The 49,294-nt window shown below is 72.1% G+C and carries 49 protein-coding genes; 25 read left to right on the forward strand and 24 right to left on the reverse strand.

Going from position 1 to position 49,294, the window contains the following annotated elements; translation table 11 throughout:
- The 3 genes from Q0L15_RS05855 to Q0L15_RS05865 form a co-directional block, all read left to right on the forward strand.
- Window positions 1-577 (forward strand): hypothetical protein (locus Q0L15_RS05855; protein ID WP_296602908.1); only part of this gene is annotated, 577 nt, incomplete at its 5' end.
- Window positions 574-1,950, forward strand: coding sequence for an alpha/beta hydrolase (locus Q0L15_RS05860; protein WP_296602910.1), 1,377 nt, complete (start codon window positions 574-576; stop codon window positions 1,948-1,950). The genes Q0L15_RS05855 and Q0L15_RS05860, both read left to right, overlap by 4 nt.
- Window positions 1,947-2,375, forward strand: coding sequence for a hypothetical protein (locus Q0L15_RS05865; RefSeq protein ID WP_296602912.1), 429 nt, complete (start codon window positions 1,947-1,949; stop codon window positions 2,373-2,375). The genes Q0L15_RS05860 and Q0L15_RS05865 overlap by 4 nt, the downstream gene beginning before the upstream one ends.
- A gap of 9 nt (window positions 2,376-2,384) precedes the next feature.
- Here the strand turns inward: Q0L15_RS05865 and Q0L15_RS05870 are convergent, their stop codons facing one another.
- Window positions 2,385-6,968 carry an FtsK/SpoIIIE domain-containing protein gene (locus tag Q0L15_RS05870; RefSeq protein ID WP_296602913.1) on the reverse strand — a complete coding sequence of 1,528 codons (4,584 nt, stop codon included), beginning with the start codon at window positions 6,966-6,968 and terminating at the stop codon, window positions 2,385-2,387.
- 168 nt (window positions 6,969-7,136) lie between these two features.
- Between Q0L15_RS05870 and Q0L15_RS05875 the strand changes: the two genes are divergently transcribed.
- From Q0L15_RS05875 to Q0L15_RS05920, 10 genes are all read left to right on the forward strand, one after another.
- Window positions 7,137-7,877: an SAF domain-containing protein gene (locus tag Q0L15_RS05875; protein WP_296602914.1), complete on the forward strand. Its 741-nt coding sequence runs from the start codon at window positions 7,137-7,139 to the stop codon at window positions 7,875-7,877.
- On the forward strand, window positions 7,874-8,653 hold the full coding sequence (locus tag Q0L15_RS05880) for a hypothetical protein (protein WP_296602916.1): 780 nt from the start codon (window positions 7,874-7,876) through the stop codon (window positions 8,651-8,653). The genes Q0L15_RS05875 and Q0L15_RS05880 overlap by 4 nt, the downstream gene beginning before the upstream one ends.
- A gap of 1 nt (window position 8,654) precedes the next feature.
- On the forward strand, window positions 8,655-9,971 hold the full coding sequence (locus Q0L15_RS05885) for an ATPase, T2SS/T4P/T4SS family (protein ID WP_296602917.1): 1,317 nt from the start codon (window positions 8,655-8,657) through the stop codon (window positions 9,969-9,971).
- On the forward strand, window positions 9,968-10,846 hold the full coding sequence (locus Q0L15_RS05890) for a type II secretion system F family protein (protein ID WP_296602921.1): 879 nt from the start codon (window positions 9,968-9,970) through the stop codon (window positions 10,844-10,846). The genes Q0L15_RS05885 and Q0L15_RS05890 overlap by 4 nt, the downstream gene beginning before the upstream one ends.
- Window positions 10,846-11,763 carry a type II secretion system F family protein gene (locus Q0L15_RS05895; protein WP_296602922.1) on the forward strand — a complete coding sequence of 306 codons (918 nt, stop codon included), beginning with the start codon at window positions 10,846-10,848 and terminating at the stop codon, window positions 11,761-11,763. Before Q0L15_RS05890 ends, Q0L15_RS05895 begins: the two co-directional genes overlap by 1 nt.
- An 85-nt stretch (window positions 11,764-11,848) precedes the next feature.
- Entirely contained in the window at window positions 11,849-12,046 is a 198-nt protein-coding gene (locus Q0L15_RS05900) for a hypothetical protein (protein WP_296602924.1), read from the forward strand.
- 103 nt (window positions 12,047-12,149) lie between these two features.
- Window positions 12,150-12,509, forward strand: coding sequence for a TadE/TadG family type IV pilus assembly protein (locus Q0L15_RS05905; RefSeq protein WP_296602926.1), 360 nt, complete (start codon window positions 12,150-12,152; stop codon window positions 12,507-12,509).
- A gap of 53 nt (window positions 12,510-12,562) precedes the next feature.
- Window positions 12,563-12,937, forward strand: coding sequence for a TadE/TadG family type IV pilus assembly protein (locus Q0L15_RS05910; protein WP_296602927.1), 375 nt, complete (start codon window positions 12,563-12,565; stop codon window positions 12,935-12,937).
- On the forward strand, window positions 12,934-13,347 hold the full coding sequence (locus Q0L15_RS05915) for a pilus assembly protein TadG-related protein (RefSeq protein WP_296602929.1): 414 nt from the start codon (window positions 12,934-12,936) through the stop codon (window positions 13,345-13,347). Before Q0L15_RS05910 ends, Q0L15_RS05915 begins: the two co-directional genes overlap by 4 nt.
- Entirely contained in the window at window positions 13,344-16,070 is a 2,727-nt protein-coding gene (locus Q0L15_RS05920; RefSeq protein WP_296602931.1) for a hypothetical protein, read from the forward strand. The genes Q0L15_RS05915 and Q0L15_RS05920 overlap by 4 nt, the downstream gene beginning before the upstream one ends.
- A 9-nt stretch (window positions 16,071-16,079) precedes the next feature.
- Here Q0L15_RS05920 and Q0L15_RS05925 read toward each other — a convergent pair whose 3' ends face one another.
- The 3 genes from Q0L15_RS05925 to Q0L15_RS05935 are packed head-to-tail and all read right to left on the reverse strand — an operon-like array spanning window position 16,080 to window position 19,266.
- Window positions 16,080-16,760, reverse strand: a complete 681-nt coding sequence (locus Q0L15_RS05925) for a hypothetical protein (protein ID WP_296602932.1) — start codon at window positions 16,758-16,760, stop codon at window positions 16,080-16,082.
- Window positions 16,760-18,922 carry a WXG100 family type VII secretion target gene (locus Q0L15_RS05930; RefSeq protein ID WP_296602934.1) on the reverse strand — a complete coding sequence of 721 codons (2,163 nt, stop codon included), beginning with the start codon at window positions 18,920-18,922 and terminating at the stop codon, window positions 16,760-16,762. Before Q0L15_RS05930 ends, Q0L15_RS05925 begins: the two co-directional genes overlap by 1 nt.
- A gap of 8 nt (window positions 18,923-18,930) precedes the next feature.
- A complete protein-coding gene (locus tag Q0L15_RS05935) occupies window positions 18,931-19,266 on the reverse strand; it encodes a hypothetical protein (protein ID WP_296602935.1) in 336 nt (111 codons plus the stop codon).
- 148 nt (window positions 19,267-19,414) lie between these two features.
- Between Q0L15_RS05935 and Q0L15_RS05940 the strand changes: the two genes are divergently transcribed.
- A complete protein-coding gene (locus Q0L15_RS05940; protein WP_296602937.1) occupies window positions 19,415-20,620 on the forward strand; it encodes an amidohydrolase in 1,206 nt (401 codons plus the stop codon).
- 21 nt (window positions 20,621-20,641) lie between these two features.
- Here the strand turns inward: Q0L15_RS05940 and Q0L15_RS05945 are convergent, their stop codons facing one another.
- From Q0L15_RS05945 to Q0L15_RS05960, 4 genes are all read right to left on the reverse strand, one after another.
- Window positions 20,642-21,925 (reverse strand): ABC transporter permease, encoded by a 1,284-nt coding sequence (locus Q0L15_RS05945; protein WP_296602939.1) that lies wholly within the window; start codon window positions 21,923-21,925, stop codon window positions 20,642-20,644.
- Complete coding sequence (locus tag Q0L15_RS05950) at window positions 21,922-23,160, reverse strand: ABC transporter permease (RefSeq protein ID WP_296602940.1); 1,239 nt, start codon at window positions 23,158-23,160, stop codon at window positions 21,922-21,924. Before Q0L15_RS05950 ends, Q0L15_RS05945 begins: the two co-directional genes overlap by 4 nt.
- Window positions 23,157-24,671, reverse strand: coding sequence for an ABC transporter ATP-binding protein (locus Q0L15_RS05955; protein WP_296602941.1), 1,515 nt, complete (start codon window positions 24,669-24,671; stop codon window positions 23,157-23,159). Before Q0L15_RS05955 ends, Q0L15_RS05950 begins: the two co-directional genes overlap by 4 nt.
- A 98-nt stretch (window positions 24,672-24,769) precedes the next feature.
- Window positions 24,770-25,894 carry a BMP family ABC transporter substrate-binding protein gene (locus Q0L15_RS05960; protein WP_296602943.1) on the reverse strand — a complete coding sequence of 375 codons (1,125 nt, stop codon included), beginning with the start codon at window positions 25,892-25,894 and terminating at the stop codon, window positions 24,770-24,772.
- 158 nt (window positions 25,895-26,052) lie between these two features.
- Here Q0L15_RS05960 and Q0L15_RS05965 point away from each other — a divergent pair, with 158 nt between their 5' ends.
- Complete coding sequence (locus tag Q0L15_RS05965) at window positions 26,053-26,442, forward strand: cytidine deaminase (protein ID WP_296602987.1); 390 nt, start codon at window positions 26,053-26,055, stop codon at window positions 26,440-26,442.
- 87 nt (window positions 26,443-26,529) lie between these two features.
- On the forward strand, window positions 26,530-27,816 hold the full coding sequence (locus Q0L15_RS05970; protein ID WP_296602944.1) for a thymidine phosphorylase: 1,287 nt from the start codon (window positions 26,530-26,532) through the stop codon (window positions 27,814-27,816).
- Window positions 27,817-27,833: 17 nt separating this feature from the next.
- Here Q0L15_RS05970 and Q0L15_RS05975 read toward each other — a convergent pair whose 3' ends face one another.
- Window positions 27,834-28,286 (reverse strand): MaoC family dehydratase, encoded by a 453-nt coding sequence (locus tag Q0L15_RS05975; RefSeq protein WP_296602945.1) that lies wholly within the window; start codon window positions 28,284-28,286, stop codon window positions 27,834-27,836.
- A 66-nt stretch (window positions 28,287-28,352) separates the two neighbouring features.
- On the opposite strand from Q0L15_RS05975, the gene Q0L15_RS05980 reads away from it, so the two are divergent.
- A complete protein-coding gene (locus Q0L15_RS05980; RefSeq protein ID WP_296602946.1) occupies window positions 28,353-29,462 on the forward strand; it encodes an adenosine deaminase in 1,110 nt (369 codons plus the stop codon).
- Window positions 29,459-29,932 (forward strand): DUF3592 domain-containing protein, encoded by a 474-nt coding sequence (locus Q0L15_RS05985; protein WP_296602947.1) that lies wholly within the window; start codon window positions 29,459-29,461, stop codon window positions 29,930-29,932. Before Q0L15_RS05980 ends, Q0L15_RS05985 begins: the two co-directional genes overlap by 4 nt.
- A gap of 15 nt (window positions 29,933-29,947) precedes the next feature.
- Here Q0L15_RS05985 and Q0L15_RS05990 read toward each other — a convergent pair whose 3' ends face one another.
- From Q0L15_RS05990 to deoC, 5 genes are read right to left on the reverse strand one after another with little or no spacing between them, the layout of a single operon-like run.
- The gene (locus Q0L15_RS05990) at window positions 29,948-30,496 is read right to left on the reverse strand and encodes a hypothetical protein (RefSeq protein ID WP_296602948.1); all 549 of its coding nucleotides are present in this window, start codon (window positions 30,494-30,496) and stop codon (window positions 29,948-29,950) included.
- Between the two features lie 24 nt (window positions 30,497-30,520).
- Window positions 30,521-31,141 carry an ATP-binding protein gene (locus Q0L15_RS05995; protein ID WP_296602950.1) on the reverse strand — a complete coding sequence of 207 codons (621 nt, stop codon included), beginning with the start codon at window positions 31,139-31,141 and terminating at the stop codon, window positions 30,521-30,523.
- A gap of 7 nt (window positions 31,142-31,148) precedes the next feature.
- Complete coding sequence (locus Q0L15_RS06000) at window positions 31,149-32,018, reverse strand: aldehyde dehydrogenase family protein (protein WP_296602952.1); 870 nt, start codon at window positions 32,016-32,018, stop codon at window positions 31,149-31,151.
- Window positions 32,015-33,442, reverse strand: coding sequence for an aldehyde dehydrogenase family protein (locus Q0L15_RS06005; RefSeq protein WP_296602954.1), 1,428 nt, complete (start codon window positions 33,440-33,442; stop codon window positions 32,015-32,017). The genes Q0L15_RS06000 and Q0L15_RS06005 overlap by 4 nt, the downstream gene beginning before the upstream one ends.
- A 5-nt stretch (window positions 33,443-33,447) precedes the next feature.
- The gene (gene deoC, locus Q0L15_RS06010; protein ID WP_296602956.1) at window positions 33,448-34,410 is read right to left on the reverse strand and encodes a deoxyribose-phosphate aldolase; all 963 of its coding nucleotides are present in this window, start codon (window positions 34,408-34,410) and stop codon (window positions 33,448-33,450) included.
- Window positions 34,411-34,436: 26 nt separating this feature from the next.
- Between deoC and Q0L15_RS06015 the strand changes: the two genes are divergently transcribed.
- Complete coding sequence (locus Q0L15_RS06015) at window positions 34,437-35,036, forward strand: hypothetical protein (protein ID WP_296602959.1); 600 nt, start codon at window positions 34,437-34,439, stop codon at window positions 35,034-35,036.
- A gap of 4 nt (window positions 35,037-35,040) precedes the next feature.
- Here the strand turns inward: Q0L15_RS06015 and Q0L15_RS06020 are convergent, their stop codons facing one another.
- Entirely contained in the window at window positions 35,041-36,720 is a 1,680-nt protein-coding gene (locus Q0L15_RS06020) for a phospho-sugar mutase (protein WP_296602961.1), read from the reverse strand.
- Window positions 36,721-36,738: 18 nt separating this feature from the next.
- Here Q0L15_RS06020 and Q0L15_RS06025 point away from each other — a divergent pair, with 18 nt between their 5' ends.
- Entirely contained in the window at window positions 36,739-37,218 is a 480-nt protein-coding gene (locus tag Q0L15_RS06025; RefSeq protein WP_296602963.1) for an SRPBCC family protein, read from the forward strand.
- On the opposite strand, the gene Q0L15_RS06030 is transcribed toward Q0L15_RS06025, so the two are convergent.
- From Q0L15_RS06030 to Q0L15_RS06060, 7 genes are read right to left on the reverse strand one after another with little or no spacing between them, the layout of a single operon-like run.
- On the reverse strand, window positions 37,167-37,616 hold the full coding sequence (locus Q0L15_RS06030; RefSeq protein WP_296602965.1) for a VOC family protein: 450 nt from the start codon (window positions 37,614-37,616) through the stop codon (window positions 37,167-37,169). The genes Q0L15_RS06025 and Q0L15_RS06030 overlap by 52 nt on opposite strands.
- Window positions 37,617-37,675: 59 nt before the next feature.
- The gene (locus Q0L15_RS06035) at window positions 37,676-38,680 is read right to left on the reverse strand and encodes an aldo/keto reductase (RefSeq protein ID WP_296602967.1); all 1,005 of its coding nucleotides are present in this window, start codon (window positions 38,678-38,680) and stop codon (window positions 37,676-37,678) included.
- 8 nt (window positions 38,681-38,688) lie between these two features.
- Window positions 38,689-39,105 (reverse strand): MerR family transcriptional regulator, encoded by a 417-nt coding sequence (locus Q0L15_RS06040; RefSeq protein WP_296602968.1) that lies wholly within the window; start codon window positions 39,103-39,105, stop codon window positions 38,689-38,691.
- A 44-nt stretch (window positions 39,106-39,149) separates the two neighbouring features.
- Entirely contained in the window at window positions 39,150-39,950 is an 801-nt protein-coding gene (locus Q0L15_RS06045) for an NAD(P)-dependent oxidoreductase (RefSeq protein WP_296602970.1), read from the reverse strand.
- 10 nt (window positions 39,951-39,960) lie between these two features.
- Window positions 39,961-40,659 (reverse strand): heme oxygenase (biliverdin-producing), encoded by a 699-nt coding sequence (locus tag Q0L15_RS06050; RefSeq protein WP_296602972.1) that lies wholly within the window; start codon window positions 40,657-40,659, stop codon window positions 39,961-39,963.
- Window positions 40,656-41,327, reverse strand: a complete 672-nt coding sequence (locus tag Q0L15_RS06055) for a TetR family transcriptional regulator (protein ID WP_296602973.1) — start codon at window positions 41,325-41,327, stop codon at window positions 40,656-40,658. The genes Q0L15_RS06050 and Q0L15_RS06055 overlap by 4 nt, the downstream gene beginning before the upstream one ends.
- 8 nt (window positions 41,328-41,335) lie before the next feature.
- Complete coding sequence (locus Q0L15_RS06060) at window positions 41,336-42,157, reverse strand: purine-nucleoside phosphorylase (protein WP_296602975.1); 822 nt, start codon at window positions 42,155-42,157, stop codon at window positions 41,336-41,338.
- 45 nt (window positions 42,158-42,202) lie between these two features.
- On the opposite strand from Q0L15_RS06060, the gene Q0L15_RS06065 reads away from it, so the two are divergent.
- On the forward strand, window positions 42,203-42,586 hold the full coding sequence (locus Q0L15_RS06065; RefSeq protein ID WP_296602976.1) for a VOC family protein: 384 nt from the start codon (window positions 42,203-42,205) through the stop codon (window positions 42,584-42,586).
- Between the two features lie 6 nt (window positions 42,587-42,592).
- Here Q0L15_RS06065 and Q0L15_RS06070 read toward each other — a convergent pair whose 3' ends face one another.
- Window positions 42,593-43,045, reverse strand: a complete 453-nt coding sequence (locus Q0L15_RS06070) for a gamma-glutamylcyclotransferase (RefSeq protein ID WP_296602979.1) — start codon at window positions 43,043-43,045, stop codon at window positions 42,593-42,595.
- 52 nt (window positions 43,046-43,097) lie between these two features.
- On the opposite strand from Q0L15_RS06070, the gene lpdA reads away from it, so the two are divergent.
- The 4 genes from lpdA to Q0L15_RS06090 all read left to right on the forward strand — a co-directional run bounded on the left by lpdA (window position 43,098) and on the right by Q0L15_RS06090 (window position 48,392).
- On the forward strand, window positions 43,098-44,501 hold the full coding sequence (gene lpdA, locus Q0L15_RS06075; RefSeq protein ID WP_296602989.1) for a dihydrolipoyl dehydrogenase: 1,404 nt from the start codon (window positions 43,098-43,100) through the stop codon (window positions 44,499-44,501).
- A 12-nt stretch (window positions 44,502-44,513) separates the two neighbouring features.
- Window positions 44,514-45,911: an NAD(P)H-quinone dehydrogenase gene (locus Q0L15_RS06080; protein ID WP_296602981.1), complete on the forward strand. Its 1,398-nt coding sequence runs from the start codon at window positions 44,514-44,516 to the stop codon at window positions 45,909-45,911.
- Between the two features lie 27 nt (window positions 45,912-45,938).
- Window positions 45,939-47,087 (forward strand): SpoIID/LytB domain-containing protein, encoded by a 1,149-nt coding sequence (locus tag Q0L15_RS06085; RefSeq protein ID WP_296602982.1) that lies wholly within the window; start codon window positions 45,939-45,941, stop codon window positions 47,085-47,087.
- A gap of 99 nt (window positions 47,088-47,186) precedes the next feature.
- Window positions 47,187-48,392 carry a SpoIID/LytB domain-containing protein gene (locus Q0L15_RS06090; RefSeq protein WP_296602984.1) on the forward strand — a complete coding sequence of 402 codons (1,206 nt, stop codon included), beginning with the start codon at window positions 47,187-47,189 and terminating at the stop codon, window positions 48,390-48,392.
- A gap of 14 nt (window positions 48,393-48,406) precedes the next feature.
- Here the strand turns inward: Q0L15_RS06090 and Q0L15_RS06095 are convergent, their stop codons facing one another.
- On the reverse strand, window positions 48,407-49,144 hold the full coding sequence (locus Q0L15_RS06095) for an SDR family oxidoreductase (protein ID WP_296602986.1): 738 nt from the start codon (window positions 49,142-49,144) through the stop codon (window positions 48,407-48,409).
- Window positions 49,145-49,294 lie beyond the last annotated feature (150 nt).

The following is a 49,294-nucleotide window of genomic DNA, read 5'->3' on the forward strand; positions in this document are numbered from 1 at the left end:
GCCCGCCCCGGCGGTGGCGGCGAACCTGCATGCTCTCGCGACGTCGCCCCGTCGCCTGCGCCTCTCGCTCGCCGGTGCCGGTCGCGACGTCCTCGGCTACTGGTGGACCGACGGGCGCGTCGCCGGATCGGTCGTGCGCGACGGCGCCCGGTGCGCGGTGAGCGCCTTCGCGGCACCGATGCTCGGTGGCGAGCTCCTCGAAACCCTGCCCGATCCCGACCGGCCCGACAGCGCCGAGGTCGTGGTGCCGGTCGACGCGTTCCCCGTGCTCGCTGCCCTCGAGGACCTGCCGGCGGGCGCCGCGGACGTCGTCGCCGACGCGACCGGGGTCGCGGAGTCGACGGTGCACGAGGTGGCGCGCTGGAGCGCCGACGTCGAGGCCGTCCTCCTCGTCACCACCGTGCCCCCGGACCCGCGCGCGCCGGCTGGGGCGCTCGTCTGGTTCCTGCACCGCTCCGGCTGGTGGTCGGCGCGTCTCGGTCGCCTCGACGGCCGACGCGTGGCCGTCCTGCGGCCTGCGCGGCGTCGCGACCTCGTGGGCTGGGTGGGCGAGCTGACCGCCGGAGCGTGGCGATGACGGGCGACCGCGGAGTCGGGCCCGACCTGGAGGTGGTCGGCGGAGCGCACGGCGTACGTGCCGACCTGGCCGACATGGACGCGACCGGAGCCCAGCTCGCCTCGCTCGGCCTCGACGTCGGAGAGGTCGCCGCATCGTGCCACCCGGTCCTGGTCGACGGCGACGTCGTCGCGAGCGTCGTGCTCGCTCCGGTCACGTTCGGGCGCTTCGAGGCCGAGCTGCTCGGCGCGCTGGACGGGCCTCGCGGCCTGAGCGCCAACGCGGTCCGGCTGAGCGGCGTGGGTCTCCACATGCGGGCGACCGCCGCCGCCTACCGGGCCGTCGACGACGCGCTGGAGTGGCGCGACCACCTGACCGACCAGCTGCAGGGCTATCTCGCCGGCTGGGCGCTGGTCACGCCGGTCGTGGGCGTCCCGCTCGCAGGCGCCGTGACCGTCGAGCTGTGGAGCGAGGGCTTCTTCGACGACCCCGAGGCCTGGCTCACCGCCCACCCCGACGACCTCGAGGAGCTGGTGGCCTCGGCGCCCGGGTTCCTGGACTTCTACCTCCCCGGCGTGGGCTACCCGGCGACCTCCGAGCAGGGTGCCGCGCTGCTCGCGCTGCTCTACGACCAGGAGCTCACCGACGTCGTGCTCGAGGACACGGCGACCGAGCCGGCGCCGGCCGACCTGAGCGACGCGATGCAGCGTCTCACCGACCTGGCGAGCCGGCCGGACGGGTTCCAGATCGAGCGCGTGGGGGAGCCGCCGCACGAGGTGTGGAACGTCTACCTCCCCGGCACCAAGGCGTTCGACGGGCCGCTGCCGCACGGAGGCCCGCTGCCCGACGCCCTGGAGGACAGCGGGCTCGTGCAGAACCTGGGCACCAACTTCGCCCTGGTCGCCGGGCAGGACAACGCCTACGTCGAGGCGGTCGTCCGGGCGCTGCGCGAGGCGGGCGTGCCCCCGGACGCTCCGATCGCGCTGTACGGCCACAGCCAGGGCGGGATCGTCGCCGCGCGCGTGGCGCAGGCGCTGACCGATCCCGGCTCGGCGACGCCGTACCACGTCACGAACGTGGTGACCGCCGGGTCACCCGTGGACCACATCGACCTCCCGCCGTCCGTGCAGGTGCTCTCGCTGGTCAACGAGCACGACATCGTGCCCCGTCTCGACGGAGAGCCCTACGACGACGTGGCCAACCACACGACGATCATCACGAACCACGACACCGGTCAGGTGACCGGCAACCACTCGATGGACTCGACCTACCTGCCGATGGTCGCCGAGATCGAGGCGTCCGACGACCCGGCGGTCCGCGACGTCCTCGCGCCGTTGCAGTCGTTCCAGCCCGGAGGGAGCGCCACCACGTGGACGTTCCAGATGCAGCGGTGAGCCGAGCCCGGAGGGCGGTCGCCGTTCCGGCCGTCCTCGCTGCCCTCGCCCTCGCGGGGTGCGGCCCCTCGAGCACACCGGAGCAGCAGTCGCACAACGAGCAGACGGTCGAGGCGATCGCGGACGGTCTGGCCGGCGACCTGCCCGGGGTCACCGTCGACACCGCGACGTTCCGAGACGACGCGGAGAGCGACGCCAAGGTCTACCTGTTCCTCCGTTGCGACGGCTGTCGCGAGGACCGGGTCGTCGATCGCGCCGTGCGCGCGCTGTGGAGGTCCACGGTCACGCCCCTCCACACCTTCAGCGTCCGGGTCGTCGACAGCGACGACCTCGGCGAGGCGCGCCGCGACGTCGTGGTGTCCGCAGAGGAGGCGGCGCTGGTCGACGAGCTCGGTGAGCGGCCGGTGCCGAGCTCGACGGGCTGAGCCGCGGCGTCAGCCGACGAGCGGGACCTGCACGCCCACCTGGTCGCCGTCGCCGGCGAACAGCACGCCCCGGCCCGGCGTCACCCGCGCGACCAGCGAGGTGCGCGAGACCCGGGACCCGAAGACGTCGGCCTGCAGCGACTCCTGGGGCGAGAGCAGCAGGCCCTTGCGCCCCTTGCGGGCCTCGACCACCCAGCCGGAGAAGCCGGCGGAGAGCTCGGTGACGCCGCCCGCGACGACCATCGCGAACCCGCGCTCGCGGCCCTGCCGGATCACGGCCGTCAGCACGGGCGCGAGCGGTCCGTCGCGGAGCAGGTCGCCGTCGTCGACGAGCACCAGTGCGCCGTCCGGCAGGTCGCGCAGCCGCCCGACGACCGCCTCGGGCGAGGCGTCGGTGCCGACGACCGCCGCGTCGCCGACGAGCTCGCTGAGCGCGTTGGCGACCGGGGTGAAGGCGATCAGCGGGCGGCCGGTGTGCAGGGCATGCGCGGCGAGGAAGCACAGCGTGCTGGTGCGGCCGGTGCGCGGCTGCCCGACCACGAGTGCCGGCGTCGCCGTGGCCTCGACGGCGAGCAGCTCGAGCCGGTCGCCGCCGACGGCGAGCGGGACCATCGTGGGTGGGTACGCCGGGGCGTCGGCGAGCACCTCGGCGGCGGTGATCGTCGCGGGCAGCTGCGCGAGTCCCACCGGCCGCAGATGGGCAGGTGCCGGCGGGAGCCCGTGCTCGGCGGCGGTGAGCTCGCGCCCGAGCTCGCGGAGCAGCTCGCTCTGAGCCGCGCCGGCGGTGTCCGTGCCGAGCACGGCGACCTGGGCCTCGGTGCCCGAGTCGGCCCAGAAGCCGCGCCCGTCGGGGATCTCGTCGGGGAGGTCCTTCGGCTTGAGCCCCGCCGTCGCGTAGTCGCCGCGGTCGGGCAGCCGCAGCACCAGCTTGTGCTCGACGACGGTCGAGATCCGGCCGCTCAGCAGCGAGCGGTCACCGGTGACGACCAGCTGGACGCCCGCGCTCGCGCCCTCGCGCAGCAGCGTGAGCACCTGGTCGGTGAGCCGGCCGGTGTCGACCTCGCCCAGGTCGGAGAGGAACCCTTCCCAGCGGTCGAGGAGCAGCACGATGTAGGGCAGCCGCTCCTCGGGGGCGGCGGCGCGGCGCTGCTCGTCGACGTCGGCGTAGCCGGAGCGGCCGAGCACCTCCTGGCGGGCCTTGACCTCCTCGGCCAGCCGATCCAGCAGCCTGCCGGCGCGCTCGACCTCGGTGCGCTGCACGACGGCTCCGGTGTGCGGGAGCGCCGTGAGGGGCAGGAGGGCGCCGTTGCCGCAGTCGAGGCCGTAGAGGTGCAGGTCGCGTGAGCTGGTCGCCTGGGCGAGGCCGGCCGCGATCGTGCGCAGTGCCGTCGAGCGGCCCGAGCGCGGCCCGCCGACGACGTACAGGTGGCCGCTCGTGCCGAGGGTGAACCGTCGGGTCTCCTGGCTCTGGTCCTCGGGGTGGTCCTCGAGCGCCCAGGCCGTCGACCAGCCAGTGACCCGGTCGGCGAGGTCGTGAAGCCCGTCGCGGCCGTCATGCTCGGCGACGAGGTCGGCGGCCAGCACGGTGCGCGGCAGCTCCGGCAGCCAGGGCGAGTGCTGGCGGGAGAGGCCGCGCAGGTCGTTGGCGCCGAGGATCGCCTCGACGAGCACGGAGAGGTCGGTGTCGCCCTCGTCGGTCGTGGGGCCGGACTCGCCGGCCCGGGCCGGTGCCGGGTGGCCGACCTTGGTCCAGGGCACCGTCCAGGCGACCGGGTCGTCGTGCACCACGACCGCCGACTGCTGCTGCGGTCGCGCCCCGCCGACCCGCCCGGCCTGGAACGGCAGCAGGGAGGAGTGGCCGAGCCGGGCATAGCCGCGTCCGGGCTGGTCAGGTCCGATCGTGGCCGACTCGGGGGCGTCGATGACGTCGCGCGACTCGGCCTCGTCGGTGACGCGCAGCGCGATCCGCAGGTTGGTGTTGGCGCGGATGTCGTTGGAGATGACACCGGAAGGGCGCTGCGTCGCGAGCACGAGGTGGATGCCGAGCGAGCGACCGCGCTGCGCGATGGTGACCAGCCCGGTGACGAAGTCGGGCAGCTCGGCCTTGAGGCTGGCGAACTCGTCGATGACGATCACGAGCCGGGGGATGGCCGGGAGGTCCGGGTCGCGCTTGCGCAGCGCCCAGTAGTCCTCGAGGTCCTTGGCGCCGGGCCCGGCGAGCAGGTGCTCGCGTCGGCGCAGCTCGGCGCCGAGCGAGGTCAGCGCGCGGCCGACGAGGTGGGTGTCGAGGTCGGTGACCATGCCGACGGTGTGCGGCAGTCGCGCGCAGTCCTTGAACGCGGACCCGCCCTTGTAGTCCACCAGCACGAACGTGAGCTGGTCGGGGCTGTTGGCGATCGCCAGCGAGGCCACCAGGGTCTGCAGGAGCTCGGACTTGCCGGAGCCGGTGGTGCCCGCGACCAGGGCGTGCGGGCCGTCGCGGCGCAGGTCGAGGCGGAACGGCCCGTCGAACCCGGCACCCATGACGACGTCGGTGCGGGCCTCGGGTCCCCAGCGGCGGGCGACCTCCGGGGGCGTGGGGTCCTCGAGGTCGAGGAGGTCGAGCAGCCGGGCGGAGGAGGGCAGTGCCGAGGAGGTCGCGTCGGGCGTCGTGTCGCGCAGCGGGGCCAGGGCCCGGCCGACGCGCTCGGCCCAGGCCGGCTCGACCAGGTCGGGACGGATGCGGGCGACCGCGGCGGAGCCGGTGCGGCGCAGCTCGACCCGCCCGCCCGCGGCCTCGAGCACCGCGGCGCACTCCTCGGGCAGCGAGCGCTGGTCCTCGTCGAGGCACACGACGTACACGCCCGCGGCGGCGCCCTCGCGCAGCAGCGTCACGACGCCGGGCAGCGACCGGAGGCGGCGGGCGCCGTCGAGGACGACGAGGGTGTCGGGAGCCGGGGGCAGGCGCGAGCCGCTGACGGCACCGGGAGTGCCGTCGCCACGGCGGGACTCGATGAGGTGCACGAGCTCGGCGAGGCGCCGCCCGACGCTGCCCTGGTCGGTGCCGAGGACCGCGGCCACCGGCTCGCCCTCGACCCGGCAGTGCGGGAGCCAACGGGTCCAGCCCCACTGCTCCTCCCGGTCGGTGCCCGTGAGCACGACGACCCGCAGGTCCTTGGGCGTGTGCAGGACCGCCGACTGGCCCACGAACCACCGGGCGAGCGCGTCGACCTCGACCTCGTCGCCGCAGACGCCGACGACCGGCACGTCACGCAGCGAGATCGCGACCGGCACGTCGCCGAGGACGTCGGGCTCGCGCGGCTCGTCGGTCTCCTTGCGGGCCCGGTCGGTGACGCGGACGGTGGAGGGCACGTCGGCGACCCCGACGCGCAGCGTCAACGCGTCGCCGTCGGTACGGCGTCGCATCCACAGCTGCTGTCCCGGGCCCGCCGCTGCGAGCAGCACCGCGGCCGGATCGGGCCGGTCGCGACGCAGCTCGTCGCGCTCGAGCCGCTCGGCGATCGCGATCCGGCGCAGCACCGAGGCGAGCTCGGAACGGTAGGAGAGGAGCTGCTCGCGGTAGTCGCGCGCGGAACCGCGTCGCTGGGCGACGAAGTTGAACAGCGCCATCAGCGGGGAGAGCGCCGCGAACATCAAGAACCGGTAGCTGCCGAAGACGAGCGCCATCGGGCCGGCCATCACCATCGGCGCGAGGACCATCGGCCACGGCAGCGTCACGCGGCGTGGCGCGCGGGGCTCGCCCGGGATCACGAACGCACCCTCGCGTGCCGGCGGCATCAGCCGCGGTGGGCGGTTGAAGTCGGTGCCGAGCAGGTCCTGGCTGTGGCTGACGTCCGCGTCGGGCTGCCAGACGGGGTGCCACTGCAGCACGGTGTCACCCAGGCGCAAGTCGGCGCCGGCGGGCCACTGCGGCGGCTCGGGGTCGGCGGGCGTCGTGGTGGTCGCTCGCCGTGCCGCGTGCTTGGCCCGGCGTCGCTTGCGGCGGCGCTCCTTGCGCGTCAGGGCGGCGTCGGGCAAGGAGTCGAGCAGCGAGTCGGGGTCGTCGGGGTTGTCGGGGTCGGCCTGCTCGAGGTCCTGCTCGGGGGTCGGCTGGTCGGGGTCGTGGCCGTCGACGCGCACCGCGGCGCGCAGCTCCGGGGCGATGGAGAGGATCTCGATCTCGGCACGCGGGGTGACACGCAGGCGGGCGGCGTCGGCGGGGAGGAGCACGTCGGGGAGCGACATGCCGGCCGCCCCGTTGCCGAGCTCGACGTCGCCGATCCCGAGCCGGTGGACACGGCCGGACCCGGGGCCGGAGACCACGCGCAGCTCGACGACGCCGCGCGGCAGCTCGGGGGAGCGGCCGTCCGGCTCGTGGAGGACCACCACCGAGCCGGGCAGGAGACCGGCGTCGCGCAGGGTGTCGTCGGGGTCGACCCGCCGCCCGTCGATCCAGACCGCGCTCTGCCGGGCGAAGCTGGGGTGCATGTCGCCGCCGACCGCGCGCAGCAGCGCGGGGAGCAGGTCGGCGACCGCGGCCTCGGGACGCGTCTCGACGAGCACGTCGTGCTGCGCCTGCGTCGTCCCGTCCACCACGCTCAGGCTCAGTCTCAACCCTGCTCCTCCATCGATGCTCCAGTGCGGCAGTGCGGACACATCATGCCCCGCGAGGCAGACGGCTAGACCAGTGCTAGACCAGTGGCCAGCCGATTCCGACGCGGCACGCGACGAACCCGCGAGATCTCGGCATGAAATCGCGACAGTGGGGGAAGAACGTCCCTCGTGACTGTCGATACCGAGCAGGCCAGCCGCACGCGGGCGCCCTCCTGGCGTCCCTCCGGTGGCGGCGACCCCGTCCCCTCGTCGCGCCGAGCGAACGTCGATCCGCCGCGCCAGCGCCGGCCGGCGCTGGCCGCCCTGGCCCTGCTGCTGGTCGTCGGCGGCGCGCTGCTGGCCGGCCTCATGGCGGTGCGGATGGACAGCCGGACGTCGTACCTGGCGGCCTCGCGCGACATCGCGCCGGGGACCGCGATCACCGCCGCCGACCTGCGCGAGGTGTCGGTCGCCGCCGACGGGCTCAACCTGATCACCGCCGAGCAGGCCGACCAGATCCTGACCGGCAGCGTCTACGCCCGGGTGCCGATCTCGGCCGACTCCCTGGTTGACCAGTCCATGCTCACCAACGAGGCGCCTGTGGCTGACGGACGCGCGATCGTGTCCGTGCCCCTCAACCCGGTCCTGACGCCGGCCTCCTCGCTCGACGGGGGCGACCTCGTCCAGGTCGTCCGGGTCGGCGGCGAGCAGGGCAACGGGCAGGCGAAGGAGCTCACGCAGGCGCTCGTCATCGACGTGACCCAGGCGAGCACCGGCGACCTGCAGTCGTCGACGACCGGGTCGGTGACCCTCCTGGTCCCCGACTCCGCCGCCGCGGACGTGGTCGACGCCTCCGGCGCCAACGTCGCGGGCCTGGTGCTCCTCCAGCGCGGTCAGCCGCTCGACGTCGACCTCGAGGTGGGCGAGTGAGCGTCGTGGCACTGGCCTCGGCCAAGGGCTCGCCCGGCACCACGATGGCCGCCTTGGCCCTGGGCGCCGCCTGGGACTCGGACGTGGCCGTGGCCGACCTCGACCCGGTCGGTGGCGACATCGTGTGGCGGACCCGCGACCTCGCGGGCGAGCCGCTCGACCCCGACCACGGGGTGCTGAGCCTCGCGGCCGCTGCCCGTCGCGGCGCCACCGAGACCACCCTGGGCGACCACCTGCAGGAGTGCTCCCTGGGCTTCCCGGTCCTGGCCGGCGTGCCCTCGCCGGAGCAGCTGGCCGGACTCGGCTCCGCCTGGACGCAGCTGCCCCAGATCTTCTCGTCGTACGCCGGCGACGTGCTGGTCGACCTCGGGCGCGTGGTGCCGGGCTCGGCGTCGCTCCCGGTGCTCCTCCAGGCGGACGCGGTCGTCTTCGTGGTGCGACCCGACCTCGAGGGCGTGGCCCAGCTGCGCACGCGTCTTCGCGGGCTCGCGGACGCCCTCGGGCTCGACCACCCGCGCACCAGCCGGGTCGGTGTGGCGGTGACGACGTCCTACCGCGACACCGGTGTCGTCTCCGACCTGCAGCGACTGCTCGACGCCGAGGGGCTGCGGGCCCGGGTGCTCGGCATCGTCGCTGACGACGACAAGGGCGCACGGATCCTCTGCTCGACCCGGGTCGGCGACCCGCGCAAGACCCTGCTGGTGCGCTCCGCACGCAGCCTCGCCGACCAGGTGCGCACCCTGATCGGTGACGCGGCCCGTCTGGGGGTGATGTGAGATGGACCAGCAGCTGGTGCGTCGCCTCCGCGAGGAGGTCGCCGAGGTCCTGGCCCGGCAGCGTCGTGAGGACGCCTCGCGCGGGATGCCCGCCATGAGCGCCGAGGACGAGCGCCAGTTCGCCCGTGCGGTCGTGAGCCGGGTGCTGGACAGCTATGCCCGCGAGGAGGTCCGCGCCGGTCGCACGCCACCGAGCAGCGACGACGAGGCCGCGCTGGCCGAGGGCATCCACGCGGCGCTGTTCGGCGTGGGCCGTCTGCAGCCGCTCCTCGACGACCCCGAGGTCGAGAACATCGACATCAACGGGTGTGACCACGTGTTCATCGGCTACTCCGACGGCCGTGAGGAGCGGGGTGCCCCCGTCGCGGAGTCCGACGAGGAGCTCGTGGAGCTGGTCCAGACGCTGGGTGCCTACAGCGGCCTGACGAGCCGGCCGTTCGACACCGCCAACGCGCAGCTGGACATCCGGCTGCCCGACGGCTCCCGGCTCTCGGCGGTCCAGGGCGTGTGCCAGCGGCCGTCGATCTCGATCCGACGTGCCCGTCTGTCGCGGGTGAGTCTCGACATGCTGGTCGGCTACGGCAGCCTGTCGCCCGAGCTGGCGGCGTTCCTGTCCGCGGCGGTCCGGGCTCGCAAGAACATCATGATCGCGGGCGCCACCAACGCCGGCAAGACGACGATGCTGCGCGCGCTCGCCAACGAGATCGAGCCCCACGAGCGGCTGATCACCGTCGAGCGTGCCCTCGAGCTCGGGCTCGGCGAGTTCCCCGACCTGCACCCCAACGTCGTGGCGTTCGAGGAGCGGCTGCCCAACTCCGAGGGTCAGGGCGCGATCGGCATGGCCGACCTCGTGCGCCGCTCGCTGCGCATGAATCCCAGCCGGGTGATCGTCGGTGAGGTGCTGGGCGACGAGATCGTCACGATGCTCAACGCGATGAGCCAGGGCAACGACGGCTCGCTGTCGACCATCCACGCGAACTCCTCGGCCGAGGTCTTCAACCGCATCTGCACCTACGCGATCCAGAGCGCGGAGCGGCTGCCTGCCGAGGCGACGATGATGCTGATCGGCGGCGCCATCGACTTCGTCGTCTTCGTCGAGCGGGTCAACACCTTCGCCGACGGCGGCACGCTGCGACGCATGGTCACCTCGGTGCGCGAGGTCAACGGCGTCGATGGGCGGGTGCTCTCGAGCGAGGTCTTCGCGATGGGGCCGGAGGGCGTGGCGGTGCCGGGTGCGGCGATCGCCTGCCTGGCCGACCTCGAGCGCGTGGGGTACGTGCCGGGTGCCGCGGCGACGTGGCTGGAGCCGGCGCGGTGAGCGGCGACGGACTGACCCCCGAGCTCCTGCTCGTCATCCTGTTGGGCGCGATCAGCGCCGGCGGGGTCGCGCTCCTGGTCCACGCGCTGATCCCGAGGGAGCCTTCCGCGGTGGCCGACGCGCCCTCCTCGCTCCTGGACTCCGTCCAGGCCCTGGGCCGCCGCGTGCCGGTCGCGGTGGCGGTCGGACTGCTGGTGCTGCTGGTGACGCGGTGGGTCATCGCGGCCGTGGCGCTCGGCGTGCTGATCCTGATCTGGGACCGGATGTTCGGCGGCGGTCGCGAGGCGCGGCAGAGCGTCGCGCGGATCGACGCGATGGCCGCGTGGACCGAGTCGCTGCGCGACACGATCGCCGGTGCGGTCGGCCTCGAGCAGGCCATCCCGGCGACGACGCATGCGGCCGCTCCGGCGATCCGCGACGAGCTCCAGGCACTCTCCGACAGGCTCCGGGTCCGCGTCCCGCTCCCGGAGGCGCTGCAGCGCTTCGCCGACGAGCTCGACGACTCCGGCGCCGACCTGATCATCGCGGCCCTGATCCTGAACTCACGTCTGCGTGGTCCGGGCCTGCGCGAGGTGCTCAGCTCGCTCGCCGACTCCGCCCGTGCGGAGCTGGACATGCGCCAGCGGGTGAACGCCGGTCGCCGGAGCACCGAGCGCAGCGTCCAGATCGTGATCGGGGTCTCCGTGCTCTTCGTGGTGCTCCTCGCCTTGTTCAACCCCGAGTACGTCGAGCCCTACGACAGCCCCGTCGGCCAGATGGTGCTCGCCGTCGTCCTGGGCTTCTTCGCCGCCGGGATCGTGTGGCTGCGACGGCTCTCGACCTTCGAGGTGCCGGCCCGCTTCCTGCGCAGCCGGTCGACGGGGGTGCGAGCCTGATGTCGCTCACGATCGCCATGCTCGGTGGCGCGGTCGCCGGACTCGGGCTGCTGCTCGCGGGCTACCTGCTGGTCCAGCCGGGCACCTCGGGTCCGGTGGCGCTCGCCCAGCTCGACGCGCGGTTGGCACGCGGTCGGCGTCAGGCGAACCTGACCTCGGACCGACGTCACCAGGAGGAGTCGGCGCGGATGCGCCGCTTGGGTGCCGAGGTCAGCGACACCCTCGACAAGCGGGGCGTCCGGCTGCCGGGCTCGATCGGGCCGGCGCTCGCCCTGGTCGGGCAGTCGCGGGAGATGTTCCTGGCGCAGAGCATCGTGGGAGCCCTCGTGGGGTTCCTCGCTCCCGTCATCGCGCTGTCGCCGCTGATCGCGGTGGGCGCCGTCAGCCTGGTCGTCCCGCTGTGGGTGATGCTCATCGGCGCTGCTGTCGGGCTCGTGCTGCCGTACCTCCAGGTCAAGAGCAAGGCCGAGGACCGTCGCCGCGACTTCCGCCACGTCGTGTCGTCGTTCCTCGATCTCGTGTCGATGAACCTCGCCGGTGGCCGCGGTGTCCCCGAGGCGCTGCAGGCGGCGGCCTCCATCTCGGACAGCTGGGCGATGGTCCGGATCCGAGACACGCTCGAGGCGGCCCGCCTGCAGGGCGTGACACCGTGGGCGGCGCTGGGTGTCCTCGGCGACGAGGTGGACGTCGATGAGCTGCGCGACCTCTCGGCGGCGCTGGCGTTGGTGGCCGAGGACGGCGCCAAGGTGCGCGACTCGCTGAGCGCACGTGCGGCCTCGATGCGTCGCCGGGAGCTGGCCGACACCGAGGGCCGCGCGGCCGCCCGGTCCCAGTCGATGCTGGTCGCACAGCTGCTGCTCTGCGTCGGCTTCCTGCTGTTCTTGATGTACCCGGCCGTCGCCAAGGTGCTCGCCTGAATTCGCACGCCCGTCCAGGGATTGAAAACCGCTGCCGGGGGAAGGCTCCCGGCGACCGTCACAGAACTTCAAGGAGACGACGACCATGATCCAGCCCCAGCTCCAGTTGCTGTGCCTGCTCCTCTCGGCACACGTGAGCAAGGCGCGCAGGTCAGAGCGGGGCGCGAGCTCGGTGGAGTGGGTCGTGATCACGGCCCTCCTCGTCGCGATCGCTGCCGGGGCCGGCCTGCTCATCAAGGACAAGATCACCAACAAGGCGAGCTCGATCGATCTCGGCAAGTGATCGGCGAGCCCTCGGACACGCCACGTCGATGCGCCTTCGCCACCGTCCCGGACCCGGTCGTCTCCTAGACCGCGCGCCAGCGCGTCGCCGTGACGAGCGGGGCGTGTCGTCGGTGGAGCTGGTGCTCTACACGCCGTTGCTGATGTTCGCGATCTTCCTGGTCGTGCAGTTCGCGATGGTCTACCTCGGCAACAACGCGGCCTCGGCGGTCGCCCGCGAGGCAGCCCGCGTGGCCCGCACGACCGGGGATCCCGGTCAGGCCCACCAGGCCGGTGTCCAGTACGCCGCCAACATCGGCAAGGGCGTGCTGGAGGACTACGACGTGAAGGTGACGATGCTCGACAACGGCGAACGCGTGCGGGTCACGGTGACCGGGCACGCCCAGGAGATCTCGCCGGTCGGCGTGCCGCGGGTCAGCCAGACCGTCGAGGGCCCGGTCGAGCGGTTCGTGGAGTCGCCATGAGCTGGTGCTCTCGAGTGCGAGCGCGGCTCCGGGCGGCGGACGAGCGGGGGTCGATGGCCGTCGAGGTCGTGCTCATGACGCCGGTGCTCGTCGCGTTCCTGCTGCTCGTGGTCGCCTTCGGTCGCTACGTAGCCGTCCAGGGCGACATGGAGGCGGCGGCCCGCGACGCCGCACGAGAGGCCTCGCTGCAGGTCTCCAGCGGTGCAGCGTCCGACGCAGCCCGCAAGGTCGTCAACGACTCGCTCGACGACGGCACCGACTGCACCCAGATCTCGGTCGGCGGCGCGTGGCGGCCCGGAGGTGAGGTGGTGGTGCGGATGCACTGCGACGTCTCGCTGTCCGGTCTCGGCCTCATCGGCCTGCCAGGAAGCGTCGGGATCGACACCGAGAGCGCCGTCCCGCTCGACCCGTACCGGAGGTACGAATGAACCGTCCACGTCCACGCCGCGACGAGCGCGGCACCGCCACCGCCTTCGTGGTCGGGATGGCCGTCGTGCTGCTCGCCTGCGCCGGTCTGGTGGTCGACGGCGGCACCGCACTGAACGCCCGGATGCGACTGGCCGACGACGTCGAGCAGGCCGCACGCGCCGGCGCCCAGGAGATCGACGTCGCCACACTGCGCGACACCGGAGATGTCGTGCTCGACTCGGGCGCGGCTGAGAACCGGGCGCGCAGCTATCTGCTCGGCCGGGGCTACACCGTCGGGTCGGTGCACGCCGGTCAGGACTCGGTCCAGGTCTCGGCGACCTACAAGGCACCGACCAAGCTGTTGAACCTGATCAGCATCGACTCGTTCACGGTGAACGCGTCCGCGACGGCCGAGGCGGTGACCGAGTGACCACCGCACCCCCCACCCGCGGACCGGAGCGGTTCGCCGCTGCTCCTGTCGCCCCGGTCCGGCGCTCGCCGCTGACCGCGGTCGGTGCCGGCCTCGCCCTGCTGCTCCTCGTCGTCGGCGTGCCGGCGACGCTGCTCGTGCTGACCGGCACGCCGCCGTACCCCCACGGGCTGCCGGACCGTGACGACCTGACCCAGCCGCTCTCGGTCGACGCGCTCTTCGTCGTCCTGCTCGCGGTCGTGTGGCTCGCCTGGCTGCAGTTCACCTGGTGCGTCCTCGTCGAGGTCCTCAGCCTGTTGCGCGGTGGCGGCCTGCCCCGGCCGGTGCCGCTCGCCGGCCGCTCCCAGGCTCTGGCCCGCGCCCTGGTGGGCAGCGTGCTCGTCGGGGCGACCCTGATCGGCAGCGCCGGAGGAGCCACGGCGGCCACGCTCGACGACGCCCCGCCCACCGGTGCTGCCGTGAGCAGCGTCGTCGACGCCGGCGTCCGGTCCGCGGACGACGCCGGTCCCGGCGCCGCCGACCAGCACGCCGAGGATCAGCAGCGACCCGCGCAGCGGATGGAGCACGTCCCGGGCGTGCCCTCCGACATGACCGACGTCATCGGCCACAAGGTCGTCATCGTGCAGCCGCCCGACGGGCGCTACCACGACAACCTCTGGGACATCGCCGAACGCCACCTCGGCGACGGCCGGCGCTGGAAGGAGATCTTCAACCTCAACGAGGGTCGCGACCAGCCCGACGGACAGCAGCTGGTCCTCGGCCGGCTGATCCAGCCGGGATGGGTCTTGATCATGCCCGGCGACGCCGTCGACGCGCCCCGGGTGCACGCCGTCCCCGATGACGCACCCGACCCGGCACCGCAGCACCACCAGCACCAGGGTGGCGACCGGGTCGACAGCACGACGGACGCCGTCACCGAAGCCAGCACCGGCGACCTGCGCGGCGGGCTCCTGGCCGGCGGCCTGCTCGCGGCAGCCCTGACCGGCCTGATCGCCGTCGAGCGCCGTCGGCGGCGCAGCAGCGACCCCCACGGCGCCGGACTGGACGCCGAGGTGGCACTGCGTGCCGGCGCGGACCCCGAGCGGGTGACCCGGCTCGACCGGGCGCTGCGCTCCCTGAGCGCCACCTGCCGCACCGAGCGGATCGCGCTCCCGCAGGTCTACGCGGTGGCGGTGAGCGACGACGCCGTCGAGCTCCGGCTCGCGCCGGCCGCTCCGTCCGCTCCCGCACCGTGGTCGGTGCGCGACGACGGCCGGCGCTGGCGTCTCGAGCGGGACGCCGAGCTGCCCGGCGACCTCGGCCACGCGCCGTACCCCGGCCTGGTGTGCCTGGGGCGCGACGACGACGGTGCCGACCTGCTCGTCGACCTCGAGGCGGTCGCCGGACCCCTGTGCGTGGGCGGTGACCCCGACGTGGCCCGCCAGGTCGTCTCCGCCCTGGCCGTCCAGCTGGCCACGGCGCCGTGGTCGGACCAGCAGCGGGTCTGGGGACACCGGCTCACGCCGGCACTCGCGGCGGTCGCGGGGGAGTCGCTGACGCTGCTCGACGACGTCGACCCGCTGCTCGTGGGCTGGTCCGAGCGTGCGGTCCACCGTCCGGCCGAGGACGTGCTCAGCGGCCGGCTGGGTCGCCACCCGGGCACGGTGCCGCAGTACCTCGTGCTCGGCGAGCGGCCCGACGACCACGTGATCTCCCGGCTGCACGGCCTGACCGGCGCCGACGCGCGCGGCGTCGGCGTGCTCTCGACCGGCGCCCTCCCCGGGGCCCGGTGGACGATGCGGGTCGACGACGCCGGCCGGCTCACGCTGCCGCTGCTCGACCTCGAGGTCGAGGCGGTCCGGCTCACCGACGAGATGGTCGACTCCCTGGCCGAGCTGTTCGCCTCGGTGCGCACCGACGAGCCCGCCCCGACCGGCCGGCCCCGCGTGCCGGACGTAGCCCACCCGACCGACGACGGGCACTGGCGTGCGGCGCCGGTGCGCATCGGTGTCCTCGGTCCGCTCGAGCTGACCGCGGCCGGCAGCATCGACTCCTCCCGCCTCGAGCTCGCGATCGAGGTCGTGACGTTCCTGGCCCTGCAGCCTGCTCCCGTGCACGCCAGCGTCGTCGGCGCGTCCGTGTGGCCCCGTGGTGTCACCCCCGAGGTCCGTGACGCCACGATCGCGCGGGCCCGCGACTGGCTCGGCTCGGATCCCGACGGCAATGCCCTCCTCCGCGAGAACGCCGAGGGCCGCCTCTACCTCGCTCGGGACGTCGCGGTGGACTGGCACGCCCTGTGCACGTTGCTGGAGCGCTCGCGCAACGCCACGTTCCGCGAGGAGTGCGAGCTGCTGCGGCGCGCGCTGCAGCTGGTTCGTGGGCCGCTCCTCGAGGACCGCCCGGCCGGGCGCTACTCGTGGCTGCCGCGCACCCGCATCGAACGTCAGGCCGAGGACGCTGTCGTCGATGCCGCGCTCCGGGTCGCCGAGCTGACCACCAACGACGACCCCGAGGGTGCGGCCGCCGCGTGCCGGGCCGCCCTGCGGCTCGCACCGACCGCGCAGCCGGTGTGGCGTGCGCTGCTGCTCGCCGAGCACCGTCGACCCGACGGACCGGGCACGGCCCGCGTGGTCGAGGAGCTCGTGGAGGTACTGCAGCAGGCGGGCGCCCCGTTGGACGCCGAGACCGAGGCGCTGGTCGTGGAGCTGCTGCCGGAGGGGCCGGGCGAGGAAGCCACGGCCTGACGGGGTGCGCTACGCGTCTCGCGTGGCGTCGTAGACGTCGTCGATCTGCTCGACGAGACCGTCGAGGTCGTCCCACTCCTGACGCTGCTTCGCGCTCTTGTTGCTGTCCTCCTGCATGCGATCCACGAAGCGCGTCACCTGGTCACTGGGGTCGGTGACGTTGCCGGTGTGATGGGCGAGGTAGTCCTCGAAGCCCGTCGGCTCGCCGAAGTAGGCGCGGTAGAGCTCGAAGGCGACCACCGTCTTCATGCCGTTGGCGGAGCCGGGCTCGTCGGCGTCGGCCGCCCAGAGGCTGCCGATCAGCAGCCCGGCGCGCTTGACGGCATCGCTCTGGTCCACCGCCTCACCGGTGCGCGTGGCCCAGTCGGAGAGGACGGCCAGCTGTCCGGTCCGCGCCGAATCCTTGTCCTCGGCCGCGTCGGTGAAAGCGCCGGCGAGGGCGTCCTCACGATCGCCTTGATCGAGCTCGTCGAGGGCGCAGTCGAGCGTGCCGGGCTGCTCCCAGAACGCGAGCTGCTCCTCCTCGTCCCAGTCCTTGCTGCCGTCCAGGCTGGCTCCCGCTTCCGTCACGCACGAGCGGAACCCATCGTCGTCCGCGACGGTGCCGATGCCGTCGGAGGAGCACCCACCGAGCAGCACGAGGGCTGCCACCGCTGACAGGGCCAGCGAGGCGGGTGTGGCGGCAGCCACTAGTTCTCGTCCCGCGCGTCGTCGATGGCGTCGATGAGACGCTCGAGGTTCTCCCACTCCTCGCGCTGCTCCGGGCTCTTGTTGGCGTTCTCCTGCATCCGGTCGATGAAGTGGGTGATGACCTCGTCGGCGTTCGTGACGGTGCCGGTGTGGTTGGCCTGGTAGTCGTCGAAGCCGCTCGGCGTGCCGTAGTACTTCACGTACAGCGCGAAGGCCATCACCTGCTGCGGTCCGTTCTTCGCGGTCGCGTCGTCCCAGTCCTTGTCGAGCTTCTCGAGCCGTTCCTGCTCGCCGATCAGCGCCTTCACGAGGTCGACCATGGGACCCGTGAGGGGGTTCTTGGTCGCCGAGACCCCCGCGCTGAGGAGGCTGCTGAGGATGGAGTTGATGGCCACGCTCGGCTTGAAGCCGTCGCCGATGATGTCGGCGTCGCGGAGCAGGTGACCGAGGTTGTCCGCGGCTGCCTCCGGATCGTCGTTGTGGTTGAGGCGGTAGTCGACGACGGCATCCATGATGTCTTGGATCTTGGCGCCGGAGTCCTCGATCATGTCCTTGACGTCGCTGGCCTTCAGGCGGCCGGCGTTGGCGTCGTCGAGGAGCTGGGCCATGAGCTCGCCGTCGGTGACGATGTCCTCCAAGTGGCCACCCTTGAGCATGTCTGCGTAGTCGTAGCCGTTGGTGTCGCGGGCCTTCAGCAGGGCGACCAGCGGCCCGAGCGCGTAGTCGTCGCCGCGGTCGCGCGCGTCGTGGAAGTGCTCCACCATGGTGTCCACGGCGTCGAGCCAGACCTTCGCGATCTTGGCGTAGTCCTCGCGCGACTCGGCCGGGAAGCCGTCGGGCCCGAGGACGTTGGTGAGCCGCCACGCGAGGTCGTCGACGAGCTCGGGGTCGCAGTGCTCGAGCACGTCGGCCAGCGACTCGCCGTCGGCGTTGGCGAGCAGCCGCTCGAGCACCTTGCCGTCGTAGGCCTCTCCGAGCGCCCGCGGGAACAGGCCGGGGTAGGAGGACTGGGCGCCGTCGAGGTCGGTGTAGTTCTCGATCTGGTCGCGGTAGGCGAGGGCCACCGAGCTCATCCGCTTGTCGGCGTTGTCGGAGGCGGTGATCAGTCCCCAGATCTTCTGCCCGGCGACGCCGTCCTTGATGAACGCCTGGGCGATGGCGGCGAACTCCGGGTCGTCGTGGGCGCTGATGCCCTGGGCCACCGCGTCGCTGAACCCGGAGAGCGAGCCGGAGATGTCCTCGTAGCGGTACTCCGAGAGCTCCAGGTCGCGGTCGATCGCCTTGTAGATGTCCTCGATGCCCTCGGCCTTGAGCTGGTCGACCAGCTCCTTGGTCCACAGCGGGTCTCCGGCGTGCGCGGCGATCTCGTCGAGCGCGTCCTGGATCTCCTCGGGGTCGGACTCATAGGTGTCGTTGTCGAGAGCGTCCTGCAGCCGGTCGATGGCGTCCGCGACCTCGGGGGCGATGCGCAGGCGCTCCACCTCGTCGAGGTTCTGCTTGGCGAGGGTCAGCTGGCTGGTGATGCTGCTGACGTCGACCCTCGGCGACTGGCCGGCGTTCCACTTCGCGACCTCGTCGTCGGAGACGTTCACCGGGCCGGCGTCGTGCAGCGTGGACCCCAGCGCGCGGGTCTGCTGGGCCAGCCACTGCTTGAGGTATCCGAAGGTGGTCTCCAGGCCGTGCTGGGTGCTCTGCTTGGTCGAGGCCGCGGCGCTGATCGCGCCCGAGTGGATGTCGTCGATCTCCTGGGTGATCGCCCGGTTGGGCGGACGGTCGGAGTTGGCGAGGTCCTGACGCGCCTGGGTGCGGGCCGTGTCGGCCGCCCCGACCGCGTCCTGGTAGGCCTGTTCGGCCGCGTCCCACTTCTGGTTGAGGCCGGGCAGCTGCTCCAGCGCCTCCTCGTAGTCCTTGGCCAGGGAGCGCAGCGCGGCCGGGACGCCGTCGAGCTTGCCCTTGAACGTGCCGAGCACCGTGGCCAGATGGGTCATCTCGCCCTTGAGCGACGTCGCAGCGCTGCCCGTCCAGGCGTTGCCGATGTCTCCGGGCGCCGCACCGACCTGGGTGCGCTGCGTCCCCATCTGCTCGTGCAGCTCGGCGACCTGCGTCGCGGCCGCCCGCAGCTCCGCCGGATGGATGTCGAGAGTGAAGTGCTTGTCGCTCACGTCGTTCCTCAGATGGGGCCGGGGCGGCCAGGTGGACGGGGGCCGATGTCGGGCACGGGGGAGAGCTCGTTGTCGAGCCGGGTGATCTCGATCGTGAAGGTGTTGATGTTGCCGGCGATCACGCCGGCGGAGGTGCCGGCGACGCGCAGCGACTCGCGCCACGAGATCTGGTAGGCGTCGGCGCCGGGGGAGACCGAGCCGGAGAACTCCCCACAGGCGGACTCGATCTTGCTCGCCTGGCTCAACACGGTCGAGGAGGCGGTCGTCAGCGCGTCCCGCACGCTGTTGAACCGGTCGATGAACGGCAGCGCAGCCGCCGGCTCCATCTTCACCTCGTCGGCCATCGGGTCTCCTTCAGGCAGGGTCGACGCCGTCGTAGCGACGGCTCCCCGGCTGCATACCCCGACGACAGCCGCCCCAAACCGGCGTACGCCGCCGTCGCGGTCACGGCGGCGGAGCACGGTGAACCCGCGGTGAACTAACCTCGACTCGATGTCCGAGCCAGCACCCCACCTCTCCGCCGTCGACCAGCTCATCGAGTCCGCAGTCGACGACGTCGGCGACGAGCTCATCGCCCTGCGGCGCGACCTGCACGCGCACCCGGAGCTGTCCTGGCGCGAGCTGCGCACCACCGCCCTGGTCGCGGCGCGGCTGAGGAAGGACGGCTGGAGGGTGACGGAGCTGGAGCGCAGCGGCCTGGTCGCCGACATCGGCGAGGACGGTCCGATCGTGGCCCTGCGCGCCGACCTCGACGCGCTGCCGGTGCCCGACCTGACGGGTGACCCGTGGGCCAGCACCGTCGAGGGCGTGACCCACGCGTGCGGCCACGACGTGCACACCTCCGCCCTGGTCGGCGCGGCGACCGCGATCAGCCGGTTGCACGAGCAGGGTCGGCTCCCGGGCCGGGTGCGGCTGCTGTTCCAGCCCGCCGAGGAGGTGATGCCCGGGGGAGCGCTCACGTTGATCGAGCTGGGCGCCCTCGACGGCGTCGACCAGCTCTTCGGCCTGCACTGCGACCCCACCCTCGACGTCGGTCAGGTGGGCCTGCGCGAGGGCCCGATCACCGGCGCCGCCGACCACCTCACGGTGACCCTCACCGGATCGGGTGGCCACACCTCCCGTCCGCACCTGACCGAGGACCTGACCTACGCCCTCGGCAAGGTCGTGACCGAGCTGCCGGCCATCCTGTCGCGACGGCTCGACCCGCGCTCGGGCGTGAGCGTCGTGTGGGGCATCGTGCGGGCGGGGTCGGCCCACAACGTCATCCCGTCGACCGGTCGGGTCGGCGGCACGGTCCGGATGCTCGACGCCATCGCGTGGTCCGAGGCCGAGAAGCTGGTGCCCCTCCTGGTCGAGCAGATCGTCGCGCCGTACGGCGTCCACGCGCAGGTCGACTACCAGCGCGGCGTGCCGCCGGTGGTCAACGACCTCGACTCCATCGTGCTGCTCGGTCGGGCGGTCGAGCGGGTGCTCGGCCCCGCCGGGCACGTGCCCACCCAGCAGAGCCTGGGCGGCGAGGACTTCGGCTGGTACCTCGACCGGGTGCGCGGCGCGATGGGCCGGCTCGGCACCCGGACGCCGGGCGGGCCGACCTACGACCTCCACCAGGGCAACCTGCGCGTCGACGACCGCGCGGTCGGCATCGGAGCCAAGGTGCTGGCGAGCGCGGCGACCGCCGCGCTCGCCAGCACCGACTGAGCCTGGATCCCGAGTCGGGCCTCAGCCCTTGATGTAGGGCACGCCGTCCGCCGCGGGTGCCCGCGACCTCCCGACCAGGCCGGCGACGGCGAAGATCGTGACGACGTAGGGCAGCATCAGCATGAACTGGCTCGGCACCGGCGACCCGATCACCGAGAGCACACCCTGCAGGTTGGACGCGAACCCGAACAGCAGGGCGGCCAGGGTCGCGCGGATCGGGTCCCACTTGCCGAAGATGACCGCCGCCAGCGCGATGTAGCCCGCGCCGCCGGTCATCTCCCGGTTGAACTGCGGCACCGACACCAAGGTGTAGAACGCCCCACCCATGCCGGCGATCGCGCCGGCGAGGATGATCGTGCGGTAGCGCGTGCGGTTGACCTTGATGCCGACGGTGTCGGCCGCGGTCGGGTGCTCGCCGACGGCGCGGACCCGCAGGCCCCACCGGGTGCGGTAGAGCGCCCAGGTCACCAGCGCCACGACGACGTACAGGATGTAGACGACGACGGTCTGGCGGAACAGGATCGGGCCGATCAGCGGGATGCCACCGAGCACCGGGATGTCGATCTTGTCGAACCGCGGCGGGTTGTTGAGCGACTCGGCGTTCGGGGCGAGCACCTGGCTGAACATGAAGCTCGTCAGGCCGATGATCAGCACGTTGAGCACCACGCCGACGATGACCTGGTCGACGAAGTAGCTGATCGCGAACAGGCCGAGCAGGAGCGCGACCAGCATGCCGGCGGCCATGGCGGCCAGCAGGCCGAACCAGGTGGTGCCGGTCATGGAACCGACCAGCGCCGCGGCGAACGCGCCGGCGAGCAGCTGCCCGTCGATCGCGATGTTGACGACGCCGGCCCGTTCGCCGAGCACGCCGCCGAGCGCACCGAAGACCAGCGGCACGGCGAGCGCCAGCGACCCGGCGAGGAGGCCGATCATGGGCAGCGTGGCACCGGCTGCGGCCCAGGTCAGGAACCCGAGCATCCACGAGATCGCGAAGATGACCACCAGCCACATCGGGGTGCGGCGCTCCTTGAGCAGCAGGGCTGCCGAGGCGGCGGTGCACAGGGCACACACGACCGTCAGCAGCCACGCGGTCGCGGCCGCCGGGACGGTCACCTCGGGCAGCTCGGCCCAGTCGTCGGCCGTCGCGAGCCGGAACGTGGTGTCACCCGACGTGTCCGTGAACAGCAGGATCAGGGCGAGGCCGAGGGTGGCCAGCCCGAAGATGACGGCCGGCTTGCGGTCGACGATCGTCGTGACTCCGGCGATCGGGGTCTGGTCGGTCGGCATGGTCACGTCGGTGCTCACTTCGCCTCCTTGGCGGGCAGCCGGAAGATCGCCTGGATCAGCGGCGGAGCCGCGATGAACAACACGATCAACGACTGCACGACCAGCACGATGTCGACCGGGATGTTCTGGGAGGCCTGCATGGCGAAGCCACCGGCCTTGAAGGCGCCGAAGAGCAGCCCGGCGCCGAGGATGCCCAGCGGACGGGACCGGCCCAGCAACGCGACCGTGATCGCGTCGAAGCCGATGCCGGCGTCGAGGTCGACACCGATGCCGCTGGTGACCGTGCCGAGCACCTGGTTGGCCCCGGCGAGGCCGACCAGCGCTCCCGCGATCAGCATCACCGTGGTGTAGGTGCGCCCCACGTTGATGCCGGCGGCCCGCGCGGCGTTCGGGTTGAGGCCGACCGCCCGGATCCGGAAGCCGAGGGCCGAGCGGTTCAGGATCCACCAGACGACCGCCACCGCGACGAGCGCGAGGAGGAAGCCCAGGTGGAGGTTGAACCGGTCACCGAGGAGCTTCGGCATGGTCGCCGACTCCTTCATCGGCAGCGACTTCGGGTTCAACGAGCCCGGAGCCTGCAGGAGGCTCTGCTCGGACAGCGCGTAGAACAGCAGGTAGAACGCGACGTAGTTGAGCATGATCGTCAAGATCACCTCGTGCGCGCCGGTGCGGGCCTTGAGGAATCCCGCCAGGCCGCCCCACACCGCGCCGGCCGCCATGCCGACCAGGATCGCCAGCGTGAGGTGGAGGGGCGCAGGCAGGTCGAACTGGTAGCCCACCCAGCCGGCCCCGGCTCCCGCCATCAGCATCTGGCCGCGGCCGCCGATGTTGAACATCGCGGCGCGGAACGCCAGACCGACGCCGAGGCCGGCCGCGATCAGCGGAGCCGCGAACTTGCAGGTCTCGGTGAGGGGCCGGATGTTCGTCTGGAAGTCGGTGCCGTTGGTGTTCCAGATCGAGCCGCGGAACAGCGCGGTGTAGGCGCCCCAGATCGCGTCCCACGCAGCGCTGAAGAAGTCACCGGGTGCGGCGAAGAAGTACTTCGACGCGTCGCGGACGGACTCGTCGGTGGCGGCGATCAGCAAGGAGCCGAAGACGACCGCGAGGAACACCGAGAGCACTGCCGTCGTCGTGCGCCCGGAGGCGATCTCGCGGAGCACGTCGTTCCAGCGGTGGTCGTCCTCGGACCTCTCCGGGGCCGCGACCGGCTCCTCGGTCTGGGTCGTGCCCTTGTCGGTCTCGTCGGTGCTCATGCAACGGCCCCTTCCGGACGCTCGCCGGTCATCATCAGGCCGAGCACCTCACGGGGAGTGTCGCTGGGGACGACGCCCACGACGCGGCCGCGGTAGAGGACCATGATCCGGTCCGCGAGCGCGACGACCTCGTCGAGCTCCGAGGAGACGACGAGCACGGGGACGCCGGCATCCCGGCCGGCCACGATCTGCTTGTGGATGAACTCGATCGACCCGACGTCGACGCCGCGGGTCGGTTGTGCGGCGACCAGCAGGCGCAGGTCGCGGGAGAGCTCGCGGGCGACCACGAGCTTCTGCTGGTTGCCGCCGGACAGCTGGCTGGCGAGCGTGCTGATGCCCGGGGCACGCACGTCGTACTCCTTGAGCTTGTCGTTGGCGAACTCGTGGAGCTGGTCGAGCCGCAACGACCCGTGGCTGACGAAGGGCTCGCTGTGGCTGCGGTTGAGCATCAGGTTCTCGGCGATCGTGAAGCCGCCGACCAGGCCGTCGGTCGTGCGGTCCTCGGGGATGAACCCGACGCCGGCCTCGAGGATCTGCCGCACGTTGCGGCCCACGAGCTCGGCACCGTCGAGCCGGATGGAGCCGCGGACGTGGTCCTGCAGGCCCAGCAGGGCCTCGGTCAGCTCGGTCTGGCCGTTGCCCTGGACACCGGCGACCGCAAGGATCTCGCCGCGCCTGATCGTGAAGCTCACGTCGTCGACGTGGATGCGCCCGAGGTCGTCGTGGACGGTGAGGCCCTCGACCACCAGAGCGTCCTCGCCGAGCTGGGGCTCGCCCTTCTGGACGGTCAGCTCCACCGGGCGGCCGACCATCATGGCGGCGAGCTCGGCGTTGGTGGCGTTGGGATCGGCTTCGCCCACCACCTTGCCCAGCCGGATCACCGTGATCTTGTCGGCGACCTCGCGCACCTCGCGCAGCTTGTGGGTGATGAAGACGATCGCCTTCCCGGCAGCCTTGAGCTGGCGCATGATCTCCATCAGCTCGTCGGTCTCCTGCGGGGTCAGCACCGCGGTCGGCTCATCGAAGATGAGCACCTCGGCGTCGCGGGAGAGCGCCTTGATGATCTCGACGCGCTGCTGGACCCCGACCGGGATGTCCTCGACGACAGCGTCGGGGTTGACGTCGAAGCCGAAGCGCTCGGAGATCTCCCGGACCCGCTCCTTGGCGGCCTGGGTGTCGAGGGAGCCGGCGAAGCCGGTGCTCTCGTTGCCGAGCATGACGTTCTCGGCGACGGTGAAGACCGGGATCAGCATGAAGTGCTGGTGCACCATGCCGATGCCCGCGGCCATCGCGTCGCCGGGGCCGGTGAAGTGCTGGACGACGCCGTCGAGCTCGATCTCGCCCTCGTCGGCCTGGTAGAGGCCGTAGAGCACGTTCATCAGGGTCGACTTGCCGGCGCCGTTCTCGCCGAGGAGGCAGTGGATCTCGCCTGACTCGACGGTGAGGGAGATGCGGTCGTTGGCGACCAGGCTCCCGAAGCGTTTGGTGATGCCACGGAGGACAAGCTGCATGGTGGGGATCCTAGATATCGACGGGGGCCAGGGAGCACGCAGGGGAGGCCGGGACGAGCCCGACCTCCCCCTGTGCTTGGGCTGGCAACGACCAGGGACTACTTCAGGTAGGAGTCGACCTTGATCGAACCGTCGATGATGCCCGCCTTCACCGTGTCGAGCTCGCCGGGCAGGCTCTCGGACACCTTGCTCTCGAAGTTGTGGAACGGCGCGATGCCGACGCCACCGTTCTCGAGCGTGCCGATGTACGGCGAGAAGTCGAACCCGCTGGTGCCCTTGCTGGCCGCCATGATGGCCTCGTAGGTCGAGACCTTCATGTTCTTCAGGATCGAGGTGAGCACCACGTCCTGGGTGTTCGGGTCGGTCTCGAAGAAGTCAGCGTCGACACCCACCAGCGCGACGTCCTTGCCCGTGGAGTCGATCGCCGTGAGCGCGCCCTGGTAGATCGGGCCGCCGACCGGCAGGATCACGTCGACGTCCTGGTCGAGCAGCTGGGTCGCGGTGTTGGTGGCCTTCTCGTTGGCCTCGAAGCCACCGGTGAACACACCCTTGTCGCCGCCCTCGAAGCCGACGACCTTGACGTCCTTGCCCTTCTCCTTGGAGTAGTACTCGGCGCCCTGCTTGAAGCCGTCCATGAAGATCGTGACGGTCGGGTACGGCTGGCCGCCGTAGGTGCCCACGACACCGGTCTTGGTGTAGTCGGCAGCGGCGTAGCCGGCGAGGAACGCGGCCTGCGCGGTGTCGTAGAGCAGCGGCTTGACGTTCTCGGCGTCCTTCTCACCGTTGAAGTCGTTGTCCGCCGCGTCGTCGATGAGGATGTAGATGATGTCGGGGTTCGCCTTGGCGGACTCGACGGTGGCCGCGGAGAGGGCGAAGCCGACGGTCACGATGGCGTTGCAGCCCTCGGCGACCAGGCTCTCCAGGTTCGGCGCGTAGTCGTTCTCGCTGTTGGACTCGACGGCCTTCAGTTCCACCCCGAGCTCGTCGGCGGCCTGCTTGGCGCCTTCGTAGCTGAGCTGGTTGAAGGACTTGTCGTCGAAGCCGCCCGCGTCGGAGACGATGCAGGGCAGGAAGTCGATGGCCTCGGTCGTCTCCGAGGTCTCGGTGCCGGTGCTCGGCTCGTTCCCAGCCTTCTCCTCGGGCTCGGAGCCACAAGCCGTCAGGATCGAAGCCGCGAGGAGCGCGGCGACGCTGCCGCTGACAGCCTTCCTCAAGTTGTTCACTACTGCCTCCAGTCATGGCCTCGACGGTTGCGAGGCGACGCTCCGCACGGTACCGAAGACGACGGTCGATGTCGGCTGATCCACCCAACGGTTACCATGTTGTGCTGTTGGTCCCATCACTTCCGGCCGGAGGTCCTTCTCACTTGAGCACTGACGCTGTGGCCGTCGACTGGGACCAGCTCCGCGAGGCGGCCGGGGACGCGATGGAGCGGGCCTATGCCCCCTATTCCGGGTATCGCGTCGGGGCCGCCGCGCTCGCCGAGGACGGCCGGCTCGTGGCCGGCTGCAACGTCGAGAACGCGGGGTACGGCGTGACGCTGTGCGCCGAGTGCGGGCTAGTCTCCCAGCTCCACCTCACCGGTGGGGGCCACCTGACGCACTTCGTGTGCGTCAACGGGGAGCGCGAGGTGATCATGCCGTGCGGACGTTGCCGCCAGCTGCTCTCCGAGAACGGCACGCGCGACCTGCAGCTGCTCACGCCCGAGGGGCTGCGCAGCATCGACGAGGTCCTGCCGCAGGCCTTCGGCCCGGCCGACCTGCAGCACTGACCTGCGACCCTGACAGCATGGGCCTGCAGCACCGCGCTGCAGCACTGACGCGCCCCCGCGCGTCGCACCGACCCCGAGGGGAGTGGAATGTCCGAGCACGACGCCGTCGAGGTGATCTCGGCCAAGCGCGACAAGCACGCGCTGAGCGACAGCCAGATCGACTGGGTGGTCGACGCCTACACCCGAGGCGTGGTCGCCGACGAGCAGATGTCCGCGCTCGCCATGGCGATCCTGCTCAACGGCATGGAGCGCCGCGAGATCGCGCGCTGGACCGCAGCGATGATCGCCTCCGGCGAGCGCATGGACTTCTCCGGCCTCTCGCGCCCGACGGCCGACAAGCACTCCACCGGCGGTGTCGGTGACAAGATCACGCTGCCGTTGGCGCCGCTGGTCGCTGCGTGCGGCGTCGCGGTCCCGCAGCTCTCCGGGCGCGGTCTGGGCCACACCGGCGGCACGCTGGACAAGCTCGAGTCCATCCCCGGCTGGCGCGCCGCGCTCAGCAACGACGAGATGCTCGAGCAGCTGGAGTCGGTCGGCGCGGTGATCTGCGCCGCCGGCGACGGGCTCGCTCCCGCCGACAAGAAGCTCTACGCCCTGCGCGACGTGACCGGGACCGTCGAGGCGATCCCGCTCATCGCGTCCTCGATCATGTCGAAGAAGATCGCCGAGGGCACGGGCTCGCTCGTGCTCGACGTGAAGGTCGGCACCGGTGCGTTCATGAAGCACGTCGACGCCGCGCGCGAGCTCGCCTCGACGATGGTCGCCCTCGGCAAGGACGCCGGCGTGCACACCGTCGCGCTGCTCACCGACATGTCCACGCCGCTGGGGCTGACCGCGGGCAACGCCATCGAGGTGGCCGAGTCGGTGGAGGTCCTCGCCGGGGGCGGACCGGCCGACGTGGTGGAGCTGACCCTCGCCCTGGCCCGGGAGATGCTGGCCGGCGCCGGACGCAGCGACATCGACCCGGCCGAGAAGCTCGCCGACGGGTCCGCGATGGACGCGTGGAAGGCGATGATCCGGGCTCAGGACGGCGACCCCGACGCCGAGCTGCCGGTGGCCCGCGAGAGCCACGTCGTGACGGCGCCGGCCTCCGGCGTGCTGACCCGGCTCGACGCGATGGCCGTCGGCCTGGCCGCGTGGCGTCTCGGCGCCGGCCGGGCCCGCAAGGAGGACCCGGTGCAGGCCGGCGCCGGCGTCGTCTGGCACGCCCGCCCGGGCGACGAGGTCACCGCGGGCCAGCCGCTGTTCACGCTGCTGACCGACGACGAGCACCGCTTCGAGCGCGCGCTGGCCTCGCTCGAGGGCGGCTACGACATCGCGGCCGACGCCTCGTCGTACACCCCCGCGCCCCTCGTCATCGACCGCATCAGCTGACTCGGCGTCGACGCGGGTCAGGGGAGGAGCAGGACGACGGTCTCGGCGACGCAGGCGGGCTTGGACTCGCCCTCGATCTCGATCGTGTAGCGCAGCGTGAGCTGCTTGCCGGCCGGGAGGTCGGCCACGTCGGCGAGCGTGACGTGGGCGCGGACCCGCTTGCCGACCAGCACCGGGTGGGGGAACCGGACCTTGTTGACGCCGTAGTTCAGCTTGGCGCCGGGGGTCTCGAGCGCGAACACCTCGCTGCCGAGGAACGGCACCAGCGACAGCGTGAGGTAGCCGTGGGCGATCGTGCCGCCGAACGGGCCGGTGGCGGCCCGCTCGGGGTCGACGTGGATCCACTGGTGGTCACCGGTGGCGTCGGCGAACCGGTCGACCCGGTCCTGCTCGATCGTGAGCCACTCGGAGGTCCCGAGCTCCTCGCCGCTCGCGGCGGCGACCTCGTCCAGGGTCGTGAAGACGCGCATGGCGCGAAACCTACCGGTCGGCCGTTCGGTGCGCGCACCGCGCCCGGTTGGTGAAAGGATCGCGCCATGACCGCGTCCCCGAACCCGACCCCGACCCTCGACCAGGTGCGTCGGGCGCCCAAGGCGCTGCTGCACGACCACCTCGACGGGGGCCTGCGCCCGCAGTCGATCATCGAGCTGGCCGCCGAGGTCGGCCACCAGCTGCCCGAGGTCGAGGGCGACATGTCCGCCGAGTCGCTCGGCCGCTGGTTCGCCGAGGCCGCCGACTCCGGCACGCTGGAGCGCTACCTCGAGACCTTCGACCACACCGTCGCGGTGATGCAGACCGCGTCGGCGCTGACCCGCGTGGCCCGCGAGTGCGTCGAGGACCTGGTCGCCGACGGGGTCGTGTACGCCGAGGTCCGCTACGCCCCCGAGCAGCACCTGACCCAGGGCCTCAGCCTGGACGAGGTCGTCGCGGCCGTGCAGGAGGGGTTCGACCAGGGTGTCGAGGCGGCCGGCGGCCGGATCGTCGTGCGCCAGCTGCTCACGGCGATGCGCCACATGGCGCGCTCGATGGAGATCGCCCACCTCGCGATCGCGTGGCGCGACCGGGGCGTCGCGGGCTTCGACATCGCGGGCGCCGAGGCCGGCTACCCTCCCACCCGCCACCTCGACGCGTTCGAGTACCTCCAGCGCGAGAACGCCCACTTCACCATCCACGCGGGGGAGGGCTTCGGACTGCCCTCGATCTGGCAGGCCATCCAGTGGTGCGGTGCCGACCGGCTCGGCCACGGCGTGCGGATCATCGACGACATCACGGTCGGCCCCGACGGCGACGTGACCCTCGGTCGGCTGGCGGCGTACGTGCGCGACAAGCGCATCCCGCTGGAGATGTGTCCCTGGTCGAACGTGCAGACCGGCGCCGCGCCCTCGATCGCCGAGCACCCGATCGGCCTGCTGAAGCGGCTCGGCTTCCGGGTCACGGTCAACACCGACAACCGGCTGATGAGCCGCACGTCGGTCACCCACGAGATGTGGTCGCTGGTCGAGGCGTTCGGCTACGGGCTGCGCGACCTCGAGTGGTTCACGATCAACGCGATGAAGTCGGCGTTCCTGCCCTTCGACGAGCGGCTGGCCCTGATCAACGACCTGATCAAGCCCGAGTACCGCGCGCTGCGAGACGAGCTGGAGTGAGCATCCACCCGCTCCCGTCCGTGCTGCTCCTCGGGTCCGGGGCGGTGCTGCTGGTCGTCGCGGCGGTGCTGTTCGCGCGGGGCGTGCGGCAGCGCCGGATCGCCGAGGGCTTCCGGGAGCGGGCCGTCGAGACGCAGGCCGAGGTCGTCGGCCTCGAGGTCAAGGACGTCGGCCTGGGGTCCTCGCCCGACACCCGCTACTTCCTCCGGGTGCGGTTCGCCCCGGAGGGCGGGGCACCGGTCGAGGCGGAGACGCTCACCGACGCGCCGTACCCGCCGCCGCGGGTCGGGGACCGGGTGACCGTGGCCTACGACCCCGAGCATCCCGCACGCGTCGACCTGGTCGCGACCGAGCGCACCGTCGAGGGTGCGGGACGTACGTCGTTCCTGCTGGCGTGGCTGACCCTCGCGGTGGCGCTGGCGACCCCGGCCGCCTGGCTGGTCCTGGTGCTCGTCGTCTGGACGAGCTGACCCGGACGCGACCCGTCAGTCGGGCAGGATCGCCCACCAGGCGTGGTCCCACCCGGCGAGCCCGACCCGGCCGCTGGCGAACTCCGCGCGGGAGACGTCCATGAGCCGACCGCGCGCCGGCTCGTAGAACCGCAGCGCGCCGTCGTGCTCGCCCAGCGCGAGGACGACGTGGCGGGGCAGCCACCGGCTGCCGATGTAGACCGGCACGGGCTGTCGGCGCCGGGTGGCGGCGACGACCGCGTCGTAGCCGGGTCCCGCGGCGGTGCGGATCCAGCGGACCTCCCGCTCGCCGAGCTGGCGGGCCACCGCCCACGGGGGCGTGCCGAGCGAGCGCGGCCAGGGCAGCTGGAGGTGACCGCGGTCGACGGTCGCCGTCACCCGCCGGTGCATCGCGAGGACCTCCTCGCGGAACCGATCGGGCACCGACGGAGCGGCGCCGATGTACTCGCCGTAGGAGTGGTCGAGGATCATCTGCGAGACGACGAGCACCGTGGCGCCGCACGAGACCCGGTCGGGCTGCGTGAGGCGCTCGCGGAAGACCCGCTCCGGCCAGTCCTCGCTCATCGGCCCTCGCTCATCGGTCCTCGCTCATCGGTCCTCGCCCACCGCGCTCCGGCGGGCCAGCGCGGTGACCGCGGCGTACCCCTGGTCGGGAGTCACCGGGGCACAGCCCCGGGAGACCGCGTGGGCGACCACGCGGCGCTGGGCGTGCATGAGGGCCAGGCCGCGGCGCACGAGCACCCGCGGCGGCTTGCGGTGCTCGCGCAGGTCGCGGGTCAGCCGGCGCCAGAACGTCACCAGCGGGTGCTGGCGCACGCAGTACGCCGCCGCCAGCTGGCCGGTCTCGCCGACGTGCGGCACGACCTCCTGGGCGAAGATCCCCTCGGCGACGAACAGGTCGGACCCGTGCAGGTCGAGGGTGTGCACCCCGCAGCGGCCGTCCCGGGCGATGTCGTAGACGGGCACCTCGGCGCTGCCCTGACGGCACAGCGTGTCGAGCGCGGCGAGCGCGTCCTCGAGCCACCACGACCGCGGATCGTCCCAGTCGACGAGCCCGGCGTTGGCTCCCTCGGTGATGCGGGGGAGCGTCGGGTCGTCGCCGTTCTTGTAGAAGTCGTCCAGTCGCAGGACGGGGAGACCGATGCGCTCGGCGAGACGGGACTTGCCCGCTCCCGAGGGTCCGGCCAGGACGATCACACGTGCAAGCACGGGCAGGTCATACCCCGATCGGGTGCCAGACGGTCTTGGTCTCGAGGAACGCCGTCATCGGCTCGAGACCCGGGTCCAGCAGCCAGTCGGGCTCGGCGGCCGGCGCGCGGCGTACGCGCTTGAGGTTGTCGGCCGCGGCGACCTCGAGGTCGGCGGCGAGCCCGGCGTCACCGGCGATCCCGGTCAGGTCGATGGCATTGACGTCCATGTGCGCGGCCAGCCAGGGGCCCACCGTCGCGGCCGACCCGGTCAGGATGTTGACCACGCCACCGGGCACGTCGGAGGTCGCCAGCACCTCGGCGAACGTCACCGCCGGCAGCGGCCGCTCGTAGGAGGACACGACCACCGTCGTGTTGCCGGTGACGATCACCGGAGCGACCACGCTCACCAGCCCGAGCAACGAGGAGTCCTGCGGCGCGAGCACCGCGACCACGCCGGTCGGCTCAGGCGTCGAGAGGTTGAAGAACGGCCCGGCGACCGGGTTGGCGTTGCCGACGACCTGGGTGATCTTGTCGGCCCACCCGGCGTACCAGACCAGACGGTCGATGGCCTCGTCGACGACCCCACCGGCCTTGGCAGCCGAGAGGCCCTCGGACTGGCTGACCGCCTGCACGAACTGCGGGCGGCGGTCCTCCATGACCTCGGCGATGCGGTAGATGATCTGCGCACGGTTGTACGCCGTGCGGCTCGACCAGCCACCGAACGCCTTGCGGGCCGCGCCCACGGCGTCGCGCGCGTCCTTGCGGGAGGCGAGAGCGGCGTTGGCCACGAACTTCCCCTTGCTGTCGAGGACCTCGTAGGTGTAGCTCGACTCCGACCGGGGGAACGCGCCCCCGATGTAGAGCTTGTAGGTCTTGCGGACGTCGATGCGGCTCACTTGAGGTATGCCTCCAGACCGTGGCGGCCACCCTCGCGGCCGTAGCCCGACTCCTTGTAGCCACCGAACGGGCTGGTCGGGTCGAACTTGTTGAACGTGTTGGCCCAGACCACGCCGGCGCGCAGCGAGCTGGCCATCTTGAGGATCAGCGAGCCCTTGTCGGTCCACACCCCGGCCGAGAGGCCGTACGGCGTGTTGTTGGCCTTCTCGAGCGCCTCGGCGGGCGTGCGGAAGGTGAGCACCGAGAGCACCGGGCCGAAGATCTCCTCGCGCGCGATGCGGTGGGCCTGCGAGACGCCGGTGAACAGGGTCGGGGGGAACCAGAAGCCCTTGGTGGGCAGGTCGCAGGCGACCTCCCAACGCTCGGCGCCCTCGGCGTCGCCGACCTCGGAGAGCTCGCGGATGCGCTTGAGCTGCTCGCCGGAGTTGATCGCGCCGATGTCGGTGTTCTTGTCGAGCGGGTCGCCCATGCGCAGCGTCGACATCCGCGACTTGAGCCGCTCGAGCAGGTCGTCGACGATGCTCTCCTGCACCAGCAGCCGGGAGCCCGCGCAGCAGACGTGGCCCTGGTTGAAGAAGATGCCGTCGACGATGCCCTCGACGGCCTGGTCGATCGGCGCGTCGTCGAACACGATGTTGGCGGCCTTGCCGCCGAGCTCGAGAGTGACGCGCTTGTGCGTGCCGGCCACCGAGCGCGCGATGGCCTTGCCGACCTCGGTCGACCCGGTGAACGCGACCTTGTCGACGCCCGGGTGACCCACGAGGGCCTGACCGGTCGCACCGGCGCCGGTGACGATGTTGACCACGCCCGGCGGGAGGTCGGCCTGCTGGCAGATCTCCGCGAACAGCAGCGCGGTCAGCGGCGTCGTCTCGGCCGGCTTGAGCACGACGGTGTTGCCGCAGGCCAGCGCGGGCGCGACCTTCCACGCCAGCATCAGCAGCGGGAAGTTCCACGGGATCACCTGAGCCGCGACGCCCAGGGGCTGCGGGTCGTCTCCACGACCGGCGTACTCGAGCTTGTCGGCCCAGCCGGCGTAGTAGAAGAAGTGCGCGGCGACCGTCGGGACGTCGACGTCGCGCGACTCCTTGATCGGCTTGCCGTTGTCGAGGGACTCCAGCACCGCGAGCTCGCGGCTGCGCTCCTGGATGATCCGCGCGATCCGATAGAGGTACTTGGCGCGCTCGCGACCGGGCATCCGCGACCAGACGCGGTCGTAGGCGCGGCGAGCGACCTTGACCGCGGCGTCGATGTCGGCCTCGTCGGCCTCGGCGACCTCGGCGAGGACCTCCTCGGTCGCGGGGCTGATCGTCTTGAACGGCGTGCCGTGACCCTCGACGAACTGGCCGTCGACGAACAGGCCGTACGACGGCTTGATGTCGACGATCGCGCGGGACTCGAGGGCCGGGGCGTACTCAAAAGGCATGGGTATCAGTCCAGCGTGAAGTAGTCGGGACCGGAGTAGCGGCCGGTCTTCATCTTGGTGCGTTGCATGAGCAGGTCGTTGAGCAGGGTGGAGGCGCCGAAACGGAACCAGTCCGGGTCGAGCCAGTCGTCGCCGGCGACCTCGTTGACCATCACGAGGTACTTGATCGCGTCCTTGGCGGTGCGGATGCCGCCGGCGGGCTTCACGCCGACCATCTGGCCGGTCATCGCGCGGTAGTCGCGCACGGCCTGCAGCATCACCAATGTCACCGGGAGCGTCGCCGCGGGCTGGACCTTGCCGGTCGAGGTCTTGATGAAGTGCGCGCCGGCCATCATCGCCAGCCAGCTCGCGCGGCGGACGTTGTCGTAGGTCTGCAGCTCGCCGGTCTCGAAGATCACCTTGAGGTGGGCGTCCTCGCCGTCCTGCCGGCGGCAGGCGTCGCGGACGGCGACGATCTCGTCGAAGACGTGCTGGTAGCGGCCGGCGAGGAAGGCGCCACGGTCGATGACCATGTCGATCTCGTCGGCGCCGGCCTCCACGGCGTCGCGTACGTCGGCCAGCTTGATGTCGAGGGCCGCGCGGCCGCTCGGGAAGGCCGTCGCCACGGCCGCGACGTGGACACCGCTGGTGCCGAGGGTCTCCTTGGCGACGGCCACCATGTCGGGGTAGACGCACACCGCGGCGGTCGACGGGCAGGTCGGGTCGGCGGGGTCGGGCCGGATCGCCTTGGCCGAGAGCGCGCGCACCTTGCCGGGGGTGTCCTGGCCCTCCAGGGTGGTCAGGTCGACCATCCGGATCGCCAGGTCGAGCGCGAACTCCTTGGCCGAGGTCTTGATCGACCGCGTCGCGAGCCCGGCGGCCCGGGCCTCCGCGCCGACCTGGTCGACCCCTGGCAGACCGTGGAGGAACCGCCGGAGCGAGGCCTCCGATCCGGTGACGTCCTCGAGGATCGTGGGAGTGCTGCTCACCGGCCCAGCATAGGGTTGACCGCGCCATGGACCACAACCGAGAGAGCATCGCGATGACCGACCCGGCCGCCCAGGACGTCGTCCAGCGGTTCCACGCGACCAACGGCCGGGTCAGCGGCTACGTCGGACTGGCCGCCGCGGCGATCATCCTGGTGCTCGCGGTGCGATCGTGGAGCGGCGAGCACGCCCCGGTGGTCGCGATCGCCGCGGTCCTCGGAGGGGTGCTCGTGTGGGTCGCGCTCCTGCGGCCGGCGCTGTGGGCCACGCGCGACCACCTGGTCATGCGCAACTTGCTCCACACCGACCACCTCCCGCTCGGCGCGATCACGAAGGTCGTCGTCGGGCAGGTGCTCGCGGTCTCGGTCGGCGGCAAGCGCTACGCCTCTCCGGTCGTCGCCTACACCGCACGCCAGACGCTGCGGTCGAGGCGGGCGCGCGACAAGACACCCGAGACGGCGGCCACCAGCTATCCGATGTTCGTGGAGGAGCGGATCACCCACCTCGCCGCCGAGCACCGTGAGCTGCACGGCGCCACCGACGAGCGCGTACGCCGCACGTGGGCCTGGCCCGAGATCGCGGCCGTGCTCGCCCTGTCCGTCGCGCTCGTGGTCGCGATCGTCCTCTAGATGCCTAGATCCCGGCTGCGGCCTTGATGCCGTCGCGCACCGCGTCGAGGCGACCGGCCGCGACGATGCGAGCGGCGTCGACGCCACCCTCGCTGTCGACCGGCACCACGACCTCGAGGTAGCACTTCAGCTTCGGCTCCGTGCCGCTCGGGCGCACGACGACCCGCGCACCGTCGGCGAGGTGGTAGCGCAGCCCCTCGGTCGGCGGCAGGTCCGGCCCGCCGAGGCTGAGGTCGTCGACGCGCTCGACTGCGAGCCCGCCGAGCTCGGTCGGCGGAGTGGCACGCAGCCGGGCCATCGCGGCCGCGATCTCGCCGAGGTCGGAGACCCGGACCGAGAGCTGGTCGGTGGCGTGCAGCCCGTGCTCGACCGCGATGTCGTCGAGCAGGTCGACGAGCGTGCGGCCCTCGGCCTTGGCGGCAGCGGCGAGCTCGCAGAGCAGCAGCAGCGCTGAGACGCCGTCCTTGTCCTTCACGTGCTCGGGGTCGACGCAGTAGCCCAGCGCCTCCTCGTAGCCGAAGGCCAGGCCCTCCACGCGGCCGATCCACTTGAAGCCGGTCAGGGTCTCGGCGTACGGCTGGCCCGCGGCGGCGGCCATCTTGCCGAGCAGGCTCGAGGACACGATGCTCGTCGCGTAGGTGCCCTGCTTGCCGCGGCTCAGCAGCCCGTGCGCCAGGAGCGCGCCCACCTCGTCACCACGCAGCATCCGCCAGCCCTGGGGGCCGGGCACCGCCGCCGCACAGCGGTCGGCGTCGGGGTCGTTGGCCACCACGAGGTCGGCCCGGCGCGCCTCGGCGAGCGCCATCGCGAGGTCCATCGCCCCCGGCTCCTCGGGGTTGGGGAAGGCCACGGTCGGGAAGTCGGGGTCGGGTTGCTCCTGCTGCTCGACGACCGCCGGCTCGGAGAAGCCGGCCGCCTCCAGCACGCGCTGGACGGTGGTGCCGCCGACGCCGTGCAGCGGGGTGTAGACGATCGAGAGGTCGCGGGGCCCGTCCTCGGCCAGCCCGGCGATCGTGTCGAGGTAGCGGTCGACGATCTCCTCGTCGAGCGTGGTGCCGGCACCACCGCGCGGCACGCCGGCGAGCGGGCCGACCGCGGCGATGCGCGCCGCGATCTCGGCGTCGGCCGGAGGAACGATCTGGCTGCCGTCTCCGAGGTAGACCTTGTAGCCGTTGTCCTGCGGCGGGTTGTGGCTCGCGGTCACCATGACGCCCGCGACACAGCCGAGCTCGCGGATCGCGAACGCGAGCAGCGGGGTCGGCAGCGGGCGGGGTAGGAGGTAGGCCGTGAGCCCCGCTCCGGTCATCACCTCGGCCGTGTCGCGCGCGAACACGTCGGAGTTGTGGCGCGCGTCGTAGCCGATCACGACCGCGCCACGCCCGGCGCCCGGGTCGTGCAGGGCCTTCTCGATCAGGTACGCCGCGAGGCCCGCCGCGGCGCGGGTCACGACGATCCGGTTCATCCGGTTGGAGCCCGCGCCCAGCGCGCCGCGCAGCCCGGCGGTGCCGAACTCCAGGGTCCCGTCGAAGCGGTCGCGCAGGTCGGTGGCGTCACCGCCGGCCTCGACGTCCGCGATCACCGCCTCGAGCTCCGCGCGGGTCTGGTCGTCGGGGTCCTGGGCCGCCCAGGCGCGGGCGGTCTCGAGCAGGGCGCTCACTTCGGGGTGCACATCGGCGGACGTCATAGAGGGCACGATACGAGGGTGAGTCGCTCCTTCGTCTTCGGTGGTCGGTGGCACGTCCCGGCACCGCCTGCCGTCGTCCACGACGTGCTCGTCGACCTGGAGCACTATCCGCGGTGGTGGCCCCAGGTCGTGGCCGTCGCGTCCCTCGGCCCGGACGACGCGCGGGTGCTGTGCCGCTCGGTGCTGCCCTACACGCTCGACCTGGTGCTGCACGCGGCCGACCGCTCCGCCTCGCGCCTCGAGGTCGAGGTGTCGGGCGACCTCCACGGCACCGTGGGCTTCGAGCTCACGCCCACCGACGGCGGCACCCGCCTCGACCTCGATCAGCGCGTCGGCGTCGGCGGTCTCCTCGGCCTGGCGGCGTACGTCGCGAGCCCCGTGCTGCGCTGGAACCACCACCGGATGATGGCCGGCTGCGTCGCCGGGCTCACCGCCCGCGCCACCGCTCAGGCGATGCAGAACTCGTTGCCCTCGGGGTCGTGCATGACCACGCCGTAGTAGTCCTCACCTTCGTTGGCGTGGTCGATGCTCGCGCCGGCGGCGACGGCCCGCTCGACCAGTGCGTCGACGAGCCGGCGGCGCTCCTCGATCGGCAGCGAGCGGTCGCGGCCGGTGGGGAAGAGGTCGAGGTGGAGACGGTTCTTGCCGGCCTTGGCCTCGGGCACGATCTGGAACCAGATCGGCGGACCCTCGCCCGCCGGGTCGTGGATGCGGTCGCAGTCGTCGTCGGCCATCTGGTCGAGCTCGTCCTGGGGCACGCCGACGGAGCGGTACCACTCCTTCCACGAGCCGTGGCCGTGCGGCGGTGGCTGCATCTCGTAGCGGAGGAACGGGGCCCAGAACCGCGCGAGGCGGGCGGGGTCGTTGGCGTCGATCGTGAGCTGCCAGGTCACCATGGACGCCACCGTAGGCCCGCCCGCCGACAACGCGGCGCGGCTCGTGATCGGGCCCGGGATCAGGCGTCGATCGAGCTCATGTCGCCGTACCGGTCGCCGACGACGGCGTCGCGCGGGACCGCCTCGTCGAGCGCGGCGAGGTCGGCGTGGGTGAGCTCGACCGCGGCGGCGCCGACGTTCTCCTCGAGGTACTTCACCCGCTTGGTGCCGGGGATCGGTGCGACGCCGAGCTCGTCGTCGCCCTGGGCCAGCACCCAGGCGAGCGCGAGCTGGCCGGGCGTGCACCCCTTCTGCTCGGCGATCGCGCGGACCCGGTCGACGAGCTGCAGGTTGGCGCGCAGGCCCTCGCCGTTGAGGCGGGGGAAGTACGCCGAGCGTCGCGAGTCGTCCTCGTCCAGCGAGGACTCGGAGGTGATCGCGCCGGTCAGGATGCCGCGGCCGAGGGGGGAGTAGGGGACCAGCCCGATGCCGAGCTCGCGCAGCACGGGGAGGATCTCGTCCTCGAGGTCGCGGGTGAACAGGGAGTACTCGGACTGCAGCGCGGTGATCGGGTGCACGGCGTGCGCGCGCCGGATCGTGGTCGCCGAGGCCTCGGAGAGCCCGAGGTGGCGGACCTTGCCGGCCTCGACGAGCTCGGCCATCGCGCCCACGGTCTCCTCGATCGGGACGGTCTTGTCCACGCGGTGCTGGTAGTAGAGGTCGATGTGGTCCACGCCGAGCCGCTGGAGCGAGGCGTCGCAGGCGGCGCGGACGTACTCGGGCTTGCCGTTGATGCCGACGCGGGTGCCGTCGGGGAGACGCTCGTTGCCGAACTTCGTGGCGAGCTGGATCTCGTCGCGGCGGCCGGCGATCGCCTTGCCGACCAGCTGCTCGTTGGTGAAGGGGCCGTACATGTCGGCGGTGTCGAGGAAGGTGACACCGAGGTCGAGGGCACGGTGGATCGTCGCGATCGCCTCGCCCTCGTCGCCGCGGCCGTAGAACTCCGACATGCCCATGCAGCCGAGGCCGAGCTCGGAGACGGTGAGCGAGGAGCCGGTGCCGAGAGTGCGCTTCTGGAGAGTCATGCCCCCACTCAAGCGGTTGGAGTGCGCTCCAGGTCAAGGCCGCGGTCGGTGCCGATCGTGTCGGCCTCGATCTTGTCGGTGTAGATCCCGATCTTGCGGTCGATCGCGCCGAGGTGCTCCTGGACCTCGGCGAGCTGGGCGAGCACGTGGGCGCGGTGGGCGCGCAGCAGGTCGAGGCGGGCCTGCTCGTTGCCCGCGCCGGCGCGTACGAGCTCGGCGTACTGACGCACGTCGCGGATCGGCATGCCGGTGCCGCGCAGGCAGGTGAGGAGCTGGATCCAGGTGAGGTCGCCGTCGGAATAGCGACGGTGTCCGGTCGCCGACCGGCTCACCGGGGCGAGCATCAGCCCGTCGCGCTCGTAGTAGCGCAGCGTGTCGGGCGTCAGGTCGGTGGCGGCGGCAGCCTCCGCGATCGAGTAGCTCACCGGATCAGTCTCGACCCTGGAGTGCACTCCAGGTCAAGGCAGCCTCAGGACGAGCGGTCGAGTGCCGGTCGCTCGAACCCGCCGGTGGCGAACGGGCCGCCGACGTGGGCGCCCTCGGCATCGTCCTCGGGCCGCGGCACGATCGCGTCGGCGAATGCCTCGGCGTCGTCCTGCGGCTCGTAACCCAGGGCCCGCCCTGCCTCGAGGTCCCACCACGCACGCGTGTTGGCGGAGATGCCGTAGAGCACGGCGAAGCCGGGCGCGGTCGCCGTGAGCGCCGCGTCGACCATGCGCACGCAGTCGTCGTGGGAGAGCCAGGTGGACAGGTGCCGCACGGTCTCGGGCCGGTCGAGGAACGAGCCGATCCGGCAGGCGACCGCGTCGACGTCGTGCCGGTCGGCGTACAGGCTCAGCACGGCCTCGGCGGCCACCTTCGCGACTCCGTAGAAGGTGTCGGGTCGGGGGCGCACGTCGACGCCCACCAGGTCCGAGCGCGGCGTGCGGCCGACCGCATGGTTGGAGGAGGCGTAGACGATGCGGCGCACGTCGTGCTCGACCATCGCGTCGAGCAGGGCTGCGGTCGTGACGACGTGTGAGGTGAGCGAGTCCGGGAGGCTGCCCTCGTCGGGGTGGCCCGCGAGGTGCACGACGGCGTCCAGTGTCTCCTCCTCGAAGACCGCGGCGACCGCGTCGGCGTCGGTCGCGTCGACGGTGTACCAGGGGCCGTCGCCGCCGTCGGGCTGGGGGACCAGGTCGAGCCCCACGACGGTGTGGCCGCGGTCGGCGAGCCCGACCGTGACGACCTGGCCGATGCTCCCGGCGGCGCCGGTGACGAGTACCTTCACCCGGCGAAGGCTATCCGGGCGTCCGGTCGCGGCGGACGTACGACGCGAGGTGCTCGCCCAGCTCCGCGAACAGCGCCAGGTTGAGCCGGAACGCCGTCCGCACCTCGACCACCACCTCGTCGCGCTGGTGGGTCGGGAGTCCGAGGGCGTCCAGGCGGGCCCGGTAGGCGTCCTTGTACGGCTTGGGCCTCGGGATCGCGGGGAAGTCGTAGAACGCCAGTCCCTGGCCCCCGAGCCCGAAGGCACGGTCGAGGATGCGGCCGATCGCCTGGCCTCCGGAGAGGTCGCCGAGGTAGCGCGTGTAGTGGTGGGCGACGAGGAGCCGGCCGTGGTGCGCGGCGTGCTCGAGCCGGGCACGGTAGGCCTCGGCGGCGGGGGAGTCGACGACCCGGCGCCCACCGGGGCTCCAGTGGCGGAGGTCCGCCTCGATGGCGTCGAGTCGTTCGAGGGCCGGGTCGTGCACGGCGGCGACCGTGTCGTCGTCCGCGCGTGCCCGCACGGCGGACTCCATCGCGGAGTAGACCGCGTGCAGCCGCAGCAGGTAGTCGGCGTACCCCTGCTCGTCGACCCGGCCGGCCAGCAGCTCGCTCATGAACGAGGAGCCCTCGGCATCGCGGTGCTCGGCCTGCGAGCCGATCCGCATCGCGGCGGAGAGAGGCAGCCTGGCGGTGGGGCCAACGGTCTCCTCGGCGTCGTCGATCGCGGTCACGGGGTCTCGACCGGCTCGACGATCGGGGCGACGGCCATGCCGGCCGCCATCGCGACGATGTTGGCGATGAACCGCTCGGTGGGCAGCTGGGCACGACGGGGGGTCGCGGCCTCCTGGGCCCGCGCGCGGTCGGCGACCGAGCGGAGCATGAAGCCGGTCACCAGGGCGATCCGTTCGGTGCGCAGCGCCTCGTCGTACGCCGGCAGCCGTTGCTCGAGCAGCTCGTAGACCGGCAGTCCGCCGGTGCGTGCCAGGGCTGCCGCCACGTCGGGGTGCACCCGCTCGAACTCCTCGACCAGCTGGCCGACGATCACGAGGTAGCGCCGGCCCGCGGGACCGGTCTCGGCCAGCTCGACAGCGGGCCGCACGATCGCCTCGAGGACCGAGCCGATGTCGTCGTCAGGACGTGCGCGGGCCAGCTCGAGGAGCTCGCCCTCGCGGCGAGCGAGGTGCTCGGCGTGCTGGTCGATCACGGCGACGAGCAGCCCGTCACGGGAGCCGAAGTGGTAGTGCACCGCGCCGCGGTTGCGCTGCCCGGCCCGACGGGTGATGTCGACCAGGGACGCGGTGAACGCGCCGTGCTCGGCGAACGCCTCGGTGGCCGCCTCGACCAGCCGCCGCCGGGTCTCGGCGGCGGATCCCGTGGACGCAGGCGTCGCGGCGGCCACGGCCGGGGTCAGATCCGGGGGACGATGCGGCCGAGGAGCTCACCCATCCGCGAGGCGGCGGCGCGGCCGGCCTCGAGGACCTCCTCGTGGTTGAGGGGCTGATCGCTGATGCCGGCGGCGAGGTTGGTGACCAGGCTGATGCCCAGCACCTCCATGCCGGCCTCGCGCGCCGCGATCGCCTCGAGTGTGGTGCTCATGCCGACCAGATGACCGCCCATGATGCCGGCCATGCGCACCTCGGCCGGGGTCTCGTAGTGGGGGCCCGGGAACTGCACGTACACGCCCTCGTCGAGCGTGGGGTCGACCTCGCGGCACATCGCGCGCAGTCGGGAGCTGTAGAGGTCGGTGAGGTCGACGAAGTGGGCGCCCTCGATGGGGGAGCGGCCGGTGAGGTTGATGTGGTCGCTGATCAGCACCGGGGTGCCGGGCGTCCAGGAGGTCTTGAGGCCGCCGCAGCCGTTGGTCAGCACGATCGCGCGGCAGCCCGCGGCCGCCGCCGTACGGACGCCGTGCACGACCGCCGCCACGCCCTTGCCCTCGTAGTAGTGGGTGCGGCTGAGGAAGACCAGCAGCTGCTTGTCGCCGGCCTTGACCGAGCGGATCTTGCCCGAGTGGCCGGCGACCGCCGCCGCGGAGAAGCCGGGCAGGTCGGTGGTCGCGATCTCCGCGGTGGCCTCGCCGAGGGCGTCGACCGCGGGCAGCCAGCCCGACCCCAGCACGAGCGCGACGTCGTGGCGCTCGACACCGGTGAGCTCAGCGAGCCGCGCGGCGGCGTTCTGGGCGTGGTCGTACGGGGTGGCCGTCTCGGGCTGGGTCTGCGGCTGCGTCACGGATCGGACTCTAGTGCGGGGGTGGGTTGGTGCACGATTCGATGCATGATCGACCACCTCGGCATCAACTGCTCCGACCTCGCCCGGTCGGCCGCCTTCTACGACGCCGTGCTCGGCGTCCTCGGCCACCGCCGTCTGATGGACGTCGACGTCGCGATCGGCTACGGCACCGACGGTCCCGTCTTCTGGATCGGCGCCCAGCCCCCGGAGGGCCCGGCGTCGGGCCCCAACCGCGAGGTCCACATCGCCTTCACCGCCACCTCCGCCGACCAGGTCCGGGCGTTCTTCGACACCGCCGTCGCCCAGGGTGCCGAGGTGCTCCACGAGCCTCGCCTCTGGCCGGAGTACCACGACCACTACTTCGGTGCGTTCGTCCGCGACCCCGACGGCAACAACGTCGAGGCCGTCTGCCACACCGTGACTGAGTAGGCCCTGCTACTGCCCGATCGAGCGGCAGGGGCGGTTGCGGAGGGCGGCGACGTAGTCGGCGGGGGCATCGGCGGCCTCGGCGGCGTCGGCGAGGACGCCGAGGTACGACGCGGAGGGCAGTCCGCCCTCGTAGGCGTCGAGCACGTAGGTCCACACCACGAGCTCGCCGGTCATCGTCGCGACCCGCACCCGGGTCTTGCGGTAGAGGCCGAGGTCGGCGGCCTCCCAGCCGTCCAACGAGGCCTCGTCCTCGCGGGTGATGTCGTAGACCGCGACGAAGACCTGCTCGAGCGGGTCCTCCACGATCGTGGAAAGCGCGCCGTCCCAGCCGTGCTCCTCGCCGCCGAACGTCAGCCGCCAGCCCTGGAGCCACCCGGTGGTCGCCAGCGGGGAGTGCGGGCAGCGCTCGCTCATCCGGACGGGATCGAGGTTGGTCCCGTAGGCGGCGTAAAGCGTCACGGGCTGCAGAGTAGTGGAGCGCCCGGACCGTGGCCTCCCTCACGTCAGTAGGCTGGCGGTCGTGACCCACTTCAACGTCCTCGTCCTCGGTGCCGGCCCCGGTGGGTACGTCGCCGCGATCCGTGCCGCCCAGCTGGGCCAGTCCGTGGCCGTCATCGAGGAGAAGTACTGGGGAGGCGTGTGCCTCAACGTCGGGTGCATCCCCTCCAAGGCGCTCCTGCGCAACGCGGAGATCGCCCACATCATCACCAAGGAGAAGGACACCTTCGGGATCAGCGGCGAGGCCACCATGGACTTCGGCGCGACCCATAAGCGCAGCCGCGGCGTCGCCGAGGCCAGCGCCAAGGGCGTCCACTACCTGATGAAGAAGAACAAGATCACCGAGCTCGACGGCTGGGGCACGATCAAGTCGCCGACCGAGGTCGAGGTCGACAAGGACGGGCAGAAGCAGACCTACACCTGTGACAACCTGATCATCGCCACGGGCGCCAAGGTGCGGATGCTCCCCGGCATGAGCGTGAGCCAGAACGTCGTCACCTACGAGGAGCAGATCCTCACCGACCAGCTGCCGAGCTCGATCATCATCGGCGGCTCGGGCGCGATCGGTGTCGAGTTCGCCTACGTGATGGCCAACTTCGGCGTCGACGTCACGATCGTGGAGTTCCTCGACCGGATGGTGCCCACCGAGGACGCCGACGTCTCCAAGGAGCTGCTCAAGCAGTACAAGAAGCTCGGGGTCAAGGTGCTGCTGTCCACCAAGGTCGACCAGGTCGAGGACACCGGCTCGGGCGTCCGCGTGACGGTCAGCCCGGCGAGCGGCGGCGACAGCCAGGTGCTCGAGGCCGACAAGATGCTCGCGGCGTTCGGCTTCGCGCCGCGCATCGACGGCTACGGCCTGGAGAACGCCGGTGTGAAGGTCAGCGACCGCGGCGCGATCGAGGTCGACGCCCGCGGGCGTACCAGCGTCGAGAACGTCTACGCGATCGGCGACGTCACCGGCAAGCTGATGCTCGCCCACACCGCCGAGGCGATGGGCGTGGTCGCGGCCGAGACGATCGCGGGCGCCGAGACCCAGGAGATCAACTTCGACATGATCCCGCGCGCGACGTTCTGCCAGCCGCAGATCGCGTCGTTCGGCTACTCCGAGGCGCAGGCGAAGGAGAAGGGGTACGACGTCAAGGTCGCCTCGTTCCCGTTCAGCGCCAACGGCAAGGCGCGCGGCATGGCCGAGGGCGTCGGGTTCGTCAAGATCGTCGCCGACGCGACGTACAACGAGATCATCGGCGCCCACATGATCGGTCCCGAGGTCACCGAGCTGCTGCCGGCGCTGACGCTGGCCCAGCAGTGGGACCTCACCGCCGACGAGGTGGCCCGCAACATCTTCGCCCACCCGACGCTGTCGGAGGCGATGAAGGAGGCCGTCGAGGGCATCGCCGGCCACATGATCAACCTCTGATCGGCTGCTGACATGGCCAGCGAACGCGTCGTCATCATCGGCGGCGGCCCCGGCGGCTACGAGGCCGCCCACGTCGCCGCCCAGCTCGGTGCGGAGGTCACGGTCGTCGACACCGACGGCGTCGGCGGCTCGGCGGTGCTCACCGACTGCGTGCCGAGCAAGACCCTGATCGCCACCGCTGAGGTGATGAGCGAGCTCGCGGACGCCGCCGAGCTCGGCGTGAGCTTCCTCGACACCGAGGGCGACGCCGCGACCGCGATCCGCGTGGACCTGGCCAGGCTCAACGCCCGGGTCAAGCAGCTCGCGGCCGACCAGTCCGCCGACATCGGCCGCCGGCTCGCCCGCGACGGCGTCACGGTGCTGCAGGGACGGGGCAGCCTGGCCGGCCCGGACCGGGTGCTCGCCCAGCTGGCCGACGGCACCGAGCAGGTGCTGCCGGCCGACGCGATCCTGCTCGCCACCGGCGCCGCGCCGCGCACGCTGCCGACCGCGCAGCCCGACGGCGAGCGGATCCTCACCTGGGAACAGGTCTACGACCTGACCGAGGTGCCGACCGAGCTGATCGTCGTCGGCTCGGGTGTCACCGGCGCGGAGTTCGCCAGCGCCTACCTCAACCTCGGCATCCCGGTCACGCTGGTCTCCTCCCGCGACCGCGTGCTGCCCGGTGAGGACGCCGACGCCGCCAAGGTCCTCGAGGACGTGCTCACCCGGCGCGGCATGAAGGTCCTCTCGCGCTCGCGCATGGAGTCGGTGACGCGGGAGGGCGACACGGTCACGGTGACGCTCACCGACGGCCGCACCGTCCAGGGGTCGCACTGCATCCTGGCGCTCGGGTCGGTGCCGAACACCGCCGGCCTCGGGCTGGAGGAGGCCGGCGTCAACCTCAAGGACGGCGGGTTCGTCAACGTCGACCGGGTCTCGCGCACCTCCGCACGCGGTGTGTACGCCGCCGGCGACTGCACCGGCGTCCTCATGCTCGCCAGCGTCGCGGCCATGCAGGGCCGCATCGCCATGTGGCACTTCCTCGGCGACGCCGTCCAGCCGCTCGACCTCAAGACGGTGTCGTCCAACGTCTTCACCGCGCCCGAGATCGCCACCGTGGGCTGGTCGCAGCACGCCGTCGACGCCGGGGAGATCCAGGCCGAGGTCGTCATGCTGCCGCTCTCGGGCAACCCGCGCGCGAAGATGCAGGGCGTGCGCGACGGCTTCGTCAAGCTGCTGTGCCGTCCCGGCACCCGCACGATCGTCGGGGGAGTGGTCGTCGGACCGCGGGCCAGCGAGCTGATCCACCCGGTGTCGGTCGCGGTCGCGGAGTCGCTCACCGCCGACCAGCTGGCCCAGGCGTTTACGGTGTACCCATCGATGAGCGGCTCGATCGCCGAGGCCGCCCGCCGACTGCACCGCGTCTAGCCACGTCACCAACTCTCGGGGGAGACCATGATCCGACGGCTCGCCGTCCTGCTCACCGCTGCTGCTCTGGCTGCGACGACCGCTCCGGCTCACGCCGCGGCGTCTCGAGGGGAGTCCGTTCGTCGCGAGCCGGCCAGCGTCACCATCTCGACCACCGGCAACGGCCACGGGAAGGGCCTCTCGCAGTACGGCGCCCGCAACCGCGCCAACGCCGGCCAGGGCTACCGCGAGATCCTCGAGCACTACTACCCGGGCACGTCCTGGGGGACGGCCGGCGGCTCGATCCGGGTCCTCCTCACCGATGCGCCCGACAACGCGTTGATCGTGCGGTCGCAGTCCGGCCTCAAGGCGCGCGGCCAGGGGAAGACCTGGACGCTGCCCACCCGCCGCGACGGCAAGCCCGTCAAGAAGTGGCGGGTCAAGACCTCGGGCACGCGGTCGGAGCTGTCCTACCGCACCGGCTCCTGGCACGTCTGGCGCACGCGACGCGGTGCCATCGAGCTGGTCTCCGCCCGACCCATGGTGCTGTTCGGCGCCGGCAGCTATCGCGGCGTCCTGCGCCTCACCGACGCCGGCGTGGTCAACGAGGTCCCTCTCGAGACCTACCTCCGTGGCGTCGTCGCGAGCGAGGTGCCGGCCACCTGGCCGCACGCCGCCGTCGAGGCCCAGTCGGTCGCCGCGCGCACGTACGCCGTCTTCGAGCGCGAGCACGTCTCGTCGGCGAGAGAGTACGACCTCTGCGACACCGCCGCCTGCCAGGTCTACCGGGGCGCCTCGGGGGAGCACCCCGGCTCCGACGCCGCCGTGCGCACGACCGCCGGCCAGGTCCTGACCTACGAGGGTGAGCCGATCTTCGCCCAGTTCTCGGCGAGCAACGGTGGCTACTCGGTCGCGGACGAGCGCTTCCCCTACCTCGTCGCCGAGTGGGACGAGTTCGACCGCGGAGTTCCCCAGGACCCGCAGGTCAGGACCTTCACGGGCGACCAGATCACCCGCCACTGGACCGGCCTCGGCGACCTGGTGTCGGTGGAGGTGACCGAGCGCGACACCGACGGCGTCCACGAGGGTCACGTCACCGAGCTGCGCATCACCGGCACGCTCCGCGAGCAGGTCACCACGGGTAGCGCGTTCGCCCGGTTCCTCGGGCTGCGGTCGACGATGTTCACCGTCTCGTAGAACTACAGATCTGTAGTTCACGCGATCTCGTTGCGGGGCCCTGTGGCTCGTGATGCGATTGGGTTTTCCCACCCGTCACAGTCGTCCCAGAGGTCACCCATGCGCGCCGTCACGAGCCTGCTCGCGCTCGCCCTCGCGGCGACCACGATGGCGGTGGCCGGGCCCGCTGCCGCGGGGGCCCCGGCACCCGGCGGGGACGTCTGGAAGGTGCCCGCGAGCGCGACCGTGACGATCAAGGGCCACGGCTACGGCCACGGCCACGGCATGTCGCAGTACGGCGCCGAGGGCGCCGCCCGGCAGGGCCTCACCTACCGGCAGATCGCCGAGTTCTACTACCCCGGCACGGAGTGGGGGATCGCCAAGGGGCGCGTCACCGTGCTGCTCACCGCGGACACCACCGACGACCTGATCGTGAACGCCCGGCCGGGCCTCACCGTGCGCGACACCGCGACCAAGGCCAAGCGGCGGCTCGCACTGCCCGACAACGGTGCCAAGCGCTGGCGGGTCGCGGTCGGCCCCGACGGCGTCAGCCGCGTCTTCTACCGTGACCGTCGCTGGCACGCCTGGCAGGTGCTGAAGGGCGAGGGCGAGTTCTACGCCGGCGGCGAGCCGATCACGCTGGTCACACCCAGCGGCGAGCGGTCCTACCGCGGCCGACTGCGGACCGCCGTCACCGGCGCCGGCGAGCGCGTGACCGTCAACGCCCTCGACCTCGAGAGCTACCTCAAGGGCGTGGTGCCCCTGGAGATCCCAGCGTCGTGGAGCGCCGAGGCCGTCCGCGCCCAAGCCGTCGCCGCCCGCACCTACGCGGCGTACGAACGCCGGCACCCGCTCTCCGACGCCTACCAGATCTGTGACACGAGCTCGTGCCAGGTCTACGGCGGCGTCGACGCGGAGTACCCCGCCTCCGACGACGCCGTGGACGCGACGGCCGGGACCATCCTCACCAGCGGTGGCGAGCCGGCGTTCACCCAGTTCGGCTCGAGCAGCGGCGGCTGGACGTCGGCAGGGTCCGTCCCCTACCTGCCGGCGCGCCGCGACCCGTACGACGGCTGGTCGGGCAACCCGGTGCACACCTGGACCACGACGATCGACGACGCGCGCCTCGAGCAGGCCTGGCCGGCCGTCGGCAACCTCACCCGGATCGCGGTCACCGCCCGCGACGGCAACGGCGACTGGGGCGGGCGGGTCCGCTCGATCGCGCTGCGGGGGACCGGCGGCCGCGTCGTCGTCTCCGGTGACACCTTCCGCGCCGTGCTCGGCCTGCGCTCGACCTGGGTGACGTTCAAGGTCGCCGGACGCTGAGTCCGGGCGCGCGGTCACGCCTGGGCGGTGGGCCGGACGACCACCTCGCCCACATCGACGGTCGCCGGCTGCTCGATCGCGTAGGCCATCGCCCCGGCGACGGCCTCGGCGGGGAGCGCCACCTCGGCCACCGTCGCACCGAAGCGGGCGCGTGCCTCGTCCTCGCCCATGCCGAGCGTGTGCTCGGTCGCCGTCAGGCCCGGCGTCACCACCGTCACCCGCAGGTCGGGGCCGGCCTCCTGGCGGAGCCCCTCGCAGATCGCGCGGACGGCGACCTTGGTCCCGGCGTACACCGCCATCGTCGGGACGATCTTGAGCCCGGCCGTCGATGCCGTCGTCACGAAGTGGCCGCTGCCCTGCTCGCGGAACACGGGAAGGGCGGCTGCGATGCCGTGCAGCAGGCCCTTCACATGGACGTCCACCATGAGGTCCCAGTCGTCGACCCGCAGGTCGTCCAGGGGCGAGATCGGCATGACGCCGGCGTTGCTGACGAGCACGTCGAGGCGGCCGAACTCCTCGCGTGCGGTCTCGACCAGGGCGCTCAGGTCCTCGCGGCGGGTCACGTCGGTGACGCGCCAGGAGGCCGAGCCGCCACGCACCCGGATGTCCTCGGCGATCTGCTCGAGCCGTTCCGGTCCGCGCGCGCCGAGCACCACGTGGGCGCCGCGCTCGGCGAGCAGGTAGGCGGCCGCTCGGCCGATGCCGCTGCTGGCACCGGTGATGGCGACCACCTTGCCGTCGATGCCGGTCATGTCGTCTCCGTGTCCTCGCGGCCACCAGGTGTAAGTGACCTCTTACATCTAATGTAAGTGGCAACTCACATCCGGTCAAAGTTAGAGTCGGTCCACATGAGCCCCAAGGCCGCCTATCACCACGGACACCTGCGCGAAGCGCTGGTGCAG

Origin of the sequence: Nocardioides sp. (assembly GCF_024509035.1) — a bacterium.
GTDB lineage: Bacteria > Actinomycetota > Actinomycetes > Propionibacteriales > Nocardioidaceae > Nocardioides.

Coding starts and splice junctions, on each gene's coding strand:
- Q0L15_RS05860 (WP_296602910.1), top strand. CDS start 574: ATGACGGGCGACCGCGGAGTCGGGCCCGACCTGGAGGTGGTCGGCGGA.
- Q0L15_RS05885 (WP_296602917.1), top strand. CDS start 8,655: ATGGACCAGCAGCTGGTGCGTCGCCTCCGCGAGGAGGTCGCCGAGGTC.
- Q0L15_RS05895 (WP_296602922.1), top strand. CDS start 10,846: ATGTCGCTCACGATCGCCATGCTCGGTGGCGCGGTCGCCGGACTCGGG.
- Q0L15_RS05900 (WP_296602924.1), top strand. CDS start 11,849: ATGATCCAGCCCCAGCTCCAGTTGCTGTGCCTGCTCCTCTCGGCACAC.
- Q0L15_RS05910 (WP_296602927.1), top strand. CDS start 12,563: ATGGCCGTCGAGGTCGTGCTCATGACGCCGGTGCTCGTCGCGTTCCTG.
- Q0L15_RS05915 (WP_296602929.1), top strand. CDS start 12,934: ATGAACCGTCCACGTCCACGCCGCGACGAGCGCGGCACCGCCACCGCC.
- Q0L15_RS05935 (WP_296602935.1), bottom strand. CDS start 19,266: ATGGCCGACGAGGTGAAGATGGAGCCGGCGGCTGCGCTGCCGTTCATC.
- Q0L15_RS05940 (WP_296602937.1), top strand. CDS start 19,415: ATGTCCGAGCCAGCACCCCACCTCTCCGCCGTCGACCAGCTCATCGAG.
- Q0L15_RS05950 (WP_296602940.1), bottom strand. CDS start 23,160: ATGAGCACCGACGAGACCGACAAGGGCACGACCCAGACCGAGGAGCCG.
- Q0L15_RS05955 (WP_296602941.1), bottom strand. CDS start 24,671: ATGCAGCTTGTCCTCCGTGGCATCACCAAACGCTTCGGGAGCCTGGTC.
- Q0L15_RS05970 (WP_296602944.1), top strand. CDS start 26,530: ATGTCCGAGCACGACGCCGTCGAGGTGATCTCGGCCAAGCGCGACAAG.
- Q0L15_RS05975 (WP_296602945.1), bottom strand. CDS start 28,286: ATGCGCGTCTTCACGACCCTGGACGAGGTCGCCGCCGCGAGCGGCGAG.
- Q0L15_RS05980 (WP_296602946.1), top strand. CDS start 28,353: ATGACCGCGTCCCCGAACCCGACCCCGACCCTCGACCAGGTGCGTCGG.
- Q0L15_RS05990 (WP_296602948.1), bottom strand. CDS start 30,496: ATGAGCGAGGACTGGCCGGAGCGGGTCTTCCGCGAGCGCCTCACGCAG.
- Q0L15_RS06005 (WP_296602954.1), bottom strand. CDS start 33,442: ATGCCTTTTGAGTACGCCCCGGCCCTCGAGTCCCGCGCGATCGTCGAC.
- Q0L15_RS06015 (WP_296602959.1), top strand. CDS start 34,437: ATGGACCACAACCGAGAGAGCATCGCGATGACCGACCCGGCCGCCCAG.
- Q0L15_RS06020 (WP_296602961.1), bottom strand. CDS start 36,720: ATGACGTCCGCCGATGTGCACCCCGAAGTGAGCGCCCTGCTCGAGACC.
- Q0L15_RS06030 (WP_296602965.1), bottom strand. CDS start 37,616: ATGGTGACCTGGCAGCTCACGATCGACGCCAACGACCCCGCCCGCCTC.
- Q0L15_RS06035 (WP_296602967.1), bottom strand. CDS start 38,680: ATGACTCTCCAGAAGCGCACTCTCGGCACCGGCTCCTCGCTCACCGTC.
- Q0L15_RS06065 (WP_296602976.1), top strand. CDS start 42,203: ATGATCGACCACCTCGGCATCAACTGCTCCGACCTCGCCCGGTCGGCC.
- Q0L15_RS06080 (WP_296602981.1), top strand. CDS start 44,514: ATGGCCAGCGAACGCGTCGTCATCATCGGCGGCGGCCCCGGCGGCTAC.
- Q0L15_RS06085 (WP_296602982.1), top strand. CDS start 45,939: ATGATCCGACGGCTCGCCGTCCTGCTCACCGCTGCTGCTCTGGCTGCG.
- Q0L15_RS06090 (WP_296602984.1), top strand. CDS start 47,187: ATGCGCGCCGTCACGAGCCTGCTCGCGCTCGCCCTCGCGGCGACCACG.
- Q0L15_RS06095 (WP_296602986.1), bottom strand. CDS start 49,144: ATGACCGGCATCGACGGCAAGGTGGTCGCCATCACCGGTGCCAGCAGC.